Raw genomic sequence first — 54,674 nt, 5'->3', positions numbered from 1 at the left:
TCGGTCATATCGGCGCTGCCGTTCACCTTGTAGCGCAGCAGCACCATCGTTTCTTCGCGAACGCCGGGCGCGGTCATGGGCCTGGGATGCTCAGAAGGTGATGACGATGCGGCCCACGCCCTGGCGCTCCTGCGCGAGCGCGGCCGCCTCGTCGAAGCGCTCGACCGGCAGCACCCGGTGCACCAGGGGCCGTATCCGGCCCTCGGCGAACCAGCCGACGCTTTCGGTCAGCAGGGCCGCCGCCCGGGCCGGTTCGCGCTCGCCGAACTGGCGCACATCCACCCCCACCAGCGCGGCGCCCTTGACGATGGCTAGGTTGGTCTTGAGGGTGCCGATCTCGCCGCCAGCGAAGCCGACCATCAGGTGCCGTCCGCCCCAGCCCAGGGTGCGGAAGGCGGCATCGGTGGCCGGCCCGCCTACGGGGTCGAACACGACATCCACGCCGCGCGGACCGGCAAGGCGCTTGACCTGCTCCTTCCAGTCCTCGCCGCTGCCGTCGATCACCGCATCGGCGCCGGCCTCGTGCGCGGCCATGCGCTTGGCTTCGCTGGAGGCCAGGGCCAGCACGCGCGCACCGAGCGCCCGGCCGATCTGCACGGCGGCATGGCCGACGGCACCGGCCGCGCCGAGCACGAGCAGGGTCTCACCGGCCTTTAGCGCACCGCGCTCGCGCAGGCCGTACAGCGCGGTGTAGGCCGGGGCGCTGCCCACCGCGGCCAGCGCCGGGTCGATGCCGGGGGGCAGCGCCTGGACGCGCCCGACCGGCGCGCAGATGTACTCGGCCCAGGCGCCCTGACGCGTGCCGCAGACCGGGTCGCCGGGGGCCAGGTGCGTGTCCGTGCCCTCGCCGACCTCATCCACGATGCCGCTGTACTCGCTGCCCGGCACGAAGGGCGGTGGTGGACGCACCTGGTAGGCGCCGCGCGCGAGCAGCAGATCGACATAGGAGATGCCGCAGGCCTGCACGCGGATGCGCACCTCGCCCGGCGCGGGCTGCGGCCGAGGCAGGTTCTGGAGGGTGATGCGGTCGTCGGGGCCGTAGCCGGGAAGCTGCAGGGCTCTCATGGGGCGATGTCTCCGCGGCGGCACAGGGCCGCTGATCAGTTCGGGTTGGGGGCCGGCAAATGCTAGCCGAGAAAACGTATGGTTGAACCTATTGACGACAAAGAGCCACTTTGGAACATTGGCCGGCGCGGCGCTTCCGGCCGCTTGCCACCCTCAAGACGGAGACATCCATGTCCATCTCGCGCCGCCAGACGCTGGCCCTGCTCGGCACCGCCCCTTTCGCCGCAGGCGTGCACGCCCAGAGCAAGTTCCCCGACCGCCCCATCAAGCTGATCGTTCCCTACCCGCCGGGCGGCCAGACCGACGCCGTCGCGCGGCTGTTCGCGCAGAAGGTGGAGGGGGTGCTGGGCCAGCCCGTGGTGGTGGACAACCGCCCGGGCGCGAATTCGATGATCGGCAGTGAGGCGGTGGCCCGCGCGCCGGCCGACGGCTACACGCTGCTGTTCAACATGACGGCGCTGGTGACGAACCCGTTGCTGTTGCCCCAGGTCAACTACGACCCCTTCCGCGACTTCGCGCCGGTGGCGCGTTGCTACGAGATCACCGGCATCTGGGCCGTCCCCCCACAGGGCCCCCGCACGCTGGCCGAGTTCATGCAGCGTGCGCGCGAAGCACCCAAGCCGCTGAGCTTCGGCACCGCCGGCCATGCCTCGACGTCGCACTACTTCGGCGAGATCATCTCGCGGGCCGGCGGCTTCAGCCTGAACCACGTGCCCTACAAGGGAGAAGCGCCGATCCTGCCCGACCTGATGAGCGGGCGGCTGGATGCAGGCGTGGTGTCGGGCTACTCGGCCATGCAGTTCGCCGGCGACGGGCGTATCCGCGTTCTGGCCACGACCGGGGCCCAGCGCATTCCCTCGCTGCCGCAGTTGCCGACCTTCCAGGAGCTGGGCATCGGCGGGCTGACGGCCGAATCCTTCGCCGGCGTGTTTGCGCCCGCGAAGACGCCTCCAGCGGTGGTGGACCGCCTCGCCGATGCCTTCACCCGCGCCGGTGCATTGCCTGACGTGCGCGAGCGCATCGCGGCCTTCGGCCTGCAGCCGCCCACGCCCATCACGCCCACGCAGTTCGCCGCCGTGATGCGCAAGGCCTACGACGAGTGGGCGGCGATCAAGAGCACCAGCGCGATCCAGCTGCAATAGCGCCGGGCCGGGTCGGCCCGGCGCAGCGCGGCCTCAGGCCGCGCGCTTTTCCATGTCGCGGGCGATCAGCTCCTTCATGATCTCGTTGGTGCCGGCCAGGATGCGGTGGACGCGCACGTTCTGGTAGAGGCGGGCGATCGGGTAGTCGGTCATGTAGCCGGCACCGCCGTGCAGTTGAAGGCATTCGTCCACCACCTTGCCGCAGGCGTCGGTGACCCACCACTTCGCCATGGCGGCGGTCGCAGGCGACAGCGTGCCGGTCAGCAGCCGTTGGGCGCAGTCGTCGACGAAGGCGCCAGCCAGATGGGCCTGGGTTTCGCATTCCGCCAGCTTGAAGCGGGTGTTCTGCAGCTCCAGCAGCGGCTGGCCGAACACGCGCCGGCCGGCGGTGAAGCGCAGCGTCTCCTCGATCGCGCGCTCCATGCAGGCCAGGGACATCAGGGCGGTGATCAGCCGCTCGCGCGCCAATTCCTTCATCAGCTGGCGAAAGCCCTGGCCCTCCTCGGCGCCCAGCAGGTTCTCGCACGGCACGCGCATGCCGTCGAAGAACAGCTCGCAGGTGTCCTGCGAATGCATGCCGATCTTGTGCAGCGGCTGACCCCGGCGCAGGCCCGTCACCTGGGCCGCTTCGACCACCAGGATGGACACGCCGCGTGCGCCCTGCGAGGGGTCGGTCTTGGCAACCAGGCAGATCAGGTCGGCGCTGCTGCCGTTGGTGATGTAGGTCTTGGCGCCGTCGACCACATAGTGGTCGCCGTCGCGCATCGCCCGTGTGCGGATGGACTGCAGGTCGCTGCCGGTGCCCGGCTCGGTCATGGCCAGCGCACCGACCAGCTCCCCGGTGGCCATCTTGGGCAGCCAGCGGCGCTTCTGTTCCTCGCTGGCGAAGTTCTCGATGTAGTGGGCCACGATGCCGCTGTGCAGCGAATTGCCAAGGCCGCCCGCGATGGCGCGGGACTGCTCGGCAAAGATCACCGCCTCGTGCAGGAAGTTGCCGCCGCCACCGCCATAGGCCTCGGCGATGCCGGGGCACAGCAGGCCGGCGGCGCCGGCCTTGAACCAGACCTCGCGGTCCACATGCTGCTGGGCGCACCAGCGGGGCTCGTGCGGCACGAGTTCGGTGTCGTAGAAGCGCCGTGCGGCATCGCGCAGCAACTCTAGCTCGGCATTCATCCAGGTGGGTTGGTGCATGGCGGGGCTTGCGGATAGAAGGAGGCAGGAAGAGGGGCAGGGTCGCCGATGCGCGCTCGACGCGCGCGCCGCGGGCGTCGGCGGCGTCGCTCGGGGCTTCCACGGCTGCATCGCCGACGCGAGTCATGCTAGCATCGAATTGGTTGAACCATAGACGTTATAGTCCCCTCTCTGCGAGACCCCCCATGACCCATCCCCGCCTCGCCGCCAGCCGCCTTCCGGACAAGGCGGCCGTCATCATGGCTGGCACCGGTGCCGTTCTCAGCTACTGCGCTCTGGTGGCGCGCGCCAACCGGGGCGCGCATCTGCTGCGCGCCCTCGGGCTGCGTCCGGGCGACCACATCGCCGTGCTGATGGAGAACAACATTCGGTTCTTCGAGGTCTATTGGGCCGCCATGAGTGCGGGCCTGTACTTCACGCCGATCAGCACGCACCTGAATGCAGCCGAGGCGGCCTACATCGTCAACGACTGCGGTGCGACAGTCCTGGTGTCATCCGCCGCCGCGCGGCAGGTGGCGCAGCAACTGCCGCCGCTGTGCCCCGCCGTGGCGCATTGGCTGGCCGTGGATGCCCCCTTCGGCGCCTTCGCGCTGTGGGAGGAAGCGGCGGGCATCCATCCCGACACGCCGATTGCGGACGAGGTGGGCGGCCACAACATGCTGTATTCCTCGGGCACCACGGGGCAGCCCAAGGGCATCAAGGTGCCCTTCGCCAACAACCCGATCGAAGCCATGGTGCCCATCATGGCGAGCTTTGCGCGCACGATGGGCTATGGCGAGGACACGATCTATCTTTCGCCGGCGCCGCTCTACCACGCGGCGCCGCTGGGCTTCAGCACGACGGTGCAGCGTCTGGGCGGCACGGTGGTGGTGATGGAGAAATTCGACGCCGAGGGCTTTCTTGCCGCCGTGCAGCGCTTCGGCGTGACGCACACGCAGGTGGTGCCGACCATGTTCGTGCGCATGCTCAAGCTGCCGGCCGAGGTGCGGGCGTCCTATGACGTGTCCTCGCTGCGCTGTGCCCTGCATGCGGCCGCGCCCTGTCCCGTGGACGTCAAGCAGCAGATGATCGACTGGTGGGGGCCGTGCATCATCGAGCAGTACAGCGGCTCGGAAGGCTCGGGCTGTACCCTCATCACCTCGGAGGAATGGCTGTCGCACCGGGGCTCGGTCGGCAAGTCGCTGCTGGGCACGATCCGCATCGTGGACGACGAAGGCCGGGTGCTGCCTCCGGGCGAGCCGGGGACCATCTACTTCGAAGGCAGCCGCCGCTTCGCCTACCACAACGACCCCGACAAGACCGCCGGTGTGTTCAATGCCCAGGGATGGTCCACCCTGGGCGACGTGGGCTACCTGGACGAAGAGGGCTATCTCTACCTGACGGACCGCAAGGCCTACATGATCATCTCGGGCGGGGTGAACATCTATCCGCAGGAAGCCGAGGGAGTGCTGACGATGCATCCCAAGGTGATGGATGTGGCCGTGTTCGGCGTGCCCAATGCCGAGTTCGGCGAAGAGGTGAAGGCCGTGGTGCAGCCGGTGGACATGAACCAGGCGGGCCCCGAACTAGAGGCGGAACTGCTGGCCTTCTGTCGCTCGCGCCTTGCGGCACTCAAATGCCCGCGCAGCATCGACTTCGAAGCCCAGATGCCGCGCCAGGACAACGGCAAGCTCTACAAGCGCCTTCTGCGCGACCGTTACTGGGCCGGCCGCAGCAGCCGCATCGTCTGAGTTCCTCAGCAGCCGGGCGCCGGCCGACCCGCGTGCGGGATGGTGGCGGGCAGCGTCGCGCTCCGTCGCGATGATGATCGTCCGCATGACCAAGACCCTGCGCACCGCTGCCTTTGCCCTTTCCGGCCTGGTTGCCCTGGGGCCCGCTCCTGCAGCCGAGAGCAATCCCCTGGAGGCCGAGCGCTGGAAGACCCGGCCGCTGGTGGTCGTCGCACCGCGCGCCGACGACCCGCTGCTGCGCGAGGTCGAGGCCACCCTGAGCGAGACAGCCGCGCGCGAGGCCTTCATCGAACGCGAGATGGTGCTCTATCGGGTCGTGGCCGGCGTCGGCAGCCGCGACGGCCAGCCTCTGGCGCCCGGCCAGACCCGAGCGCTGCTTGCCGCGCTCGAACTCCGCGCCGATGCGCCCGCGCGGCTGGTGCTGGTGGGCAAGGACGGCGGCACCAAGCTGCGCCAGAGCGGCGGCGCCGACCTGGCCGAGATCTTTCGCACGATTGACCGCATGCCGATGCGCCAGTCGGGCCGCTGAGCCGGCCCGCGCGGCATGGCCGCCTGCGCAGCGCGTAGGCGGCGGACTTCAACGGCATCAGCCGCCGTCCGCAAGGCCCGGATGTGCCACAGCCCGGATCATCTGCAGCACCCGATCACCATCACCCCTGTGCGGGAGCGTGTCATGCACTCCATGGAAAAGTACCTTGCCGAAGAGCCTTTCGCCCTGCGGCGCAGCGAGCGCTCGGACATCAACATCAACGACCGCATCGAGACGCGCCATTACGCCCAGGAGCTGGGCGTCGACGAGCAGCGCCTGATCGGCGCCGTCGAGCGTGCCGGCCTGAGTGGCCGCGCAGTGCAGGCCCACCTGGGCTGCTGCTGACCGCCTGCCCTGACAAGTCTGAAGCCCACCATGCCCGCGCAATCTGCGCACGGGCGCTGCATCTCCTCCCCCTGACTTCAGACGCCTGATGTCCGCCATCGCGCCCCCTACCCCCGCACCCGATCTATCGCCCACGCCCCGCGATCGCAGGAAAAAGCAGCGCCGAAGCCGCGCCCCGACGCTCTCGATGGCGGCGTGGCGCCAGTTCATGGAAGTGGCCCGGCCCTACTGGGTCGGCGACCAGCGGGTCAAGGCCTGGAGCCTGCTGGGCGTACTGCTGGTGGTGATGCTGTGCGAGACGCAGCTGGCCGTGATGCTGATCTCGCGCACCGGCGAGATGACCTCGGCCCTGGCCGCCCGCGATGCCGACCGCTTCTGGAGCGCCGTGCGCTGGAGTCTGGTGGTACTGGCCTTCGCGGCCCCCATGTACGCCGGTTACTACTACATGCGGGATTACCTCGGCAACCATTGGCGCCGCTGGCTCACGCACCGCTTCCTCGACGGCTATCTGCAGCAGCGCCGCTACTACGAACTGGGCAGCCGGCAGGACCTGGACAACCCCGACCAGCGCATCAGCGAAGACATCAACACCTTCACCGGCCGGTCCATCAACTACGCACTGATCTTCCTGGGTTCGCTGATGCAGCTGGTGGCCTTCAGCGCGGTGCTGTGGTCCATCTCGAAGATGCTGGTGCTTTTCCTGGCCATCTATGCCACGGTGGGCACCGTGGTGGCGCTGTATGTCTTCGGTGCCCCGCTGATCCGGCTCAACTTCTGGCAGCTGCGGCGCGAGGCGGACTTCCGCTTCGGCTTGATGCGCTTCCGCGAGAACGCGGAATCCATCGCCTTCTACCGCGGCGAGGCGCAGGAGCGGGTGGAGCTGGACAACCGCTTCCAGGCGGCCTTTGCCAACTATGGCCGGCTCATCAAGAAGCAGCGCTCGCTCAACCTCTTCCAGCGCGCCTTCAGCCAGCTGACGCTGGTGGTGCCCAGCATCATCCTGGCCGGCGAGGTGCTGGCCGGCAACCTGGAAGTGGGCCGCGCCGTTCAGGCGGGCGGCGCCTTCGCCGCGGTGCTGGGTGCCGTGGGCCTCATCGTCGACAACTTCGAGGGGCTGAGCCGCTTCGTCGCCGGCATCGACCGGCTTCATACGCTGGCGGGCGTGGTCATGCCCGGCAGCACGCGGGCGCCCTCGGCAGTGGCTGTGGCAACGCCGGCCGAGACGCAGATCCAGAGCGAATGCGGCGACGACGAACTCTGCGTGGAGAAGGTGACGCTCTACACGCCGCAGTTCAACCGGCTGCTGATCCGCGAACTGTCGCTGCGCCTGGGCCCGGGCGAGGGGCTGATGATCGCGGGCCCCAGCGGCTGCGGAAAGAGTTCATTGCTGCGCGCCCTGGCCGGGCTGTGGCGCAACGGCAGCGGCACGGTACGCACCCTGCCGGCCGAGCAGGTGTTCTTCCTGCCGCAGCGGCCCTACATGCAACTGGGCACGCTGCGCAGCCAGATCCTCTATCCGGCCGATGCGTCGAAGCACAGCGATGCGCAGCTGCTCGACATCCTGGATGCCGTGCATCTGGGCGGCCTGGCCGAGCGCGTGGGCGGGCTGGATGCGGTACACGACTGGGAAAAGCTGCTGTCCATGGGCGAGCAGCAGCGCATGGCCTTCGCGCGCGTGCTGGCCCGCCGGCCGCGCGTGGTCATCCTGGACGAGGCCACCAGTGCCCTGGACGCGGCCACCGAGGCGGCGCTCTACCAGCGCCTGCGCGACACAGGCGCCACCATGGTCAGCATCGCGCACCGACATGCGGTGCTGCGCTATCACACGCATGTGCTGGAGCTGCTGGGCGGTGGCGAATGGCGCATGCAGTCGGCCCAGGACTTCTCGGCAGAGTAGAGGCTGCTTGGCTGCGTGACTCTGGTCCCTCGGTCGGAAGCGATGGCCCTGTCGCGCGCCGTCCCATGGTCCACTCCTGATCCATGCAACCGACCGCTCTGATCGTCACGCTGCGGATGGACGCTGCGTCCGCCGCGGCGCTGACAGCGCTGCGCAGCGCCCACTTTCCGCCGTCGCGCAACTGGCTCGATGCGCACATCACCCTGTTCCATGCCTTGCCCGTCGCAGAACTGCCGAGGGTACGGCAGGACATGGCGGAGATCGTCGAGCGCACCGCGCCCTTCAAGCTGGACGTGGACCGCGTGCAGTTCCTCGGGGCGGGCGTCGCCTATGCCATGAGCGCGCCGGAAGCGCTGCGATTGCGCGCGACACTTGCGACGAACTGGTCGGGCTTGCTCGGTGCGCAGGACCGGCAGTGGCGCGGCCCGCTGCATGTGACGGTGCAGAACAAGGTACGTCCCGATCAGGCCCGGATGCTGCATGCCGAACTTGCTCGCGACTTCGTGCCCTGGAAGGTCGGGGCAACCGGCCTGGACCTCTGGTATTACATGGGCGGGCCGTGGGAGCGCGTGGGGGACTTCGCGTTCTGCGGGGCCGGCCCGGCCTGAGAGGAGGCGCGAGAGCGGCGTCGAACTTTCGGGAAGTCGCTTCCTAGAATCCGGCGCCGTCCCGTCTCCCCAATGCCCTCCGCCCCGCCCATCAACGTCGTCGTCCGCGCCTTGGCATTGCTGCAGGCGCTCAACCGCCAGCCCGTTTCGACGCTCGACGTGCTGCACCGGCAGACCGGCATTCCCAAGCCCAGCATCGTGCGGCTGCTGCAGACCCTGCAGGCCACGGGCTTCGTGCGGCATGCGCCGCAGTACGGCGCCTACTACCTCACGGCCGAGGTGGCCTCGCTTTCCAGCGGCTACCACAGCGAGCCGCGCATCGTCGAGGCGTCCTCGGCCATCGCCGACCGGCTCACGGCCGAGCTCAAGTGGCCGGTCTCGGTGGCGGTGCACGACGGCGATGCGATGGTGGTGCGCTACAGCACCATTCCGCAGTCGCCGCTGTCCTTCTTCCATTCCACGATCAACATGCGGCTGAGCCTGCTCACGCAGGCGCTGGGGCGGGCCTACCTGGCCTTCGCCGATGCGCAGGAGCAACAGGCCCTGATCGAGCTGCTGGCCCGCACGCCGCATCCGGAGGAGCGCGAGGTGGGCGATGCCGATGCCATCCGCGCCGTGCTGGATGAGACCCGCGCGCGCGGCTATGCGCTGCGCGATCCGCGGGTGCGGCCCGAGTCCTCGACGGTGGCGGTGCCGATCTTCGAGGGCCCGCGCGTCGTCGCCACCATCGGGCTGACCTGGTTCTCTTCCGCGCTCACGTCCGCGCAGGCCGTGGAGCGCTTCGTGCCGCCACTGCAGCAGGCCGCGGCCGCCATCGCCCAGGCGCTGGACGCGCTGGCGCCACCGCGCCGCTGACTTTCCGCGCGGCGGAAAGTCCGCAATGCCCGCTTGGTCCGCGGGGCAGGGCTGCGCATGATCGCGGCATTCCAACGGAGACACGCATGATGAAACGACGCCTTGCCATGGCGCTGCTGGTTTGCGCCGCCGCGCTGCCGGCCCTGGCTGCGGACTGGCCTGCCAAGCCGATCACCCTGATCGTTCCCTTCCCGGCCGGCGGCAGCACCGACGCGCTGGCCCGGCTCATCGGCCAGCGCCTGTCGGAGAAGCTGGGCCAGCCGGTGGTGGTCGACAACCGCGCCGGTGCCGGCGGCAACCTGGGCACCGACATGGTGGCCAAGGCCGCGCCCGACGGCTACACGCTGGCGCTTTCCACCTCCGGCCCGCTGGCCAACAACAAGTACCTCTACAAGAACCTGCGCTTCGACCCGCAGAAGGACCTGACGCCGGTGATCGCCATCGGCGAGATCCCGATGGGCATCGCCGTGAGCCCGGCGCTCAAGGTCGATTCGCTGCAGGCGCTGCTGGAGCGTGCCCGCGTCCAGCCCGGCAAGGTGAGCATCGCCAATCCGGGCAACGGCACCATCGGCCATCTCACGGCCGAGCTGCTCAAGAGCCAGGCCAAGGTCGAGGCGCTGGGCGTGCCCTACAAGGGCGACACGCCGGCCATCACCGACACCGTGGGCGGCAACGTCGATGCGGTGTCCATGCCCATCACCTCGCTGGTGCCGCAGATCCAGGCCGGCAAGCTCAAGGGCCTGGCCGTCACCTCGCGCCAGCGCTTCGCGGGGCTGCCGCAGGTGCCCACGGCCATCGAGCAGGGCATTCCCGTGGAGGCCACCGTGTGGATGGCCATCGTCGGGCCCAAGGGCCTGCCCGAGGCCGTGGTGACGCGCCTGAACACCGAGATCAATGCCGTGATCGCCACGCCCGAGGCCCGCGCCCGGCTGGAGCAGTACGGCGCCGCACCCATCGGCGGCAGCCCGCAGCAGCTGGTGCAGCTGATGGCGAGCGACAGCGCCAAGTGGAAGAAGGTCATTGAAACCACCAACATCACCCTGGATTGACCCCATGAGCGACACCCGTCCCCTGCTGTTCGATGCCCATGCCCACCTGGTGGCCGACGACCAGCAACGCTATCCGCGCAACCCCATGCAGCGTGCCGCCGATGCGCCCTACCGCCCGCCGGGCGTGATCGGCCGCCCCGGCGGCCACCACGGCCCGAACCCCATCAACGAGGTGCCCGACGTCTCGCGCATGCGCGTGTGGATGAAGGAGGAGAACGTGGACGGCGCCGTCGCAGTGCAGAAGCGCATGGTCTACCGCTACGACAACAGCTACATCCTGGACTCGTCGGACGCGCATCCCGAGCTCTTCTCCGCCGTGGTGATCCTCGATGCCGAGGACCCGGGCACGCCGGACCTGGTGCGCCGCTATGTGCGCGAGCACGACCTGGTGGGCCTGCGCCTCTTCGGTGGCCGCAAACCGGACGGCAGCATGCCCTGGCTCGATTCGCCCAACGCGCTCAAGAGCTGGGAGGCCGTGGACGAGGCCGGCATCGTCATGGACCTGGAAGTGCTGGCCCAGGGCGGCGGCGGCCCCGCCGTGCCGGCGCTGCTGGCGCTGGCCGAGCGCTACCGCAACGTGCGCATCGTGCTGGACCACCTGCTGGAGCCCGAGCTGCACGACGGCCCGCACTTCGGCATGGACGCACGCTGGGAGCAACTGGCCGCCTGCGAGCCCATCTCCTTCAAGTTCACCTCCATCAACCTCGACCACTGCCGCGAGGAAGGTTTTCCCGCCAACCAGGTGCTGCGGCGCGCCGTCGACCTGTTCGGCGCCGAGCGGGTGATGTGGGGCTCGGACATCGGCACCTCGTCGGGCACCTACAAGGATATGGTCCAGCGGATGATCGATGCGTCGGACCTGCTCTCGCCGGCCGAGCAGCGGGCCGTGTGGCACGACACCGGCCGGCGCGTGTTCGCCAAGGGCGGCAGCAGGGCGCGCGCGTGAACGACCACGAGGAAGTCGCCGCCGGCGGCCTGGACACGGCCACGGCCTACCGCCTGATCTGCGGCATCGTGGTGCCGCGGCCGGTGGCCTGGATCACGACGGTCGACCGCGAGGGCCGCGTCAATGCCGCGCCCTTCAGCTCGTACAACTACGTGGCCCACAGCCCGCCCATGGTGGCGGTCAACATCGGCACGCGCCAGGGCGCGCTCAAGGACACGGCGCGCAACATCCGCGACACCGGCTTCTTTTGCGTCAACGTGGCGACCGAGGACGTGATGGAGACGCTGCACCAGTGTGGCGCCGACTATCCGCCCGAGGTCGGCGAGCCCGAGGCCCTGGGCATCGCGCTGCTGCCGGGCGTGCACACCCCGGTGCCGCGCATCGCCGCCTCGCCCATCCACATGGAATGCCGGCTGGACCAGTTCGTCACGCTGGGCCGCGGCCTCAACACGCTCTACATCGGCGAGGTGCTGAGCTTTCACCTGTCGCGCACCGTCTACGACGGGCGCAATGTCGACAGCCAGCGCCTGCGGCCCATCGCGCGGCTCGGCGGACCGTACTACGCCGCCCTGGGCCAGACCTTCCACCGCCCGGCGCTGCAGCGGCCGCCCGGCGAACCGATCGGAGACACCCCATGACGCACACGCCGCTTCCCACCGGTGACGACTGGCATGTCGGCACCTTCGTCAAGACCACTTCGCCGCAGTGCGTGGAGATCCTGGGCGGCACCGGCCTGGACTTCGCGGTGCTCGATGCCGAGCATGCGCCCTTCGACCGCGCCGCGCTGGACCTCGCGCTCATGGCGGGCCGAAGCTGCGGGCTGCCGCTGTTCGTGCGCGTGCTGGAGCGCACGGCCGCCGGCCTGCTGTCGGTGCTGGACATGGGCGCGGCCGGCGTGCTGGTGCCGCACGTGGACACGGCCGCCGATGCACGCGAGGTGGTCGCGCATTGCCGCTACGTGGGCGGCGACCGCGGCTACTCCAGCTCGCCGCGCGCGGCCGGCTATGGCGCCCTGGGCATGAAGGAGGCCATCCGACAGGGCGACCGCAGCGTGGTGCTGGCGCAGATCGAGAGCGTGGAGGCGGTGCGCAACGCCGCCGACATCGCCGCCGTCGAGGGCGTGGCCGGCCTCTTCATCGGCCGCGCCGACCTGGCGCTGTCGATGGGCCTGGACAGTGCCCAGGCGCCGGAAGTGGCCGAGGCGACCGAGCAGGTGATCCGCGACGGTCTGGCCGCCGGCAAGCTGGTCGGCATGTTCGTCGGCAGCCAGGCCGAGCGCGAGCGCTACCGCGCCCTCGGCGTGCGCTGGTTCATCCATGGCTCCGACCAGGGGCTGCTGCGCCAAGCGGCGCAGGCCATCGCCCGGCCCGCCGCGCCGGCTTCTTCCTTGCCATCGAAGGTGAATGCATGAGCACTTCCACGATCCGCCCGGCCTCGGTCGCCCGCCACCATGACGAGCCGCCCGCGCAGGAGGCCGATGGTGTCCGCACCTGGGTGGGCCGCGGCGCCAACTTCATCGTGACCGTGAGCGAGGTCAAGCCGGGCGCGACGCTGGCCCGCCAGGGCCAGCCCGACGAGTACTTCGTCTTCCTGCCCGATGCCGGCGCCACCATCCACGCGGGCGACGCGAGCATCGAGGCTGGCGCCGAGTCGGTGACCATCGTGCCGCCGGGCGACAGCCGGGTGGTGATGAAGGCGGCGGGGCAGGTGGTCCGTGTCTTCTCGCACCAGGCGGCCGACCTGCTGGCCGTGGCCGGCAACGCGGCCGACTACGCCCAGCCCACGCCCGAGGTGGCGCCGCTCGTGCCCTGGCCCACACCGGCCGACGGCTTCCGGCTGCGGCACTACCCGCTGGTGCAGCACACGCAGGCCGACAGCAACATGCGCATCTTCCGCAGCACCAACCTGATGGTGAACGTGATGACGCCACGCATGGTGGCGCGCGACGTGCGCAAGCTCAGCCCGCATTCGCATGCGGACTTCGAGCAGGGCTCGCTGGCGATCCGTGGCGACTGGGTGCACCACATGCGCTACCCCTGGACGCCGGACATGAACGACTGGCGCGAGGACGAGGCCATCCGCGTCGGCAGCCCCTCGCTCACTGTGATCCCGCCCAAGGTGATCCACACCAGCCGCAACACCAACGACGGCGGCGCCTGGCTGCTGGACATCTTCGCGCCGCCGCGCATGGACTTCGCGGGCAAGCCGGGCAAAGTGGCCAACGAGCACGACTATCCGCTGCCGACGGCGTCATGAGCATGCCGGTGGCGGACGAAACACAGGCGCCGGCGGCCTCGCGCATCTGCGTGGTCGGCGCGGGCGCCATCGGCGGCTGGCTGGCCGCGCGGCTGGCGCTGGCCGGCGAATCGGTCAGCGTGCTGGCGCGTGGCGACACCCTGCAGGCCCTGCACCAGCGCGGCCTGGAGTTGCGCAGCCAAGGCGAGCGCCACGTCGTGCCGGTACGCGCGGCCGAGACACCCGAGGCCCTGGGCCCGCAGGACATCGTGCTGCTGACCGTCAAGGCGCCTGCGCTGCCGGCCCTGGCACCGCGGCTCGCGCCCTTGCTGCATCCGGGCACGTGGGTGCTGAGCGCCGCCAACGGACTGCCCTGGTGGTACTTCCTGGCCGAGGGCCGCAGCTGTGCGGGCCTGCGGCTGCGCAGCGTCGATCCCGAGGGCCGGTTGGAGGCCGCATTGCCGCTGCCCCAGGTGCTGGGCCTGAGCGTCTTCGCGGCCTGCCATTGCCCCGCACCCGGCGTGGTGCAGCACGACAGCGGTGGCCGGCTGCTGCTGGGCGAGCCAGCCGGCGGCGACAGCCCGCGCGTGCAGGCGCTGGCGCAGCGGCTGCAGGGCGCGGGCCTCGACGCCCAGGTCAGCGAGGACATTCGCCGCGACATCTGGCTCAAGCTGCTGGGCAATGCCTGCTTCAACCCGGTGAGCCTGCTCACCGGTGCGCACACCGACGACATGATCGACACGCCCGAGCTGCATGCCCTGTTCGTGCGCATGATGGACGAACTGCTGGGCATCGGTGGCCGCATCGGCCTGGCGCTGGACATCGAGCCGGCGCGGCGCATCGCGCAGGCGCGGGCGCTGGGCCCCATCAAGACCTCGATGCTGCAGGACTTCGAGGCCGGCCGGCCCGTGGAGATCGGCGCGATCCTCGGTGCGGTGCTGCAATGTGCCGCCGCGGTGGCGATGCCGGTGCCGGCCCTGGCCACCATCCATGGGCTCGCAAGGCTGCGCGCGCAGAGCAGCGGTGTCGCCGCCTGACAGGAAGAAGCGAACATGCCCATCACCAGCGAACAGGTGGCCCAGGTGGCGGCCGACCTTTACGAATGGTCCCTCAAGAAGGTGCCCGACGACACCCAGGCGGCCTTGCGCGATGCCGTGCCGCGCGAGGGCAACGACACCGGCCGCAAGACGCTCACCATCATGCTCAAGTCCGCCGAGGCGGCGGAGCGCACGGGCGGCCTCGTGTGCTCGGACGTGGGCATTCCCACCTACAGCATCAAGGTCGGCACCCGCGTGCGCTTCGAGGGGCCGGTGCGGCAGGCCATCGCGCTCGGCTTTGCGCGCATGGCCGCGCGCAGCGATCCGCCCATCCTCAAGATGGTGACCAACCCGCTCACGCACGAGCGCAGCCATGCGGGCAAGGACATGCCCATCGTCACCTTCGACCTACTCGACGAGGCCGACTACGTGGACATCACCTGCGCGCCCAAGGCCATGGGCACCGGCAGGTGGGAGGCGCTGGACACCTTCGTCTACCCCTCGCTGGAGACCATCGAGAACTACGTGCTCGACACGGTGGTGCGCGCCGGCTCGCAGCCCTGCCCGCCCATCGTCGTGGGCGTGGGCATCGGCGGCACCTTCGACCATGCGGCCCGCATCGCCAAGGAGGCGGTGCTGCGGCCCTTCGGCCAGACCAACCCGGAGCCCGCGCTGGCCGCCATGGAAGGCCGCCTGCTCGCCGCCATCAACCGCCTGGGCTTCGGCCCCATGGGCACGGGCGGCGACACCACGGCCATGGCGGTGCACATCAACTACGCGGCCTCGCACGGCTTCGTGCCGGTGGCCGTGAGCCTGAACTGCTGGATCAACCGCCGCACGCGCGCGCGCCTGCATGCGGACGGCCGCGTGGAGCGCATCGAATGAAGGCGCTGCGACTGCCCCTGGAGCGCGCCGAGGTCGATGCCCTGGCGGTGGGCGACCTGGTCACCGTCAGCGGTACGGTCACCATGTCCATCGGCCTGCCCACGCACCAGCGCATGGTGGACCACCTGGCGCGCGGCGAGCCGCTGCCGGTGGACCTGCGCGGCGGCGCCTTCTTTCACCTGAGCTGCTTCAACCGCGAGCGCGCGGACGGGCAGGGCCACGAGGCGCTCTACCTCAACCCCACCACCAGCACCCGCTACAGCCCCTACATGCCGTCGCTCATCGAAGGCGCGGGCCTGCGGCTGGTGGGCGGGAAGGGCGGACTGGACGACGCCAGCGTGCAGGCGCTGCAGCGGCAGGGCTGCGTGTACCTGTCCTTCCTGGGCGGCGGCTGCACGCTGCTGTCGCAGGCCATCCGGCGCGTGGTCGCCGTGCACTGGACCGACTACATCGCCCAGTTCCGCCTGCTGACGCTGGAGGTGGAGGACCTGGGCGCCGCCACCGTGGCCATCGATGCCCACGGCCGCAGCGTGTATGCCGACCTGCGCCAGCAGGCCGAGCAGCGGCTGCAGGCGCTGCGCGCCGCCCGCGCCTGAGGCGCCATCGCTGGCTTCAGGTCGTCAGGCCCGCGCGTGGCTCACGGCCGTGCGCAACGCGAGTCGATAGCTGTCCACCCCGAAGCCCGCAATCTGCCCCTGCACGATGTCCGCGAAGACGGAATGGTGCCGGAAGGCCTCGCGCGCATGGATGTTGGACATGTGCAGCTCCACGATGGGGCAGGTCAGGATGGCCAGCGCATCGCGGATGCCGTAGCTGTAGTGCGTCCAGGCGCCGGCATTGAGCATCACGCCGTCCACACCGTCGAAGTAGGCCTGGTGGATGCGCTCGACCATCGCGCCTTCGTAGTTGGTCTGGAAGGATTCGACTTCCACCCCCAGCTCGGCCGCCAGCGTCTGCAGCTCGCCGTCGATCTCCGCCAGCGTCGTCGTGCCGTACTGCTTCGGATCGCGTTTGCCGAACATGTTGTGGTTGATGCCATGCAGCATGAGGAACTTCATCGCCGTGCCTCCCGCGCGCTCACTTCAGCGGGACGGTGAGCTTGGCGATGACGGCCGCCGTGTCGGGCCGCACGCCGCGCCACCAGTCGAAGGCCTCGGCGGCCTGCTCGACCAGCATGCCCACGCCATCGGCCAGGCGCTTGACGCCCGTCTGTTGCGCCATGCGCAGGAAGGGCGTCAGGCCCTTGCCATAGGCGAGTTCGTAGGCCAGTCCGTCCGCGGTGAACACCGTGGCGGGCACGGGCGGCAGCTCGCCGCGCAGGCTGGCCGAGGTGGCGTTGAAGACGAGGTCGAAGCGCTGGCCGTCCAGGTCCTGGTAGCCGCAGCCGCGCACTGGGCCGTGACTGCGCAGTTCGGCGGCGAGGGCAACGGCCTTTTCCACCGTGCGGTTGGCGATGACCAGCTCCGCCGGCTGCTGCTCCAGGAAGGGCAGCAGCGCGCCGCGCGTGGCACCGCCCGCACCCAGGATCAGCACGCGCTTGCCGCGCATCGCGCAGCCCAGGTTCTCGACCACATCACGGGTCAGGCCCACGCCATCGAAGTTCTCGGCCAGCACGCGCTCGCCCTCGAACTTCAGCGCGTTGACCGCGCCCGCCAGACTGGCGCGCGGCGAACGCTCGGTGGCGAAGGCAAAGGCGTCGAGCTTGAAGGGCGCCGTGACATTCATGCCGCGGCCGCCCGCTGCGCGGAAGGCCTGCGCATCCTCGGCGAACTGGCCCAGGCGGCCCTCGATGGCGGTGTAGACCAGGTCCTGGCCGGTGGCCGCGGCGAACATGCCGTGGATCAGCGGCGACTTGGTGTGGCCGATGGGGTTGCCGATGACGGCGTAGCTATCGCTCATTGCTTCATCTCCTTGGTATAGAGCACGCCGTCGGCCTGCATCTGGGCGATCTCGTCGGTGCTGTAGCCGAGTGCCGCGGCGATCTCGGCGTTGTGCTGGCCCAGGTCGGGCGCGACCTGGCGGATGGTGGTGTCGCAGTCCGAGAACTTGAAAGGCAGATTGGGCAGGCGGATCTTGCCGAGCACCGGATGCTCCTGCTCCACGACCATGCCACGGGCCTGGATCTGCGGATCGGCCAGCACCTCGTCGATGCGCTGCACCTTGGCACAGGGCACGTCGATGCCGTCGAGCAGCGCCAGCACGTCGGCCACCTGGCGCGAGGCTACCCAGGGCTTGACCACGGACAGGATCTCCAGCCGGTTCGCGTTGCGGCCGGTCGAGGTATGGAAGCGGGTGTCCGCACTGAAGCCGGCGGGGCCGCCGTGGGCTTCGACCAGCGCGGCGAAGCGCTTCCACGCATCGTCCACCTGCGCGGCAATCACCAGGTCGCCATCGGCCGCGCGGAACACACCGTAGAGCGTGGAGGTCGGCATGTCGTGCCCGGTCTGCTCCGGCAGCACCTGGCCGCCCGACAGGGTGTAGCACTGCACCGCGTACTCGTGCATGGAGACCAGCGTGTCGTACAGCGCCATGTCGATGTGCTGACCCTTGCCGGTGCGGGTGCGGCCCAGCAGCGCGGCATTGATGGCCGCCACCGCATGGATGCCGGTGTACATGTCGCCCAGCGAGATGCGCAGCAGCGGCGGCGGCTCGCCCGGCGTGCCCACCATCTGCATGATGCCGCTCTTGGCCTCGGCGATCAGGCCGAAGCCGGCGCGGTGCGCGTCGGGCCCGGTGTGGCCATAGGCCGAGATGGAGCAGTACACCAGCCCGGGATTGCGCGCGCTCAGCTCGGCATAGCCAAGGCCCAGCTTGTCGAGCGCGCCGGGGCGGTAGTTCTCGATGAACACGTCGGCGCTGTCCACCAGCTTGTGCATCAGCACCTTGCCGCGCGGGTCCTTGGTATTGACGGACAGGCCCTGCTTGCCCATGTTGAGCTGCAGGAAGTAGCCGGAGTAGGCGTCGTCCTCACCCACGAAGAAGGCATGGTGCCGGCCGGCGTCGCCGCTGCCCGGACGCTCGACCTTGATGACCTCGGCACCCAGGCCCGCCAGGCAGCGACCCACGTAGGGACCGGCCAGGAAGTGCGAATAGTCGATGACGCGGATGCCGGCCAGCGGCAGCGGCTGGGTGTTTTCAGCGGCCGCGCTCATGCGGGCCTCCGCGGAATCATCAGGCGGTGCTCGCCCTTCTGCACCACTTCGCCATGCTGGTTGACCAGCTCCGAGGGCAGGATGACGATGCCCCAGCCGGGGCGGCTCTTCGATGCGCGCAGGCCGGTGACGGTGAAGCGCACGTGCAGCCGGTCGTTGATCTTGATGGGCAGCAAAAAGTCCCAGGTCCAGCCCAGCGACATGCCGGGCAGGAATCGGTACTCGCTGCGGGTCTTCAGGCCGTCGGCGATGGACAGGCCGAACAGGCCATGCGCCACGCGGGTGCCGAAGGGCGTGGTCTTGGCATAGTCCTCGTCGATGTGCACCGGCGTGTAGTCGCCGGTCAGCTCGGCATAGGCATTGATGCGCGCCTCGGTGACTTCGTATTCGGGGCTGGTGCAGGTGTCGCCTTCGCGGGCGTCGTCCCAGTACTTCTCGGGGGTCGAGAAGTGCTGCGGGGGCGGGGTCAGTTTCATGGTGTTCGTCTCCGATTCGAAAGAGGGTCAGCCGCGCGGCTTCACGGCCAGGGCCTGGGCCACGCTGCCGGGCGCCGCCTGGATCAGCTCGACCGCCAGGCCGTCCGGCAGCTGCAGCCAGTTGCGGCCCTGCGGCAGCGCCTTGACGCCCCAGGGCTCGGCGGCGGCCAGGGCGGCCTCCAGGTCGTCGACCATCACGCCCAGGTGGGCCAGCCAGCCGGCGTCGTTGCTGGGCGGGGCCTCGAAATCGGGCGTGGCCATCAGCTGCAGGCCGCCGAGCGTCCAGTACTGGCGGGGGTCGTCGGTGGGGCCGTCGATCTCGCGCACGTCCATGCCCAGCACTTCATAGAAGAAGCGGATGTGCCAGTGGATGTCGCGCACGCGGATGGCCACATGCTCGACATAGGCGGTGGCGGGCGGCGTGAAGGGGGGCATGTCGTGTCTCCGTCGAATGAGGGCGGTCGGGTACTACGGTCAGCGGCAGTGGCGGGCATGCTCGATGCCCTTGATGCAGGCCACCAGCGTGGCATTGACCGGCGTGGGCACACCGCAGCGCTGGCCCCAGCGGACCACGGCGCCGTTGATGAAGTCGATCTCGGTGATGGAGCCCTTCTCCAGGCTCTGCAGCATCGAGGTCCTGAAGTCCGCGGGCAGGCCCGCGGCGGCCTTGGTCCAGGCGGCCCGGGGGTCGGTGTACGACAGCGCCACGCCGCTGGCGCGGGCCACGTCCATGGCCTCCTGCACCGCGGTCAGGGCGGTCGCCTCGATCTCGGGGATGGCGTAGAGCGGGCCGTAGCCCAGGCCGGTGATGCCGCTCACGGCGCCGGTGGCGACGTTGATGAGCAGCTTGTCCCAGATCGTGCCCATGATCGTGGTGCTGACCGTGGTGCGCAGGCCGGCGGCCTCGAAGGTGTCGGCGATGCGGCGCACGCGCGGGCTGTCGCTGCCGTCGAGCTCGCCGATCAGCGTTTCCTTGCCGGCCACGCCGGCCTGCACCTGGCCGGGCGCCAGCATCACGCCGCCCACGTAGGTCTTGCCGGCGATCACGCGCTCGCGGCCCACGGCCTCGGCCAGGATGTCCTCGTGGCCCAGGCCGTTCTGCAGCGACAGCACCAGCGTCTGCGGCCCGATGAGCGGCGTCGCGGCGGCGATGGCGGCCTGCGTGTGGAAGGACTTGACCAGCACGATCACCAGATCGACGGGGCCGAGTGCGCGGCAGTCCGTCTCGGCCTGCACGGCCACGCGGTGTTCGCCCTCGGGCCCGCGCAGCCGCAAGCCGTGGGTGCGAATGGCATCGACATGGGCCGCGTTGCGGTTGATGAGCACCACGTCGTTGCCGGCCGTGGCCAGCGTGCCGCCGATGGCGCAGCCGAGTGCGCCGGCGCCGAGAACTGCGATCTTCAAAAGGAAGTCTCCTGGAACTGGCCGGCATTCTTCGACGCGACCTCCATTCAGTAAATCGCATGGGCCAAATACACTCCATGTTGATTTCACATGGAGGTGCCGATGAGCGAGCTTCAACTGCTGGACGGCCGGCAGCTGCAGCTGATCGACCTGCTCTACGCCACCGGCAGTGTCACCCGGGCGGCCGACCAGCTGGGACAGAGCCAGCCCACGGTGAGCCTGTGGCTGGCGCGCCTGCGCGAGCAACTGGGCGATCCACTCTTCGTGCGCACGGCCCAGGGCATGCTGCCCACGCCGCGCACCGAGGCGCTGATCGGCACCGTGCGCAGCGTGCTGGCCGGCCTGCGCACCATCGCCGAGGTGCCCGCGGCCTTCGACCCGGCCACCATGCAGCGGCGCTTTCGCATCTTCATGACCGACGCCAGCCACATCACGCTGCTGCCCCGGCTGTTCTCGCATGTGCGGGCGCTGGCGCCGGGCATCGCGCTGGAGGCCGCGGCCATCCACGGGGGCATGGCGGCCGAGCTGGAGTCGGGCGCCGCGGACCTGGCGCTGGGCTTCATCCCGGCGCTGGACGCGGGCTTCTACCAGCAGACGCTCTACGACCAGGACTGGGTCTGCCTGGTCCATCCCGACCACCCCCGGATCCGCCCGGCCGCCTTCGGGCTAGAGGACTACCGCCGCGAGGCGCACGCCGGCATCGTGCAGGGCACCGGCGCCGCGCTGCTCGACGCCACGGTGCGACGACTGCAGATCGAGCGGCGCGTGGTGCTGAGCATCCCGGGCTTCCTGGGGCTGCCGGCCATCCTCTCGACCACCGACCTGATCGCCACCCTGCCGCGGCACATCGGCGAGACACTGGCGGCGCTGGGTGGTCTGCGGGTGCTGCCCTGCCCGGTGCCCATCCCTGCCTTCCCGGTGCGGCAGCACTGGCATGCGCGCTTCCACCAGGACGCGGGCAACCGCTGGCTGCGGGGCGTGTGCGCGGAGCTGTTCCTGAAGGCGGGGTAGGGCGCGTCTGCGTCTGCGCTGCATCACGCGCGGGCCGGCATCGGCGCCGGACAATCGCGCCGCCTCGATCCGGGGCGACACCGGCAAGGAGCCGCCCATGAGTGTTTCGACAGCCTTCGCCCTGTTCATGAAGGAAGCGCCGGCCCATGCCGCGGCCTGGTCGCAGGCCGCCCAGGCGCTGGGCGCCGCCAGCAGCCTCGACGCCAAGACGCAGGCACTGAGCTACCTCGCGGTGCTGGCCGCGACCGGCAACACGGCGGGCGTGCCCTTCCATGCGCAGGCCGCGCGCGACCTGGGTGCCACGCGGCAGGAAGTGGCCAGCGCCGTGCTGATCGGGCTGCCGGCCGCAGGCGCCACCGTCATTGCGTCGCTCCCGGCGGCTCTGGCGGCGTACGACGCGCCGTCCGCCTGATCCCTGCGGCGGAGCATGTCCTTCCCGTCGTTCCAAATAAAAACAATTATCATTTGACTGATGTAGAACGACGAGGGTGCGAGGGACACGATGTCCACGGCTTCCATGGCGGCGGTGCCCGCCCAACCGGCGCAGGACATCGGCCTGCTCTACCGCGACCATCACCTCTGGCTGCGCAGCTGGCTGCTGCGCCGGCTGGGCTGTTCGGAGCACGCGGCCGACGTGGCGCACGACACCTTCATGCGCCTGCTGGGCGCGCGAGTCGCGCTGCCGCTGCTGCGTGAACCCCGCGCCTACCTGCGCACGACGGCCCAGCGGCTGCTGGTGGACCGGGCGCGGCACGACGCCATCGAACGTGCCTGGCTGGCCGAGATGCAGGCACTCGCCGAGCAGGACCAGGCCTATCCCTCGCCGGAGGAGGCGCTCGACGCCCTGCGCATCCTGCAGACGCTGGCGCGGGTGCTCGACGCCGTGGCGCCGCGGGCACGGGCGGCCTTTCTGCTGCACCACCTGGACGGCCTGACGCACGAGGCGGTGGCCGCGCAGCTGGGCGTGTCCGACCGCATGGTGCGCAAGTACCTGGCGCAGGTGCTCGTGCAGGTGGCCGTCGAAGCCGCATGAGGGCCCCGTCCGCCGACGGCAGCGCGCAGGAGCAGGCCGCCGACTGGCTGGTGGCGCTGACGGCCACCGACCCGCACGAGCGCGAGCGCGCCCGCATCGCCTTCGAGGCCTGGAAGGCCGCCGATCCCCGGCACGCCGCGGCGGCCGCGCCCATGGAGCGCCTGCTGGGCGGCATGCAGTCGCTGCGCCACGGCCATGCGGCCGGCGCGCGGGCGGCGCTGCGTGCCGGCGAGGCGGCCGCCGGCCGCGGAACACGCCGGCGCCGCGCATTGGCCACCGGCATCATGGGCGTGCTCCTGGCCGCGCTGGTGGCAGCGCCGCTGTGGCGCAGCGAGTGGCCCCAGAGCCTTGCGGCCGACCTGCGCACGGCGCCCGGCGAATGGCGCACGCAGCGCCTGCCCGACGGCAGCCTGCTCACCCTGGCCGGCGGCAGTGCCGTCGACCTGCACTTCGACCGCGGCCGTCGCCAGGTGCGGCTGCTGCGGGGCGACGTGCTGGTCGACGTGGCCCCCGACGCCGCGCGGCCCTTCGAGGTCCGCACCCGTGACGGCGAGATCCGGGCCCTGGGCACCCGGTTCGTGGTGCGCCGCGAGGCGGAGGCGACCCGGCTGGCCATGATCGAGTCGGTCACCGCCGTGCGGCCCGGTCAGGCGCTGGCCCGGCCGCTGGAAGAGGCCGTTCGTGTCCATGCGGGCGAACAGGTGCGCATCCGGCCCGACGCCGTCCAGCGGCTGCCCGGCATCGAGCCGGCCGCGCTGGCGCGCGCGTGGTCGCGGCGCGAATGGGCCGTGGTGGATATGCCGCTGACGCAGGTCCTGGAGGAGCTCGGCCGCCACCGGGCCGGACGCCTGGGCTACGACGCATCGGCGCTCGCGGCGCTGCGCGTCAGTGCGGTGCTGCCGCTGGAAGACACCGACCGCGCGCTCGCCTTGCTGCAGGCGAGCTTCCCGCAACTGAAGGTGCACCGCGTGACGGCGTGGTGGGTGCAGGTGGGCACGGCCGACTGAGGTCCCGGCCCCGGCCCCGCCCGGGTACCGGGGCATTTTTTTGGCGAAGGCGGTTCCGGATGTGCGGGCCGGGCCGTCAAGGGAAGTGAACACCGCTTCTTTACGCCCAGACCTCCCGCTCATCATGACCGTCGCTCATCCCGCCGCCCTTCGCCCCAGCGCCGTGGCCGCCGCCCTGGCCCTGGCCTGCCTCGTGGGGCTGCCCGCCGCTGCCTGGGCGCAGCCCGCACCGTCCACCGCGGTGGCGCCGTTCGACATCCCGGCCGGCCCGCTCGACCAGGCACTGGTGCGATTCGCGCAGCAGGCCGGCGTCGGCCTGTCGGTGGATGCGTCCCGCGTGGCGGGCCTGCGCAGCGATGGGCTGCGCGGCCGCCACGGCGTGGAGGAAGGCTTTGCCCTGCTGCTGCGTGGCAGCGGCCTGCGAGCCCTGCCCGCCGCGGGCGGCTATGTGCTGGCGCCTGCCGCACCGCCTGCCGGCCGGGCCGGCCCAGCCGCGACCGGCGCGGGGCCCACGCTGGCCACCATCACGGTCAGCGCCGAGGCGGACAGCAGCGCCACCACAGAGGGCACGGGCGCGTACACCGCCCGCAGCACCAGCCTGGCCACCCGCCTGCCGCTGGCACCGCGGGAGACGCCGCAGTCCATCAGCGTCATCACCCGGCAGCGTCTGGACGACCAGGGCCTGACGCAGCTCACCGACGTGGTCCAGCAGACGCCGGGCCTCACGCTCGCGCAGGCCGGCAACGCCGGCAGCGACAGCTCGCCCATCTACGCACGCGGCTTCCAGGTCGACAACTACCTGGTCGACGGGGTGCGGCTGGTGGACTCCAACTACACCGACATCTTCCAGACCTTCGACACCGCCCTGGTCGACCGCGTGGAGGTGCTGCGCGGCGCCAGCGGATTGCTCAACGGTATCGGCTCGCCGGGCGCGGCCATCAACCTGGTGCGCAAGCGGCCCACCGCCACTTTCCAGGCCAGCGTGCGCGGCGAGCTGGGTTCGTGGTCCTGGCGCCGCGGCGAGTTCGACGTGTCCGGCCCGCTCAACGCGGCCGGCACGCTGCGTGGGCGCCTGGTGGCCGCCAAGCAGGACAACGCGTCGTACATCGACCGCCTGCACGAGAAGAAGGACGTGTTCTATGGCGTGCTCGAGGCCGATGTCGGGCCCGACACCGTTCTCCACGCCGGTCTGTCGTGGCAGCGCTTCGATGCGACCGGGCACGCCCGCGGCGGCCTGCCGGCCTACTTCAGCGACGGCAGCCGCGCCGTGTGGGACGTGTCGGCCTCGGCCGCCCCCGAATGGGCGTCGTCGCACCGCGAATACAGCAGCCTCTTCGGCGGGGTGGAGCACCACTTCTCGGCGGACTGGTCGCTCAAGGCCACCGTGTCGCGCAGCTTCAACGCCTACGACGAGGTGATCGGCTACGCGTCCAACGGCTATCCGGACCGGCTGACCGGCGCGGGCGTGGGCCTGTGGGCCGGGCGCTGGGCCGCCACGCCGCGGCAGGACGCCGCCGACGTGCAGGTCAACGGTCGCTTCAACCTGCTGGGGCGCCAGCACGATCTGGTGTTCGGCGCGACGGCCGTGCGGACCGCCTACTTCGCGCCGGCCTACACCAACTGGCGGCATGCCGGCTGGGACCCGTCGATCCCCAACATCTACCTGTGGAACGGTCTCTCGCCACTGGAACCCTACAACCCGCAGGTGGGCACCGACGACTCGGACGAGCGTCTCAACAGCGCCTACGGCACGGTGCGTTTCAAGGCACTGGATGGCGTGGCCGTGTTGCTCGGCGCCCGCGTGACCGACTGGCGGCGCCAGCAACGCAGCCAGAGCTGGACCAGCGCCAGCCTCACCACCGCCGACCGTCGCGAGCGCGGCGTGGTCACGCCCTATGCCGCCATCACCTGGGACTTCGCCCGTGACTGGACGGCCTACGCCAGCTACACCGACATCTTCAAGCCGCAGGATTACAAGACGCCGACGGGCGACCAGATCGATCCGCAGACCGGCGTCAGCCGTGAGTTCGGCATCAAGGGCAGCGTGCTCGACGACCGCCTGAACCTGAGCGCGGCCGTCTACGAGAGCAAGCAGGACAACCTGGCCGTCTCCATCCCGGACACCTTCGCGCCCGACGGCTCGCAGGCCTACCGGGCCGTGTCGGGCACGCGCACGCGCGGCTTCGAGCTGGAAGCCAGCGGCGAGCTGCGCCCGGGCTGGCAGCTGTCGGCCGGCTTCTCGCGCAACATGACGCGCGACCGCGATGGCCAGCGCCTGCTGACCAACGTGGCGCAGAACAACTTCAAGCTCGCCACCAGCTGGCGCATGGCCGGCGTGGGCAACGGTCTGACCGTGGGCGGCGCGGTGCGCTGGCAGAGCGGGATCTACGCCGACAACCTCGGGCCCGCGCGCAACCAGCGCTTCGAACAGCCCGCCTATGCGGTGGTGGACCTGATGCTGAAGTACCCCTTCACGCCGCAGCTCAGCGCCACGCTCAACGTGTTCAACGCATTCGACAAGCGCTACTACAACACCACGGGCAACAGCTACTGGGGCGCGCCGCGGCAGCTGCGGCTGGGCGTCGAAGCCCGCTTCTGATCGGCCGCGGTCCGCCGCGCGCCCGTGTCTTCCAACGTATCTCGTGCTGCCGTCAACGACGCGCAGCGTCCTCCCTTCCTTTCCATTTCCACGGAGAACCATCGATGGCCCACCGCGCCTTCTTCGCCCTTGCCCTGGCTGCCACCGCGATCGGCAGCGCCCAGGCCCACCAGCTCTGGATCGAGCGCGCCGCGCCCGGCACGGCCCGTGTCTACGTCGGCGATGTCGATGGCGAGCGCGACCGCGGCGACGAGGTCGCCAAGCTGGGCGCCAGCACTCGACTCTTCGCGGCCGATGCCGCCGCACCGTTGCCGCTCGCGGTCCGCGAGGACCATTTGCTGGCGGCCTCCGTGCCCGCGGATGCGGACCTGCGCCTGATCAACGACCAGGTCTGGAAGCCCTGGCGCGGCAAGGACGGCGTGCTCAAGGCGGCTGTCTTCAATGCCCGTGAGGGCCGGCGCGACACGCGCGCCGTGCTCGACTACGAGTTCGTCCCCGAACAGGCCGGGGCCAGCCGTTTCCGCCTGGTCTTCAAGGGCCAGCCGGCGGGCAGCCGCGCGGTGACCGTGGTCGATCCCGCGGGCTGGAGCCGGCGCTTGCAGACCGACGCCGATGGCTGGCTCACCGTGCCGGACCGCGGCGTCGGCCGCTATGTGCTGATCGCCGCCCACACCGACCGCCATCCCCAGGACGTGGCCGGCACCCGCGTGGAAGCCGTCGACTACACCGCCACCCTGAGCTATGTGGCGCGCTGAGGCCGGAATGCCAGTCCGGCCGGGGTTCGTGCAGTGAGCGCCGTCTCGCCGTTGATGCACGCGGCGCTGCTGGCTGCAGGCGCCGGGTTGCTCTCGGTGGCGGCCACCCCGGCGTTGGCCGAGTCGCTCTGGCTGCAGCCCACCGCCCAGGGCGCGCGCCTTCGCGCCGGTCCGCCCGACCAGCCCGCCCTTGCCCTGCCACCGCTGCAGGCGCTGGCCGCGCCCGGTGCGGATGCCACGCACGTGCTCGGGCCCGATGGCCTCATCGCACGCGGCAACGCGGCGGCCGGCGACCTGCGCCTGACCGCGGTCGAGACCGAAGGGCAGCGCGTGCTGGTCCACCATCAGGCCCGCCTGGGCCGGAAGGAGACGTTGCCCGTCAATGACCTGGAACTGGTGCCGACCGAGCCCGAGGGCCGGCGCTTCCGCCTGATGTGGAAGGGCCGCCCCGTGGCGGCCACCCAGGTCGAGGTGCAGACGGATGCCGGCTGGCAGCGCTTGCTGCTCCCCGAAGCGGACGGCTTGGTGACGCTGAGCACGCCCTTTCCCGGGCTCTATGTGCTGTCCGTGACAGCGAGCGTGGATGGCGGCAAGGTCCGCTTCGAGGGGCGCGACTATTCCGAGGTGCGCCACAGCGCCACGCTGAGTTTCGAGGTGACGTCTCCATGAAGCGGCGCTGGATCATGGCCGCCGTGGTGCTGGCCGCAGGCGCGGGCCTGGCGGCATGGATGGCGCAGCCCGCCGTGCAGCACCAGACCGAGACCGTGCGCCGCCATGACGTGGAGGCCAGCGTGACCGCCATCGGCACCCTCCAGCCGCGCCGCTTCGTGGACGTGGGGGCGCAGGTCTCGGGGCAGATCCGCCGCCTGCACGTGGCGGCCGGCGACACCGTGCGCCAGGGCCAGTTGCTGGTGGAGATCGACCCCAGCGTGCAGCAGGCCGTGGTCGATGCCGGCCGTGCCCAATTGCAGGCCCTGCGTGCGCAGCTGGCCGAGGAAGAAGCGCAATGGCAGCGGGCCCGCGACCAGGCCGCGCGGCAGCTGCGCCTGGATGCCGACGGCGCCACGCGCGGCGAGGACGTGCAGGCGGCCCGGGCCGAGCTGGCCGTGCGCAGCGCCCGCCTGGACCAGTGGCGCGCCCAGATCGCCCAGACCCGCGCCACCCAGCGCGCCGACGAAGCCCGCCTGGGCTACACCCGCATCTATGCGCCCATGGACGGCACGGTGATCGGCGTCGAGGCGCGCGAGGGGCAGACCCTCAACGCCACCTACCAGACGCCGCGTGTGCTGCGCCTCGCCGACCTGGCCACGATGACGGTGTGGACCGAGGTCTCCGAGGCCGACATCGGCCGCGTGCGTGCCGGCATGCCCGCCAGCTTCACCACACTGGGCGGCGAGGGCCAGGCGCAGCCGCGCCGCTGGCACAGCCGGGTGCGGCAGGTGCTGCCCGCTCCGCCGCTGGCGGAGAAGGGCGCCGATGCCGCCGCGGCGCCCGCCGCCACCAAGGCCGTGACCTATACCGTGCTCTTCGATGTGGACAACGCCGACGGCGCGCTGCTGCCGCAGATGACCGCCCAGGTGGGCCTGCGCGTGGCCCATGCGCCGCGGGCCCTGGCGGTGCCGCTGTCGGCACTGCAGCCCGTGCCCGGCGATCCCGAGCGTGCGCAGGTGCGCGTGCTGGACCCGCGCGCAGGCGCCCAGGCCCGCGAGGTGCAGCTGGGCGTGCGCAGCCGTCACCTGGCCGAGGTGACGAAGGGCCTGGCCGAAGGCGAGCAGTTGATCGTCGGCGAGACGCGGCAGGCCCGGTGGCCGGCGTGGCTGCAATGGTGAGCGGCGCGTCCGCAGCGGCGCCGCCGCTGATCGCGCTGACGGGCGTGCGCAAGCGCTACGGCGGCGGCAGCAGCGGCCAGCCCGAGACCGAGGTGCTGCACGGCATCGACCTGGAGATCCGTGCCGGCGAATTCGTGGCGATCGTGGGCCAGTCCGGCTCGGGCAAGTCCACGCTGATGAACCTGCTGGGCGGCCTGGACCGGCCCAGCGCCGGCCACTACCGCTTCGAGGGGCGCGACGTCGCCTCGCTGGACCCGGACGCGCTGGCCCGGCTGCGCCGCGAGGCCTTCGGCTTCGTCTTCCAGGGCTATCACCTGATCGCCAGCGAGACGGCGCGCGAGAACGTGGAGCTGCCGGCCCTGTACGCCGGCCTGCCGCCGCCAGCGCGCGCCGACCGGGCGCGGGCCCTGCTCGCGCGCCTGGGCCTGGCGGACAAGACCGAGCACCGGCCGCACCAGCTCTCGGGCGGCCAGCAGCAGCGCGTGGCCATCGCCCGGGCGCTGATGAACGGCGGTCGCGTGCTGCTGGCCGACGAGCCCACGGGTGCGCTCGACAGCGCCAGCGGCGCCGAGGTGATGGCACTCCTGCACCAGCTCGCGGACGAGGGCCACACCATCGTGCTGATCACCCACGACCGCGGCGTGGCCGAGCAGGCGCACCGCGTGGTGGAGATCCGGGACGGCCGCATCGTGGCCGATGGCCCGGGGCCGGGCGCGGCATCGTCGACGTCGGCCGCATCGGCCGCGGCAGGTGGCACGCAGGCCGCTACCGCACCGATGCCGCCCGGCTCGCCCGGGCCGGCCCGGGCCTGGCATGCCGACCTGGGCGAGGCCGCGCGCGCCGCCTGGCGCGGCATGGGCCGCAACCGCCTGCGCACCGGCCTCACCCTGCTCGGCATCGTGATCGGCGTGGCCTCGGTCATCGTCATGCTGGCCGTGGGGGAGGGGGCACGCCAGCGCGTGGTGCAGCAGATGGGCACCCTGGGCACCACCATCATGTACCTGGGCGGCAGCGCGCCGGCCGAAGGGGGGCCGCCGGGCCGCATCACCGACGAGGACCTCTCGGCCATCGCCGGCCTGCCGGACGTGGCCCATGTCATGCCCGTCATCGGCGACCCGATCCCGGTGCGCCGCGGCCGGCTGGAGCGGCAGGTCTACGTGTTCGCGGCCGAATGGTTCATGCCCCGGGTGCACCAGTGGCCGCTGGCGCAGGGCCGCTTCTATACCGAGGCCGAAGACCGTGCGCTCACGCCCCTGGTGGTGCTGGGCCATCGGGCGAAGGCGCATTTCTTCCCCGGCGATCCGGACCCGCGGGGCCGGCAACTGCTGATCGGCGATTCGCCCTTCGAGGTCATCGGCACGCTGGCCGAGCGGGGCGCGGAGTCCGGCGCGCAAAGCTACGACGACATGGTCTTCATTCCCTACCGCGCGGGCCGGGCGCGCGTCTACCGCGTGCAGACGCAGCCCGACTACACGGTCGTCGCCGCCGCCTCGCCGCGGCAGGTGGCGCCGGCCGAAGCGGCCATCCGCCGCCTGCTGCTGGCGCGCCACGGCCGCGCCGATTTCGAGATCAGCAACGCCGCGGCGCGCCTGCAGGCCGAGGCCCAGACGCGCCGCAGCATGACGATGATGCTGGGCCTCATCGCCGCCGTCTCGCTGGTGGTGGGCGGCATCGGCGTGATGAACGTGATGCTGATGACGGTGCGCGAGCGGCTGCGCGAGATCGGCATCCGCATGGCCGTGGGCGCCCGCCAGCGCGATGTGCAGCGCCAGTTCCTGACCGAGGCGGTGTTGCTGACCCTGGCGGGTGGCGTGGCCGGCGTGCTGGCCGGCGGCATCACGGGTGCCGTGCTGGTCGCCAGCGGCGTGCCGGTGGTGTTCTCGGTACGGGCGATGGCCGGTGCATTTGCCTGCGCGCTGGCGACCGGGCTGGTCTTCGGCTGGGCGCCGGCGCGTTCGGCGTCGCGCCTGGACCCGGTCGTGGCCCTGGCGGGAGATTGAGCATGCGGCACGACATCCCGATGACCCGCGGCGCCGCCGTGCGCGGATTCGCGATGGTGGGGCTGCTGGCCGGCTGCGCCGTGCCGCGGCTGCCGGCCGCGCCGGCCTCGGCACCGCCCCTGCCGGCGCAGTGGTCCGTTCCCCTGCCGCCATCCGCGGTGGCCGATGCCGCCGAGCCGGCCGGGGACGGCTGGTGGCGGCGCTTCGGCAGCGCTGAACTCGATGCGCTGGTGCTGCGCGTGCAGTCCGGCTCCCTCGACCTGGCCGCCGCGGCTGCGCGGCTGCGTCAGGCGCAGGCCCGGGCAGGGCAGGCCGAGGCGGGGCGCTGGCCGGTCCTGGAGGCCCAGGCCCAGGTCCGTCGCCAGGGCGCGTTCGGGGGCGAGGCCGCCGCCGATCCGCGCCATGCGCTGAGCCTGGGCGCAGCCTGGGAATGGGACCTGTGGGGCCGCCTTGGCGCCGAGCGGGATGGGGCGCAGGCCGCCGTCCAGGCCAGCGTGCTCGATGCGCAGGCGCTGCGCCTGACGCTGACGGCCGCCGCGGCCGAGGCATGGCTCGAAGCGGTCGGCCTGGCCGAGCGCATCCGCATCGGCGAAGCGAGTCTGGCCGCGGCCGAGCGCATCGCGGCGCTGACCGAGGTGCGCAGGCGGGCGGGCACCGCCACGGCCTTGGAGGCCAGCCGCCAGCGCGGCCTGGTGCAGGCGCAGCGCGCGCAGGTGCAGGCGCTGCGCCAGCGGGTGGCGGAGGTGCGCGCCACGCTGACGATCCTCACGGCACACCCCGACCCGGCCTGGACGCCCCGAAGCCGCCTGGCGCAGCTGGCGCCGCCTGCCGTGGCAACCGGCCTGCCGGCAGGGCTGCTGGCGCGCCGGCCCGACATCGCACGCGCGGCCGCCCTGCTGGCCGCCGCCGACGCGCAGCGTCTGGCCGCGGAGGCCGCCCGCTGGCCCCGGCTGACGCTGACCGCCAGCCTGGGCGCCGAAAGCGCGTCGTCGCGCACGCTGCTGCGCGATCCCGCCTATGCGCTGGCGGCTGGGCTGGTGGCGCCCCTGCTCGACGGCGGCCGCCTGGCGGCCGAACGGGACGAGGCGGTGGCCGTGCGGGAGGAGCGGTTGGTCGCCTACCGGCAGTCGGTCGTGCAGGCCTTTGCCGAGGTCGAAGCGGCCCTGCAGTCGCAGGCCGCGCTGCACGCGCGGCGCGAGGCCCAGGCCGCTGCGCTGGCCGAGGCCCGCCAGGCACAGCGCCTGGCCGAGGCGCGATGGCGCGCGGGGGCTGACGACGCGCTGGCCTTGCTGGACGCGCAGCGCACCCTCTTCTCGGCCGAGGACGAGGCCGCGGTCCTGCACCAGGCCATGCTGCAGATGCAGGTGCGGCTCTACCGCGTCCTGGGCGGCGGTTGGAGCGGCGATGCCCTGTGGTGAGCTTGCGTCCTTCAGCGCGCCGTCTGGTAGCCGGTGCGCAGCGTCGGCGTGAGTGCGCCGAAGCGCGGCCAGGCCAACATCACGCCCTGGCGCTGAAGCAGGCGCTGAAAGTCCGCCAGCAACGCCGGCGTGCTGCGCACGGCGCGCGGTGCAGTGCGGCGCTGCAGCGCGAAGGCCGCCAGCGATCCCGACGCCTCGCCGATGCTCCACTCGGTCTGGTGCTCGCGGTAGGCGCCGTTGGTCACGCGGGTCGTGCCGATGTTCTTGCAAGCCGGCAGCAGGTTGTCCACCCGCACCGGCAGCAGTGCGCCCAGCGGGATCTGGAAGGGGTAGGCGTCGATGTCCACCGTGTTGCGCCCGCGCGTGCTGGGGTGCAGGTCGATGCGGTAGCCGCCCAGGCCCACGCTGTCGGCGAAGATTTCGGCGCCGTCGCGACCGGGCCGGGCCTGCACGCCGATGTGCTGCTCCCGCACGGTGAACTCCGCCATGATGCGGCGGCCTTCCCGGTAGTAGGCCTGCTTGGCCAGCCCGTCGGTGGTGCCCAGCACGTCGCCGCGCAGACGCAGCTCCGGATAGCCCTCGCCGCCGTCGTGGCGCGGCGCCTCGGTCTGCATCCAGTAGAAGAAGGCCAGGCTCAGTTCGCGCGCGGCCTGCAGGGCCTGCTGTTGCGCCGCGCGGTCCACGCCCACCACCGGCTGCTCCCAGTAGTCCATCTGCGGCCAGTTGGCCAGCGTGATGTCGCTCGCATAGGCGCCCGGCGCAAAGTGCCCGCGCCAGGCGATGCGCCGCGCATGCCACAGGTCGTACAGGCCCTCTTCGTCGGTCGGGCCGACGAAGAGGGGACGCACGCGCGGCTGGTGGGTCACGAAGTCGCTGAGGGTCCAGCTCAGTTGCGGGCCGGGCCAGCAGGGCAGCTGCAGGGTGCGCAGGCGGTCGTAGTCGCGGGGGCGCTCGATGGTGTGGTCCTCGCCGGGCCGCAGCTCGGTCGCGAGGCACCAGGTGATGGCCTGCTGGTCGTAGGGATCGGCCTCGTCCAGCGCATGGGGTTCGCCCGTCTGCGCGCGGGCCTCGGCGCCGAACACATGCTCGACGCCGGCCAGCGGCAGCAGGTCGCCGATCTCGGTGGCGTCGATGAACATGCCGGCCTGCAGCACGCGGCGGCGGCCTTCTCGCAGGTCGAAGACCTCCAGGGCCTGCACGGTGTCGCCTTGCACCTGGGCGGCGTCGATGCGGTGCTCGCGCAGCACGACGAGGCGGCCGGCCGCTTCGTGCGGCGCCAGCAGTGCGTCGATCACCCGCACGGCCACCCAGGGCTCGTGGCAGAGCGTGCTGACGTTGCCCTGGCCGGGGTTGAGGCGCGGATGCAGCCGTGCCTCGGGCGTGAGCGGCAGGTGGTCGCGGTAGTAGGCCCGGATGCCCTGGCGCAGTTGGGCGTAGCTGAGCGATGCGCTGACATGCTCGATCCACGGATGCTCGTCGAAGGGCACGCCCTGCGCCGTGAGCTGGCCGCCGAGCCAGTCGAGCTCCTCGACCAGCACCACGCGCAGCCCCTGGCGCAGTGCGGCCAGGGTGGCGGCGATGCCGCCCAGCCCGCCGCCCGCGACCACCAGGTCGGCCTGCAGCTCATGGCCGAGGCCGGCCCCTGCCTGCGCCGCGGCCGTCATTCGGCGCGCAGTCCCAGGCGGCGGATGGCCTCGCCATAGCGCACCGTCTCGGCGGCGATCAACTGGCCGAAGGCCGCGCTCGTGCCGCCGCCGGGCTCCACGCCCAGCGCCTTCAGCCGCTGCTGCACGGCCGGCTGGGCCAGGGCGGCGTTCACCTCGCGGTTCAGGCGGTCCACGATGGCTGGCGGCGTGGCAGCCGGGGCCAGGATGCCGAACCAGCCGGTCACCTCGAAGCCGGGCACGGCCAGCTCGGCCACCGTGGGCACCTCGGGCAGCACGGCCGAACGCTTCGCTGTCGTCACGGCCAGCGCGCGCAGCTTGCCGGTCTGGATGTGGGGCAGGGCGCTGGAGGGGATGTCGAAGCCCAGGTCCACCTCGCCCGCCAGCAGCGCCGTGAGGGCCGGGCCGGAGCCCTTGTACGGAATCATCTGCATGTCGACCTTCGCGTCGCTCTTGAGGAATTCCGCCGCCAGGCTGGTGGTGGTGGCCCCGCCGCCGCCCGCGGCGTAGTTGAGCTTGCCGGGCGATTTGCGCGCCGCGTCGAGCACCGCGCGGAAGTCCTTGAAGGGCGATGCGGCCGGCACCACCACCACGATCGGCGAGGCGCCCACCTTGGCCACCGGCGCGAAGGTCTTGACGGTGTCGTAGTTGAGCTTGGGATAGAGCGAGGTGCTGCCCGGGAAGCCGCTGGTCACGAACAGCAGCGTGTAGCCATCGGCCGGCGCCGTGGCCACGTAGCTGGTGGCGATGGTGGCGCCCGCGCCGGGGCGGTTGTCGACGACGACGGTCTGGCCGAGCGCCTTGCCCAGCGCGTCGCCCATGAGCCGGGCCAGGATGTCGCCCGACCCGCCGGGCGCGAAGCCGACCACGAGCGTGATCGGCTTGGCGGGATAGGTCTGGGCCCAGGCCATGGGTGCCAGGGCGGTGGTGCCGAGCGCAGTGGCCGTGGCCACCGCCAGCCAGCGGCGGCGAAGCATTCGTTGCATGGTTGTCTCCTGTGAACGTGGGCCCGATCCTAGGAATCGGCGGCTTCGCCGCCCAATACCAAGGCTTCGGCGGGGCATGCCTGGCTGTTATGGTTGGGCGCACCCGTCACTCCTTTCTGTTCTGGTCTGCATGGCCGGAGCCCCTGTCATGAACCTGCGCCAGATCGAAGTCTTCCGGGCCGTGATGAGCGCCGGCTCGATCACCGGTGCGGCCCGTCTGCTGCATGTGTCGCAGCCGGGCGTGAGCCGCCTGGTGCGCCATCTGGAGCTGCAGCTGGGCGTGGCGCTGTTCGAGCGGCGCAATGGCCGGCTCTTCGCCACGCCGGAGGCGCGGGCGCTGCAGGTGGAGGTCGACAAGGTCTACCGGGGCGTGCGTCATGTGCAGGACGTGGCGCAGCACCTGCGCTTCGGCGCCCATGCCACCTTGCGCGTGCTGTCCAGCGCCAATACCGCGCTGGAACTGGTGCCGCGCGCCACGGCGCGGCTGTTGGCGCGCTTTCCGGATGCCCAGGTCGGCTTCGAGGCGCTGCCCACGCGCGAGATCGTCAAGCTGCTGGTGGCGGAGGACGCGGACCTCGCGGTCTCTTCCGCGCCCCTGGAGCATCCCGTGCTCGACCTGCGCGAGATCGGCCAGTGGCGTCTGATGTGCGCCCTCGCGCCGGGGCACCGCTTGCTGGCGGCACCGGTCTTCGATTTCGATGCGGCGCTGCGCGAGCGGCTCGTGCTCTACAGCCCCGAGGCACCCCAGAGCCAGGTCATCGACCGCTGGCTGGCCGAACGCGACATCGTGCCGCGGCGTGCGGTGGAGGTGCGCTCGGGCCATGCCGCCTGCGCCATGGCGGCCAGTGGCGCCGGCGTGGCTTTCGTCGACGACCTGTCGGCGCGCAGCTTCGCGCCAGGCCGCCTGGTGCTGGTGCCCGTGCCCCAGGCGCCCGCCTTTCCGTTGCTGGCCGCCAGCAACACGCACCGGCCGCTCTCCACGCTCGGCCAGGCCTTCATGCAACTGCTGGACGAGGAGTTCGCCGCACTGGCCGCGCCGGGATGACCCCGGCACGCGGCGGCTCGGGGGGCTGCTGCACAATCGCGCGGCCGCGCCCGCCGGCGGCCGGCCCCACCCCCCCCGAGGAGACGCATGCGCATCATCACGATGCAGGGCCGGCTGATGCTGATCGCATCGATGGCCATTCTTCCGCTGGCCATCGTCTGCGGCCTGGCGCTGTACGCGCTGGCTGAAAGCCAGCAGGACCAGCACAGGGCCAGCACCCTGGGCGTGGCCCGCGCCGTCGCCACCGCGGTGGACAGCGAATTGCGCCTGACCATCGCCGCCCTCGACGCGCTGGCCCTGACCGAGCCGCTGGGCACCCAGGCCGGCGACGGCCTGAGCCAGGCGACGCGGCTGGCCACCGCCGTGCGGCGCTCGCATCCCGAATGGCTGGCGCTGGTGCTTGCGGCGCCGGACGGGCGCCTGCTCTTCAACACCGACGGCGGCGTCTCGGGCCCGCTGCGGCGCGTGGTCGACGACGACAGCCTGCAGCGGGTGCTGCGCACCGGCCAGCCTGCCGTCGGCGCCCTGGTGCCGGGGCCGGCAGGCCGACTCGCCTTCGCGGTGCGCGTGCCCGTGATCCGCGACGGCCAGACCCTCCAGGTGCTGACCGCGGTCGTGCGGCCGGAGGCCATCACCGCCGTGCTGGGCCGCCAGCGCGTGCCCGAGGGCTGGTCGGTGTCGGTCTTCGACTCGCGCGAGCGCCGCGTGGCGCGCAACATCGACGACGCCCGGTTGCGCGGCAGCGGCCCGAGCGACACGCTGCGCCGCCTGCTGGCGCAGATGGGCGATGCGCCCGACGGCGTCGGCCGCTCGACCAACGTGGACGGCGTGCGCTCGCAGACCGCCGTGGCCCGGCTGGAGTCGGCGCCGTGGTTCGTCGTGCTGGGCGCGTCTGCCGACCTGGCCGAGTCGCCGCTGCGCCGCACCTATGTCGCCTACCTCGGCGGCCTGCTCTTCTCCCTGGCCTACGGGGCGCTGGCCGCGTGGTGGATCTCGCGTGGCGTCACCGGCCCCATGGCCCGGCTGCGGCAGCAGGCCGACGCGCTGGGCCGGGGCGAGCCGGTCGCGGTGGCGCCTTCCCGCGTGCCCGAGGTGGATGCCGTGGCAGACGCGCTGGCGGCGGCCTCGCTGCAGCGCCGGCGCAGCGAGGCCGAGCGCCAGCAGCTGCTGGAGGCCGAGCGCGCGGCCAGCACGGCCGCGCAGGCGGCGCAGCAGCGGCTGGCCCGGCTGGTCAGCGCGGGCGCGGTGCTGTCGCAGTCGCTGGAGGAAGACGCCACGCTGCGAGCCATCGCCGCGCTGATCGTGCCCGCCGTGGGCGACCTCTGCCGCATCGACCTGCTCGACGAGCACGGCGTGCTGCAACGCAAGCTGACGCATCACTTCGATCCTGCGCGCACGGCCGCCATCGCGGCCCTGGTGGAGACGCGCGCTGCGCCCGCGGACGCCCCCGGCACCTTCCCCTGGGCGGTGGCCACCGGCCGCACCTTCCTGCACAACATCGACGACCAGGGCATGCCCGAGGCGCTCGACCCGCAGCTGCGGGAATTCGTGCAGGTCTTCGGCATCACGGCCGGGTGCATCGTGCCGCTGATCGCGCGCGGCCGCACCATCGGCGCGATGGCCGTGCTGCAGGCCGAGTCGGGCCGCCGCATCACGACCGAGGACGGCGCGCTGATCAACGACCTGGCCCAGCGCGCTGCGCTGGCGCTGGACAACGTGCGCCTGTTCGCCCAGGCCCGTGCGGCGCAGAAGCAGGCCGAGGATGCCAACCAGGCCAAGGACGAGTTCCTGGCCATGCTGGGCCATGAGCTGCGCAACCCGCTGGCGCCGATCGCGCTGGCGCTGCAGCTGGTGCAGCGCCGCGACCCGCAGGCCTTCCCGCGCGAGCGGCAGATCATCGAGCGGCAGGTGCGGCACCTGTCGCGCATGGTGGACGACCTGCTGGACGTCTCGCGCATCGTCTCGGGCAAGATCGTCCTGCGCCCCGAGACGCTGGACCTGCGCGACGTGGTGGCGCGGGCCCTGGAGCTCACGCTGCCCGTGCTGCAGCAGCGCCCAGAGATGCCCGTGGTGAGGCTGCCCGCCGAGCCCGTGGCCGTCCACGGCGATCCGCTGCGCTTGGCGCAGGTGGTCGGCAACCTGCTGAACAACGCCGCCAAGTTCACCGAGGCGGGCAAGGCCATCCGCGTGGTGCTGGCGGTGGACACGGCGGCTGCGCATCCGCAGGCGGTACTGCAGGTCATCGACGAGGGCATCGGCATCGCGCCCGAGCTGCTGCCGCGCGTCTTCGAGCGCTTCGTGCAGGGCGAGCAGCCGCTGCAGCGGGCCGCGGGTGGCCTGGGGCTGGGCCTGGCGATTGCGCAGAGCCTGGCCGGACTGCACGGCGGTGCCATCACCGTGCACAGCGCGGGCGTGGGTCGGGGCAGCACCTTCGAACTGCGCCTGCCCCTTCACGCATTGCCCACAGCCACGGCAGAGGCGGCCGCGCCCCCTGCGCTGCCGCGCCAGGCCCTGTCGCTGATCGTCGTGGATGACAACCAGGACGCGGCCGATTCGCTGGCCAGCTGGCTGGAGCTGGAAGGGCACCGCGTGCGCGTGGTGTATTCGGCGGAGGCGGCCATGGACGCCCTGGCCGAGCAGCCGGCGGAGGGGGCCATCGTGGACATCGGGCTACCGGGACTGAGTGGGCATGAACTGGCCACGCGTCTGCGCGCCCGGCCTGCCACCGCCCGCATGGCGCTGATCGCGCTCACCGGCTATGGGCGTGAGGCCGACCGGCAAAAAGCACTGGCCGCCGGCTTCGATGACCACTTCGCCAAGCCGGCCCAGGTGGAGATCCTGCTCGCGCGCCTGCTGGCCCTGGACGCCGGGCGGCGCGCCGCCCACGGCGCCTGATGCCCCTGGCGCGGGCGTGCTCAGGCGGCCCGCATCATCTGGGCGACGTGACGCGTGGCTTCCAGCCCCGCCGGCCCCCAGTGCATGGCCGGCCCCAGCAGCCGGCGCAGCGCCGCGCCGCGACCGACCACATCGTCGCCCTCCAGCATCTGCCGCAACTCGGCGAGGTCCGGGTCGAGCGTGCTTCCGTCCTCCGCCAGCGTGGCCAGCGACAGTGGCGTCTGACCCTGCGCAGCCCGACGCACATGCCGGAAGGCGCGCGGGGGCGCTGGCGCCCGGGCCGCCGGGCCGGCGCGGACGAACGCCGCCCCGTCGGCCGCTGCGTCGCCGCGGATCCAGTCGTAGATGACCTGCAGCTCGTAGTCGCCGAAGACGCCGAACATGCTCGCGTGCTCGCCCTGCAGCAGCGCCCAGAAGCGGCTCTGCGCAGGGTCGCTGCCCCGCACCAGCCACCCCTTGCGTTCGAGGGCGGCCACGAAACCGCCGACGGCGGCCGGATCGGCCAGCCACTGGTTGACCGTGCGGCCTTCGATGCGGCAGTAGTCGGAATGAGCCAGGCTGCCTTCACCGGCCCGGCCCCCCAGCACCTGCAGCAGGGCCTGGTGGGGGTCGAAGGCGGCGATGGCGTCGGTGGTGCCCTGGCCGGCGTTGCTCAGCATGTAGCCGTCGGCCACCCGCGCCCAGAAGGCCTCGCGGTCGGCCAGTGCGGGCAGGTTCTCCGCGGCGGCCCGCAGGGCGCGCTGCGCATGGCCGCCCGCGGCGTTGTCCACCGTGACATGCAGCGTGAAGTAGGTCGGGTCGATGCCCAGCTCGTCCAGCTCGTAGGCCGTGATCAGCAGGTGCAGCGGCAGCTGCTCGTAGCCCAGGTTGAAGCCGATCACCTCGGGCAACAGCTCGGTGGTGCAGGCGGCCAGCGACAGCTGCAACGCGCCCTGCACATAGGCCTCGTCGGGCTGTTCGGCCCAGTCCACGATGCCCATCGCATCGAGCAGGCGGCGGTAGAGCAGCACGTGGTTCTTGTCGGGGTCGCCGTCGCCCAGTTCCTCCACGTAGGTGAGGATCAGGTCGTTGAGGTGCGGATTGGCGGCATCGGGCAGCAGGCCATACAGCCAGGCGCCATCCACCAGCTTGGTGGGCGCGACCGCGCGCAGGAAGTTGAGCGCATGCGAGCGGCTGCCGAAGTAGCGCCGTGGCCCGCCCGCCTTGCGCACGGCCAGATAGGCCTGGTAGGCCGCGCCGGTCGAGGCCAGGTTGGCCTGCTGCCAGGTGGCCAGGCCGTCGGGCGAAGCGGGCAGGTCGCAGGGCTGCGTGCGCATCTCCGCGCGCCAGCGCTCGATGAAGGCGCGGGCCTCGGCGCGCAAAGCGGCGTCGGGCCGGTCGTTGGCCTGCAGCAGCGCGTCGTAGAGCGCGCGGGCGCCGTGGGCCGGTTCCCGTCCGTCCTCGTTCGCGGCAGGGGCGGCAGCCCGCGGCTGCCGCGGCGCCGGGGGCGCGGCGGGGGTGAGGTGGCGCATCTGGGCTTCTTCGGCGGCCCTTCGGGCAAGGCGTGTGTTCTGCATGGGTCCACCATCGGGGTGTTGGCCGGTCGCGTCGGCAAGGGCGCAGCGCGGGTGGCTGTCGGCCGCGACCGACCCCCCGCCCCCGGACTACACCGGCCGCCGCGCGATGTGCGGCGCCCTGGCGGTGCCGTCCTACGAGCCACCCGGTGCGGGCTGTGCGGCCTTCATGGGTTTCGGCCTGCGCGACAGCCCGCATGGGCCCGCTGTGGCAGCATCCGCGCTCCCACGGCGGACCTGCCGCCGTTCCAGCGGCGCCCATCGTCGGCCACGACCTTCGCGCACCTGCGGGTGCTGCCTTTCTCTTGCATGCCTGCCTTCCCCACCGCTTCCACATCCTCCCGCCCACGATCCGGCCCTGTTGCGCAGAACCTGGGGCTGCTCGCCCTGTCGATCGTGCTCATCGCCTTCAACCTGCGGCCGGTGTTCTCCAGCCTGTCGGTGGTGCTGCCCGATATCGTGGCGGCCACCGGCATGTCGGCGGCAGCGGCCAGTGCGCTGACCACGCTGCCCGTGATCTGCCTCGGTGCCTTCGCGATGGTGGCGCCCTGGCTCGGCCGGCGCCTGGGCATCGAGCGCACGCTGCTGGCCTGCATGGTGCTCATCACCGCCGGCACGCTGCTGCGTGGCTCGGCGCAACTGCCACTGCTGTTCGCGGCCTCGGCCCTGGCGGGCGTGGGCATCGCGGTGGCCAACGTGCTGCTGTCGGCCCTGGTCAAGCGCGACTTCGACAGCCGCACGGCGCTGATGATGGGCCTCTACACCATGGCGGTGTGCGCCGGCGCCGCCAGCGGGGCGGGCTTCACCGTGCCCTTGCAGCAGGCGCTGGGCCTGGGATGGCAGGGCGCGCTGGCGATGTGGACCGTGCCGGCCGCGGTCGCGCTGGCGCTGTGGGCGCCGCGTGCCTGGCCGGCGCGGCGGGATGCCGGCGATTCCGCCTTCCGGGTGCGCGGCCTGTGGGGCGACGGGCTGGCCTGGCAGGTCACGCTGTTCATGGGCCTGCAGTCGGCGCTCGCCTATTCGGTGATGGGCTGGCTGGCGCCCGTGCTGCGCGAGCGGGGCCTGGCCGCGGCCACGGCGGGCTTCGTGGTCTCACTGTCGGTGCTGGTGCAGGTGCCCACCTGCCTGGTGCTGCCCACGCTGGCGCAGCGCCAGCGCAACCAGGTGGCGCTGGCCGTGGGGCTGGCCGTGCTCACGGTGGCGACGCTGTGGGCCTGCATGTTCGCGCCGCTGGGCGGCATCTGGGGCTGGGCGGTGCTGCTGGGCATCGCGCAGGGCGGCACCTTCTCGCTGGCGCTCACGATGATCGTGATGCGCTCGCCCGACGCGCGCGTCGCCGCCCAGCTCTCGGGCATGGCGCAGGGCGTGGGCTACCTGGTGGCCGCGACGGGGCCGATGCTGGTGGGGCTGCTGCGGGCCTGGACGGGCAGCTTCCGCGCCTCGGCCCTGCTCTTCGGCGCCATCGGCGTGGCGCTGGCCCTGGCCGGCGCGGGTGCCGGCCGCGCACGCGTCGTCCGCGCCGCGGCGATGCCCCGCTGAAGTGAAGAGGCACCCCCCATGCCGCTTCGCGGCTCCCCCCTCTCTGGCGCCTTCGGCTTGGAGGGGGCGCACCCAGAGGCCTGGCGAAGCCAGCTCCTCGGGTGCCCGCGCATGGCCTGCTCCGCGGCCATTCGATTGATGTGGGCGTGGCCGGCTCATGCGGCGTCGATGTTGTGCATGGCTTTGGAACCCTGAGATGACCCGCGTCTCCGTCAAGTCGCTCTGCGCCTTCGCGGCCAAGGCGGGCGACCTGGACATCCGCTTCGTGCCGGCGCCCACCGCGCACGAAGGACAGGCCGGCCATTCGCTGGTGCAGTCGCGGCGCGGACCGGGCTACGAACGCGAGGTGGCGCTGGAGACGGTCGTCGACGGCTTGCAGGTGCGTGGCCGCGCCGACGGCTACGACGCCGGCCAGCGGCGGGTGGAGGAGATCAAGACCTTCCGCGGCGACTTCGCGCGCGTCAAGGGCAACCACCGCGCGCTGCACTGGGCGCAGGCCCGGACCTATGCGGCCATGCTGTGCGAGCGCGATGCGCTCACGTCGATCACCGTCGCCCTGGTCTACCTCGACCTGGCGAGTGGCGAGGAGACGGTGCTGCAGGAGCATTGCGAGGCGACTGCCCTGCAGGCCGTGCTGCAGGCCATGTGCGAGGCCTATGCCCGCTGGGCGCAGCAGGAGGAGGCCCACCGCGCGCAGCGCGATGCGCAGATGGCGCAGCTGGCCTTTCCGCACGGCGACTTCCGCGCCGGCCAGCACAAGCTCTCGCGCGACGTGTACCTCGCCGCCGCGCGCCGGCGCTGCCTGATCGCCCAGGCCCCCACGGGCATCGGCAAGACGCTGGCCACCACCTATCCGCTGCTGCGCGGCCTGGCAGCGCACGGCACGGACAAGGTGTTCTTCCTCACCGCCAAGACGCCCGGGCGGCAGGTGGCGCTCGACGCCCTGCGCCAGCTGGGCGAGGACCGGGCGCTGCGGGTGCTGGAGCTGAGCGCGCGCGAGTCCGCCTGCGAGCGCCCCGGTGCCGCCTGCCATGGCGACAGCTGCCCGCTGGCCAAGGGCTTCTACGACCGCCTGCCGGCGGCCCGCGCCGAAGCCGCCGAGGCCCGCTGGCTGGACCGCGAGGCCCTGCGCCGCATTGCTGCCGGCCATGGCGTGTGTCCCTACTTCCTGGGCCAGGAGATGGTGCGCTGGAGCGACGTGGTGGTGGGCGACTACAACTACTACTTCGACGGCAGCGCCATGCTGCATGCGCTCGCCCGCGACGAGGAATGGCAGGTGGCCGTGCTGGTCGACGAGGCCCACAACCTGGTGGACCGGGCACGCGCCATGTACTCGACCACGCTGGCCTTCACGCTGCTCGACGGCGGCGAGACGGTGGCGCCGGCCTTCGTGCAGGCAGCCTTGCGACGGGTGCGGCGCGAATGGCGGCAGGTGTCGCGCGCCCAGGCCGTGCCCTATGCCGCGGCCACCGACCTGCCCGAGCCGCTGGTGCGCAGCCTGGCCGATGCGGTCGCGGCCCTGTCGGAGCATGCGGCGCAGTCGTCGCCGGAGCTGACCGGGCCGCTGCAGGAGCTGTTCTTCGGCCTGCTGGCGCTGGTGCGGCTGGCCGACGTCTTCGGGCCGCATTCGGTCTTCGAGGTGACGAACACGCCCGAGGGCGAGCCGCTGACCCTGGCCATCCGCAACCTGGTGCCCGCCGGCTTCCTGCGACCGCGCTTCGCGGGGGCGTCCACGGCCGTGCTCTTCTCGGGCACCATCGCGCCCTTCGGCTACTACCGCGACCTGCTGGGCCTGCCCGAGGACACGGTGGAGCTGGAAGTGGACTCGCCCTTCCGCGCCGAGCAACTGCGCGTGGAGGTGGCGCGCGACGTCTCCACGCGCCTGCGCGACCGCCCGCGCTCGCTGCCGCGGATCACGGCCGTGATGGCCCGGCAGTTCGCGCAGCGGCCCGGCAACTACATCGCCTTCTTCAGCAGCTTCGCGTACCTGGACATGGCCTTCGAGGCCTTCGCGCGCCAGCATCCCGGGGTGCCGGTCTGGCGGCAGTCGTCTGGGATGCCTGAACGCGAGCGCACGGCCTTCGTCGCCCGCTTCGCGCCGGGCGGACAGGGCATCGCCTTCGCGGTGCTGGGTGGCGCCTTCGCCGAGGGGGTGGACCTGCCCGGCGACCGGCTGGTGGGCGCCTTCGTCGCCAGCCTGGGCCTGCCGCAGCACGACGAGGCCAACGAGGTGCTGCGCGAGCGCATGGAGGCCATGTTCGGCCAGGGCTATGCCTACACCTACCTCTACCCCGGCCTGCGCAAGGTGGTGCAGGCGGCGGGCCGGGTGGTGCGCACCGAGCAGGACACGGGCGTGGTGCACCTGCTGGACGACCGCTTTGCCCAGCCCGAGGTGCTGGCGCTGCTGCCGCGCTGGTGGACGGTGTCGATGGCGTCGGGACGCTAGCGTCGCCGCGGGCGCGCCTTCCTTTCGGGCGACGGTCGCCTCGCGCGACGGTCGCGCCCGTCCGGGCCCCTCGATTTCAGACGTCCCAATGATCTCCGAATGGTTCTATGAGATCACAAAACTCATTTGGCAACTTCTTCCATCAGCTGGGCCACCAGCGGGCCGAACCCAGGCGTGCCGGCCTGCAGTCGGCTTTGGATGACGGCGCGGTCCGTGGCTTTGTTCTGGCTCAGTTTCTCCATGCAATGCGCCACCTCGACGGTGAGCTCGAAGCCGACGACGCCCTCGATCAGCCGGTCCACATGGTCAGCGGGCGCTTTGCCCATGTGCCATCCGTTTTCACCGTCGGGCTCGAAGGCGCGAACGGACCGCTGCATCAGATCGAGCAGGTCTTGCCTGTCGGCGATCACCCTCAGGACGCCTTCCCACTGCAGGCCGACGTAGTTCCAGGTGGGCACATTGGCCGCGCTTTCGTACCAGTGGGGCGAGATGTAGGCGCTGGGACCGTTGACCACCACCAGTCCGCGCATGCCGCTCGCCAGCGAGGCGGCATGGGGATTGCGGCGGGCAAGATGGGAGACCAATCGGAGGGTTCCGGTCGCATCGGACTGGGCGAAGAACGGTAGCGAAGTGGCGACCGGTTCCCCCTCGGGCCCCCGGGTGATCAGCGTGCCGAAGGGATACCGCCTCAGCCAGGCGAGGGCGGCCGCGGGGTCGGCGTTGCGGTAATGGTCAGGCACATACATGGTGGGTCCAATCAGCCGGTCTGAAATGCATTGTATGATAATAAAATACATTTGATTCATCGACATTTGGAGAATGGCCGAATGAAAGACGACGCCCTCGACCCGGAACTCAAGGCGATGCTGCAAGCTGCCGCGGCAGCCACCGGCGGTCCCAGCATCCGCGAACTGCCCATTCCCATGGCGCGGGCCGCCTACCGGGAGCGCTACCTCGCCCGCGGCCTGCGGCCGCCGGAACGTGAGGTGGCCATGACAGAGCAGGTGCTGGCGCTGCCCGACCGCGAACTGCCGGCACGGCTCTACCGACCGGCGTCGATGCCCGAGGGCAAGGCTGCGCCCCTGGTGATCTATTTCCATGGGGGAGGCTTCGTCGTGGGAGACCCGGCGGCCTATGACCATCAGTCCCGCTGGATCGCCGACCGGCTGGGCGTGGCCGTGCTGGTGCCGGACTATCGGCTGGCGCCGGAGCATCCGTTTCCTGCGGCCGTGGATGACGCCTGGGACGTCTTCCAGGCCGTGGCCGACGCGCCGGACAGGTGGGGCGCCGATCCCACGCGGATCGCGCTGGCGGGTGACAGTGCGGGTGGCTGCCTGACGCTCGTGACCGCACTGCGCGCGGCCGGGGAGCGCGCGGGCCCGCAGCCAGCCGCCTGCCTGTCGCTCTACCCCGTCACTGACTACACCGATCGCTGCGGCGAGGTCTGGCCATCGATCACCGCCTTCGGCAAGGGCTACTTCCTGGACCAGGTCATGCTGGACTGGTTCGCCGACCTCTACTTCCTGCGCAATGAGGATGCCTTGGCTCCGCAGGCCTCGCCCCTGCGCTGGCCGAGCGTGGCGGGTCTGCCTCCGGTGGTCGTCGTGACGGCGGGCTACGACCCGCTGCGCGACCAGGGCGATGCCATGGCGCAGCGGCTGGCCGGCGCCGGCGGCGTGGTAGAGCATGTGCAGCTGTCGGACATGATCCACAACTTCCCGGGGTACGCCGGCCTTTCGGCGGGTGCGGCGACCGCTTTCGCGCAGGTGGTGGATCGCTTGGGCGTCCATCTGCAACGCCGCTGAATCCCGGCGGGCTGCGCGAGCAGCCGGCCGTGCCTGTCTCGCGTGCCTGTCTCAGAACGCGGTGTTGTGCGACGTCAGCTTGGTGACCAGCCAGGCTTCCATCGCTTCGGTGCCGCCTTCCGATCCGTGTCCCGAGTCCTTGATGCCACCGAAGGGCACCTCTGGCAGGCCCAGCGGCGCCTGGTTGATCGAGACCATGCCGGACTCGATATCGGCGGAGACGGCCGCCGCCGTGCCGGCCGAGGACGTATAGGCATAGGCGGCCAGGCCCCAGGGGAGGCGATTGGCCTCGGCGATCAGCGCGTCATAGTCGCGGAAGGTGCTGATCGGCGCCACGGGGCCGAAGGGCTCTTCGTTCATCAGGCGGGCGGACAGCGGCACGTCCGTCAGCACGGTCGGTGCAAAGAAGAAGCCCGACGTGCCGATGCGGCTGCCGCCTGTCCGCACGCGTGCGCCCTGATCGACGGCGTCCGCCACCAGCGCCTGCATCGCCTCCACGCGGCGCGCGTGGGCCAACGGGCCCATCTGGACCCCGGCTTCCAGGCCATTGCCGACGCGGATGGCGGCCGCAGCGGCGACGAAGTGCTCGACGAAGGCGTCGGCGAGATCCTCATGCACCAGGAGGCGTGTGGGGGAGATGCAGACCTGGCCCGCATTGCGGAACTTTTGCGCCGCCAGCGCACGGGCAGCCCGCGCAGGATCGGCGTCGCTGAAGACAATGGCGGGGGCGTGGCCGCCCAGTTCCATCGTGGCGCGCTTCATGTGCAGCCCAGCCAGCGCCGCCAGCTGCTTGCCGACGGCAGTCGAACCCGTGAACGAGATCTTGCGGATCAGCGGATGCGGCACCAGGTGCGCCGAGATGTCGGCAGGCCTCCCGTACACGAGCTGGATCACACCGGGCGGGATGCCTGCATCGGCAAAGGCCTTCACCAGGGCAGCGCAGCTCGCCGGCGTTTCCTCGGGACCCTTGACGATGATGGTGCAGCCTGCCGCCAGCGCCGGTGCGATCTTGCGCACCACCTGGTTGATCGGGAAATTCCACGGGCCGAACGCCGCGACCGGCCCGACAGGTTCGCGCGTCACCAGCTGCATGTGGCCAGGCGCCCGCGCAGGCACGATCCGGCCATAGGTGCGGCGCGCCTCCTCGGCGAACCAGTCGATGACGTCGGCCGAACCCAGGGCTTCTGCGCGCGCCTCCGCCAGCGGCTTGCCCTGCTCCTGGGTCAGCAGGCGGGCGGTGGCGTCGGCGCGCTCGCGCATGAGCTGGGCGGCCTGCCGCATGAGCCTGGAGCGCTCGAAGGCCGAGACGCGGCGCCAGTGCTGGAAGGCGCGGTGGCTGACCTCCACGGCGAGGTCGAGATCCGCCGTCGTCGCGTGCGCAACCCGCCCGATCTCCGCCCCGGTGGCGGGGTTCAGGACCGGCGCGTCAAGACCGGCCGCGCCGGCGCTCCAGGCGCCATCGATGTGGAGGAGGGTGTCGGGATAGTCCGTCGTGGGGGAAGAGGTCATGGCAGGTTCGTCGGTGCGCGAGGCGGCAAGAACGGGAGCGGGTCAGTCCGCAGGGCGGCACGCGCCGCCGGATGCGGCCGGCGCGGGCGTGTCATCGGCGTGCCGCCAGCGCAGGCGCACGCCTCCGTCGGGCGTGGGCTCCAGGGCCGGGATGGCCTGCAGCAGACGGCGGGTGTAGGGGTGGGCGGGCCGGTCGAAGACCTGATCGCGCGGTCCTTCTTCCACGATCCGGCCCTGGTTCATCACCACCACCCGGTTGGCCAGTTGCTCGACCACGGCCAGGTCGTGGCTGATGAACAGGCAGGCGAAGCCGTGGCGGTGCTGCAGCTCGGCGAACAGGTCCAGGATCTGCGCACGCACCGTCGTGTCGAGGGCCGAGACCGGTTCGTCGGCGACCACCAGCCGCGGCCGCCGCACGACCGCGCGGGCGATGGCGACGCGCTGCCGCTGTCCGCCCGACAGTTCATGGGGATAGCGCGATGCGTGCCCGGCGTCCAGCCCCACTTCCTCGATCGCCTCGCGCACGCGTGCGGCAGCCGTCTCGCGGTTCAGGCCGGTGCCGCGCAGCGCTTCGCCGATGCTCTGCGCGACGGTCATCCGCGGGTCCAGCGAGGCATAGGGATCCTGGAACACCATCTGGCAGTCGCGGCGGTAGGCGGCCCAGGTGGCGCCAGAGCTGCCGCGCACGGCTTGGCCATCGAAAAGCAACTCGCCGCTGCTGGGCTTCTGCAGATGGGCGATGACGCGTCCGAGCGTGGTCTTGCCGGAGCCCGAGCCGCCCACCACCGCCACCACCTCGCGCGGGCGCAGAGCCAGGTCGATGCCGTGGAGCGCCCGCTGCGGCTGGCCCCTTCGCAGCAGTCCACCCCGCGCCGGGAAATCGACCACCAGCTGGCGGACTTCGACCAGCGGCGCATCCTGGGGGGCGACGGCGGGCACGTCGCGGCGCCGCGGCATCGCGCCGAGCAGCTGACGTGTGTACGGATGCGCCGGCGCCCGCAGGATCTGCTCGGTCGGCCCCTGTTCGACGATCTCGCCCCGGCACATCACGATGACACGGTGCGAGTAGCGCGCGACCATCGCCAGGTCATGGCTGATCATGAGCACGGCCGTGCCGCTCTCTGCGGTCAGCGAGACCATCAGCTCCAGGACATCCCGCTGCACCACCGCATCGAGCGCCGTGGTGGGCTCGTCCGCCACCAGCAGTGCAGGGCGCGGCAGCATCACGGAGGCCAGCATGATGCGTTGGCGCATGCCGCCGGAGAACTCGTGCGGCCAGGCGCGCAGTACCCGGTCCGGGTCGGCCAGGCCCACCCGCTGCAGCATCGCGATGATGGCGGCCCGGCGCTCCTGGGCGTCGAGCGGCGTGTGCAGTGCCAGCGCCTCCTCCAGTTGGCGGCCGACGCTGAGCGCCGGGTTCAGCGACGTCATGGGCTCCTGGAACACCATGCCGATGCGGCGGCCTCGAAGGGCCCGCAGCTCTGCCGGCTTGAGCGCGGTCAGATCGCGGCCCTCGATGTGGATGGCGCCGCCGCGCACGCGGATGGCGGGCGGCGTGAGTCCGAGAACGGCGCGCGCCGCGAGCGTCTTGCCGCTGCCGCTCTCGCCGACCACGGCCACGATCTCGCCGGCGCGGACCTGGAAGCTCGCGCGATCGACCACCAGCCGGCCGGCGTCGCCGACGCCCAGGCAGAGTCCGCGCACGTCGAGCAGAGGAGGGGGAACGGTCGTCATGCCATGTTCCTCATGCGCGGATCGAGCCGATCGCGCAAGGCGTCGCCCAGGAGGTTGATGCCCAGCAAGGTGAGCGAGATGCACAGTCCGGGCAGGATGCCGAGCCAGGGGGCCTGTGCCATGAACGCGCGGCCGCCGGCCAGCATGTTGCCCCAGCTGGGCGCCGGGGGCGGCGGGCCCAGCCCCAGGAAGGAGAGGGCGCTTTCGGACAGCAGCACCCAGCCGAACATCGAGGTCCCAAGCACGGTCAGTGGTGCGACGCAGTTGGGCAGCACGTGGCGTCCCATGATGTAGAGCTCGCTGTGGCCCATGACGCGCGAGGCTTCGATGAACGCGTTCTCACGCAGCGACAGGGTGGCGCCGCGCACCACGCGCACCACCGACGGCACATAGGCCAGGCCCAGCGCCAGCACGATGCCGCTGCGGCCGCTGCCCAGTACCACCAGCAGTCCCAGTGCCAGGAGGATGCCCGGGAACGCCAGCAGCGCATCGTTGAAGGTCATCACGACGCGGTCGACCCAGCCGCGGAAGTAACCGGACAGGATGCCGACCACGCCGCCGATGAGCACGGCGAACATGACCGTCATGAGTGCGATGCCCATGCTGGAGGCTGCCCCCGCCATCAGGCGGCTGAGCACGTCGCGCCCGAATTCGTCGGTGCCGAGCGGGAAGGCGGGGCTTCCTGGGGCGGTGAATCGGTGCAGCAGGTCGAGCGCGAGCGGGCTGCGCGGTGTCCATACCTGTGCCACGCAGGCGATCAGCGCCATGGCGCCGGTGAGCAGCAGGCCGATCAGCCCGCGCATTGAACGGAAGGTCATCGGCGAGTTCCTCAGTCCAGCGTGACGCGCGGGTCGAACGCCGGGTAGCACAGGTCGATGACCATGTTGACCAGCACATAGACCGCCGCGATGAACAGCATGCAGCCCTGCACCACCGGATAGTCGCGGGCAAAGATGGCATCCACCAGCAGGCGGCCCAGGCCGGGAATGGTGAACACGGTCTCGACGACGGCGATGCCGCCGAGCAGATTGCCCAGGATCAGGCCGATCAATGTCCAGGTGGGCGCGAATGCGTTCTTGAACGCATGGCGCCAGAGCACCGCACGCTCCGACAGGCCTTTGGCGCGCGCGTGGACGATGTAGTCGAGGCGCTGAACCTCCAGCATGCTCGCGCGCGCCATCCGGATGATGACCCCGATCTCGTGCAGGACCAGGGTCATGACGGGCAGCGCCAGGTAGAGCAGGCCCGCGCGCAGGTTTTCGGACAGGCCCACATAGCCGACCACCGGCAGCCATCCCAGGTGCAGGCCGAACAGCATCAGCAGCAGCAGGCCCAGCCAGAAGGTGGGAACCGACAGCAGCAAGGTGGCAATGGCGACCAGCCCCAGATCCAGCGCGCTGTTCTGGTGCCAGGCCGCCACCATGCCGGCCGGAACGGCGATCAGCGTCGCAAGGGCCACCGCCACCGCGACGATGGTGCCGCTGACGGCAAAGCGCTCGAGCACCAGCGGTGCCACGGCCTGGCCGGTCGAGATCGAGCGGCCCAGATCGCCGCTGAGGACCTGGCCCAGCCACCGCACGAACTGCACGGGCAGGGGGCGATCCAGCCCCAGGTCGCGGTGCACCGCCGCCACCATGTCGGGGGTGGCCATGTCGCCGAGCATCAGGGTGGCGGGGTCGCCCGGAATGAGCCGGATCAGGAAGAACACCGTGGCTGCGACGATCAGCAGCGTGGGCACTCCCATGGTGATGCGTGTGAGGATGAAGCGTCCCATCGGGGTCCCGTGCTGCCTGTGGTCGGTGGCTGGAAATGATCGGTCGTGACGTACGGACAGGGCGGCGCGCGCAGCCTCAGGCGGGTTCCGCCACCGGCTGTGGCTGCTCGGTCAGCGAATAGCGGGTGAAGCCTCGCTGCAGGGCCGGCAGGGGCAGCACGTCCATGAAGCCGCCGGCCGGTTCCATCGCGATCATGGCGACCGTGGCCGAGAGGTTGCCCGCGAGGGACGACGGCCGGGGCGGCCGGCATACGGCGAAGGGCGTGGCGAAGTCGTCGAAGAAGGCCTGCTTGAGGTCGTCCAGGTCGAGAGAAGGGCCGGCCTCGACCAGCAGACGCTTGACGCGCCAGTCCCGGTAGTAGCTGTCGGGCATGTTGGCGACGCCCGTGTCCCTGAGCTTGCTGCGTGCCGCCGTGCTGACCCAGTGGTTGGCGTGCACCAGCAGGTCGTCCTCGGGGAGCACGCTGAAGACCTCGTCGGGTGCGCATTCGAAGTCGATGGCAAAGCCTTCCGCGGTGCTCATCATCAGATTGTTGGCGCAGGACTTCGGCGTGTTCACCACCGCGCCCATCGCCTCGGCGAAGTGCTGCTGTTCCAGGATCTTGCGGCGCAGCAGCGAGAGCGGCACGCCGGTCGTGCGGAAGTCCCGTTCGCACTCCAGGTAGTTGGCCGTCAAGGCGATGCCTGCGCTGTTGAGCCCGGAGCGCGCCAGCCCGCCGGCCTCCACGAAGGTCAGGATGTCGGGCCCGTCTTCCCGCTGGACGCGCAGCACGATGCCGGTCTCGATGCATTCCGAGCGCCAGTCCCAGTTCTGGCCGTGAAGCAGGCGCCCGTTGCTGCTGCGCCCGGCCAGGACCACGGCGCCCGTGCAGCCCTCCTCGGGTTCGGGCGGCGTGGCGGTCGCGCCACCGGCCCCCGCCTGTCGCCGGGCCTGGGCCACCACTTCGGTGCGGGCGTTGATCATCACCACGTCCCCGAGCGAGACGCCCGCGCCGTCGGCGATGCCGCGCATCTCCTCGAGATAGTGGCTGCCGTAGGCTTCGATGCGCGCGGCGAACTCGGTGGTCAGCTGCCGGCGGAAGGCCTCGCCGGCGCCGAGTCCGTCCAGCGCCCGGCCATAGATCTGGGCACTGCGCGCCACCCGATCGGGCACGGCAGCGCCATAGGCGCGTCCGCGCTCATAAGCCGTGCCGCTGACCGACACGAAGGGAAAGGGGGCAAGGTTGTCCATGGATGAATGTCGCCGACAGGCGTTGAATGCAGGAGCAGGCCGCGCGCCACCCGGGGCGGGCGGCGCGCGGTGGGGGCACACGGGGTGTCAGGCGACCGTTCGCAGCGCAGCGTCGATGGTCTCGACGACCTGGGTCATCTGGTCGGGCGAGATGGTCAGCGGCGGAGACAGCACCAGGTTGTCGCCCGCCACCCGGACCAGCACGCCGGCAGCGAAGCAGTGCTCCACGGCCTCTGCCGCGCGGGCGCCCGGTGCCCCCTCCCGCGGTGTGAGCTCGATGGCGGCCAGCACGCCGATATTGCGGATGTCGCGCACGTGCGGCGCGCCCTTGAGCTGGTGCACGGCGGCTTCCCAGGTCGCGCTGATCTGCGGTCCACGGGCGAACAGGCCTTCCTGTTCGTAGGTGTCGATCGCCGCCAGGCCCGCAGCGCAGGCCAGGGGATGGCCGGAATAGGTGTAGCCGTGCATCAGCTCGACGGCCGCCTCCGGGGCTGCCATGAAAGCGTCGTACACCGCGCTGGAGGCGATCACGCCGCCCATGGGGACGGCGCCGTTGGTCATGCCCTTGGCGCAGGTGATCAGGTCGGGCGTGACACCCAGCGCCGTCGAACCGAAAGGTGCCCCCAGGCGGCCGAAGCCCGAGATGACCTCGTCGAAGATCAGCAGGATGCCGTAGCGGGTGCACAGCTCGCGCAGCCGCTCCAGATAGCCCACCGGCGGCGGCAGGACGCCGCCCGAGCCCGTGACGGGCTCGACGATGACTGCGGCGATGGTCGACGCGTCGTGGATCTGCACGATGGCCTCCAGCTCGTCGGCCAGATGGGCGCCCCACGCGGGCTGCCCACGCGAAAAGGCGTTGTGCGTGAGGTCGTGCGTATGAGGCAGGTGGTCCACGTCCCCCAGCAGAGGGCCGAAATCGCGACGGTGGCGCGGGATGCCGGCCACGGACAGTCCGCCGAAGCCCATCCCGTGATACGCCTTGGCGCGGCCGATCAGCTTGATGCGGTTCGCATCGCCTCGAACCTTGTGGTACGCCCGGGCAATCTTGAGCGCGGTGTCCACGGCCTCGGAGCCCGAGTTGGTGAAGAAGACCCGATCGAGCCCCGCAGGCGCCAGTTCGGCGATGCGCTCGGCCAGCTGGAAGGCCAGCGGGTGGCCCATCTGGAACGAGGACACGAAATCCAGTCGCGCCGCCTGTTCCTGGATCGCGCGCACGATCCGCGGCGGGTTGTGGCCGGCATTCACGCACCACAGGCCCGCCATGGCATCCAGGATGCGGCGCCCGTCGTCGGTGACGTAATGCATGCCTTCGGCGGCCACGAACATGCGTGGCTTCGACTTGAACAGCCGGTTGGCGGTGAACGGCATCCAGTAGGGCTGGAGGCTGTCGTTCGCAGAACCGGCGAGGCCAGCGTTGTCGGGGTTCAGGGGGTCAGGGCGCATCCGTTTGCTCCATAGTGCTCAAATGAATTTTGATGCAATATAAAACAATGCGCAAGACCTGATTCACGGGTCCTGCTGAGCGCGCGTCAGGACCGACGCCTGCTCCAGATGTCGACGGATGAGTGCGGCCGCCACTTCGCGCTGATCGAGTTCCAGTCGATCGAGGATTTCCAGGTGCTCGAGGCAGGAAACGCGCACGCGGTCCTGGCCATAGGCCCAGTCGTAGTTCGAGAAACGGCGCATGCGGCTCTGCTGCCGGATGGCATTCAGGATGAAGCGGTTGCCGGAGGCCTGGGCCAGGCCTTCATGGAAGGCGGCATTCATCTCGAACAGGGCGATGCTGGACGTCTCGCTCCAGGGCGCCTCCAGGAAGTTCTTGTGCTGCCGACGCATTTCCTCGACCCAGCCCGCGTCGAGCCGGAAGCCGGCGGCGATGACGCAGGCCGGTTCGATCAGCAGGCGGAACTCGTAGCTTTCCCGGCGGGCCTCTCCGTCCAGGATGGGAAGAAAGGCCCAGCCGTGGCCCGGTTTGCGCTCGGCCATGCCGATTTCCGACAGCTGGCCGAGCACGCGCAGCAGCAGCGGTCTGCTCACGCCGTACCGGCGCATCAGGTCGGCTTCTGAAACCTCGGCCGGCAGGCGTCCACCATGGCGGTCACCGGCGATGCGCAGACAAAGCTGGTCGATCTCGTTCGGCGGGGTGGCGGAGGGTGCGTCGAGTTCGGGCAGCGTGCGCACACTGAAGCCGCGCCGGGGCTCGTTGTCGAGCACGCCCCTGCGCGCAAGCTCCTCGAGCACGGCGCGCACCGGGGTGCGCGAAACCTGCAGGTGGCTGGCCAGCGCCATTTCGGT

At 71.4% G+C, this 54,674-nt stretch carries 49 protein-coding genes (1 of these 49 cut by a window edge); 30 read left to right on the top strand and 19 right to left on the bottom strand.

Going from position 1 to position 54,674, the window contains the following annotated elements; genetic code table 11:
- Positions 1–90: 90 nt before the first annotated feature.
- Positions 91–1,065 carry an NADPH:quinone oxidoreductase family protein gene (locus tag DFR41_RS25825; RefSeq protein ID WP_017757056.1) on the bottom strand — a complete coding sequence of 325 codons (975 nt, stop codon included), beginning with the start codon at positions 1,063–1,065 and terminating at the stop codon, positions 91–93.
- 170 nt (positions 1,066–1,235) lie between these two features.
- Here DFR41_RS25825 and DFR41_RS25820 point away from each other — a divergent pair, with 170 nt between their 5' ends.
- A complete protein-coding gene (locus tag DFR41_RS25820; protein WP_017757055.1) occupies positions 1,236–2,207 on the top strand; it encodes a Bug family tripartite tricarboxylate transporter substrate binding protein in 972 nt (323 codons plus the stop codon).
- A gap of 33 nt (positions 2,208–2,240) precedes the next feature.
- Here DFR41_RS25820 and DFR41_RS25815 read toward each other — a convergent pair whose 3' ends face one another.
- Positions 2,241–3,398 (bottom strand): acyl-CoA dehydrogenase family protein, encoded by a 1,158-nt coding sequence (locus DFR41_RS25815; RefSeq protein ID WP_114804858.1) that lies wholly within the window; start codon positions 3,396–3,398, stop codon positions 2,241–2,243.
- Between the two features lie 185 nt (positions 3,399–3,583).
- Between DFR41_RS25815 and DFR41_RS25810 the strand changes: the two genes are divergently transcribed.
- The 14 genes from DFR41_RS25810 (at position 3,584) to DFR41_RS25745 (ending at position 16,110) form a co-directional block, all read left to right on the top strand.
- Complete coding sequence (locus DFR41_RS25810; RefSeq protein WP_114804857.1) at positions 3,584–5,128, top strand: acyl-CoA synthetase; 1,545 nt, start codon at positions 3,584–3,586, stop codon at positions 5,126–5,128.
- An 85-nt stretch (positions 5,129–5,213) separates the two neighbouring features.
- Complete coding sequence (locus tag DFR41_RS25805; protein ID WP_244917881.1) at positions 5,214–5,657, top strand: DUF4174 domain-containing protein; 444 nt, start codon at positions 5,214–5,216, stop codon at positions 5,655–5,657.
- 144 nt (positions 5,658–5,801) lie between these two features.
- Positions 5,802–6,002, top strand: coding sequence for a DUF3606 domain-containing protein (locus tag DFR41_RS27810; protein WP_170159474.1), 201 nt, complete (start codon positions 5,802–5,804; stop codon positions 6,000–6,002).
- 187 nt (positions 6,003–6,189) lie between these two features.
- On the top strand, positions 6,190–7,899 hold the full coding sequence (locus DFR41_RS25795) for an ABC transporter ATP-binding protein/permease (protein WP_114804854.1): 1,710 nt from the start codon (positions 6,190–6,192) through the stop codon (positions 7,897–7,899).
- Between the two features lie 83 nt (positions 7,900–7,982).
- The gene (locus DFR41_RS25790) at positions 7,983–8,507 is read left to right on the top strand and encodes a 2'-5' RNA ligase family protein (protein ID WP_114804853.1); all 525 of its coding nucleotides are present in this window, start codon (positions 7,983–7,985) and stop codon (positions 8,505–8,507) included.
- A 72-nt stretch (positions 8,508–8,579) separates the two neighbouring features.
- The gene (locus DFR41_RS25785; RefSeq protein WP_114804852.1) at positions 8,580–9,362 is read left to right on the top strand and encodes a DNA-binding transcriptional regulator; all 783 of its coding nucleotides are present in this window, start codon (positions 8,580–8,582) and stop codon (positions 9,360–9,362) included.
- An 86-nt stretch (positions 9,363–9,448) separates the two neighbouring features.
- Positions 9,449–10,411, top strand: a complete 963-nt coding sequence (locus DFR41_RS25780) for a Bug family tripartite tricarboxylate transporter substrate binding protein (protein ID WP_114804851.1) — start codon at positions 9,449–9,451, stop codon at positions 10,409–10,411.
- A 4-nt stretch (positions 10,412–10,415) separates the two neighbouring features.
- Positions 10,416–11,357 (top strand): amidohydrolase family protein, encoded by a 942-nt coding sequence (locus tag DFR41_RS25775; RefSeq protein ID WP_114804850.1) that lies wholly within the window; start codon positions 10,416–10,418, stop codon positions 11,355–11,357.
- Positions 11,354–11,995, top strand: coding sequence for a flavin reductase family protein (locus tag DFR41_RS25770; protein ID WP_170159473.1), 642 nt, complete (start codon positions 11,354–11,356; stop codon positions 11,993–11,995). Before DFR41_RS25775 ends, DFR41_RS25770 begins: the two co-directional genes overlap by 4 nt.
- Positions 11,992–12,768 carry an HpcH/HpaI aldolase family protein gene (locus tag DFR41_RS25765; RefSeq protein ID WP_114804848.1) on the top strand — a complete coding sequence of 259 codons (777 nt, stop codon included), beginning with the start codon at positions 11,992–11,994 and terminating at the stop codon, positions 12,766–12,768. The genes DFR41_RS25770 and DFR41_RS25765 overlap by 4 nt, the downstream gene beginning before the upstream one ends.
- Positions 12,765–13,613 (top strand): cupin domain-containing protein, encoded by an 849-nt coding sequence (locus tag DFR41_RS25760; protein ID WP_114804847.1) that lies wholly within the window; start codon positions 12,765–12,767, stop codon positions 13,611–13,613. The genes DFR41_RS25765 and DFR41_RS25760 overlap by 4 nt, the downstream gene beginning before the upstream one ends.
- The gene (locus DFR41_RS25755; protein ID WP_244917880.1) at positions 13,610–14,629 is read left to right on the top strand and encodes a ketopantoate reductase family protein; all 1,020 of its coding nucleotides are present in this window, start codon (positions 13,610–13,612) and stop codon (positions 14,627–14,629) included. The genes DFR41_RS25760 and DFR41_RS25755 overlap by 4 nt, the downstream gene beginning before the upstream one ends.
- A 15-nt stretch (positions 14,630–14,644) precedes the next feature.
- Positions 14,645–15,514: a fumarate hydratase gene (locus DFR41_RS25750; protein WP_017757677.1), complete on the top strand. Its 870-nt coding sequence runs from the start codon at positions 14,645–14,647 to the stop codon at positions 15,512–15,514.
- A complete protein-coding gene (locus tag DFR41_RS25745) occupies positions 15,448–16,110 on the top strand; it encodes a fumarate hydratase C-terminal domain-containing protein (protein ID WP_342354312.1) in 663 nt (220 codons plus the stop codon). The genes DFR41_RS25750 and DFR41_RS25745 overlap by 67 nt, the downstream gene beginning before the upstream one ends.
- A 24-nt stretch (positions 16,111–16,134) precedes the next feature.
- On the opposite strand, the gene aroQ is transcribed toward DFR41_RS25745, so the two are convergent.
- The 6 genes from aroQ to DFR41_RS25715 are packed head-to-tail and all read right to left on the bottom strand — an operon-like array spanning position 16,135 to position 20,546.
- Positions 16,135–16,572, bottom strand: a complete 438-nt coding sequence (gene aroQ, locus DFR41_RS25740) for a type II 3-dehydroquinate dehydratase (protein WP_114804844.1) — start codon at positions 16,570–16,572, stop codon at positions 16,135–16,137.
- Between the two features lie 19 nt (positions 16,573–16,591).
- Positions 16,592–17,413, bottom strand: coding sequence for a shikimate dehydrogenase (gene aroE / locus DFR41_RS25735; RefSeq protein ID WP_114804843.1), 822 nt, complete (start codon positions 17,411–17,413; stop codon positions 16,592–16,594).
- The gene (locus tag DFR41_RS25730) at positions 17,410–18,666 is read right to left on the bottom strand and encodes a CaiB/BaiF CoA transferase family protein (RefSeq protein ID WP_114804842.1); all 1,257 of its coding nucleotides are present in this window, start codon (positions 18,664–18,666) and stop codon (positions 17,410–17,412) included. The genes aroE and DFR41_RS25730 overlap by 4 nt, the downstream gene beginning before the upstream one ends.
- Positions 18,663–19,142, bottom strand: coding sequence for a MaoC family dehydratase (locus DFR41_RS25725; RefSeq protein WP_017757672.1), 480 nt, complete (start codon positions 19,140–19,142; stop codon positions 18,663–18,665). Before DFR41_RS25725 ends, DFR41_RS25730 begins: the two co-directional genes overlap by 4 nt.
- A 27-nt stretch (positions 19,143–19,169) precedes the next feature.
- Complete coding sequence (locus DFR41_RS25720; protein ID WP_114804841.1) at positions 19,170–19,577, bottom strand: VOC family protein; 408 nt, start codon at positions 19,575–19,577, stop codon at positions 19,170–19,172.
- A gap of 39 nt (positions 19,578–19,616) precedes the next feature.
- The gene (locus DFR41_RS25715; RefSeq protein WP_114804840.1) at positions 19,617–20,546 is read right to left on the bottom strand and encodes a ketopantoate reductase family protein; all 930 of its coding nucleotides are present in this window, start codon (positions 20,544–20,546) and stop codon (positions 19,617–19,619) included.
- Positions 20,547–20,648: 102 nt separating this feature from the next.
- Between DFR41_RS25715 and DFR41_RS25710 the strand changes: the two genes are divergently transcribed.
- The 10 genes from DFR41_RS25710 (at position 20,649) to DFR41_RS25665 (ending at position 32,198) form a co-directional block, all read left to right on the top strand.
- Positions 20,649–21,557: a LysR family transcriptional regulator gene (locus DFR41_RS25710; RefSeq protein WP_114804839.1), complete on the top strand. Its 909-nt coding sequence runs from the start codon at positions 20,649–20,651 to the stop codon at positions 21,555–21,557.
- Between the two features lie 97 nt (positions 21,558–21,654).
- The gene (locus DFR41_RS25705) at positions 21,655–21,969 is read left to right on the top strand and encodes a carboxymuconolactone decarboxylase family protein (RefSeq protein ID WP_017759781.1); all 315 of its coding nucleotides are present in this window, start codon (positions 21,655–21,657) and stop codon (positions 21,967–21,969) included.
- 90 nt (positions 21,970–22,059) lie between these two features.
- Complete coding sequence (locus tag DFR41_RS25700) at positions 22,060–22,590, top strand: sigma-70 family RNA polymerase sigma factor (RefSeq protein ID WP_244917879.1); 531 nt, start codon at positions 22,060–22,062, stop codon at positions 22,588–22,590.
- Positions 22,587–23,597 (top strand): FecR family protein, encoded by a 1,011-nt coding sequence (locus DFR41_RS25695; protein WP_114804838.1) that lies wholly within the window; start codon positions 22,587–22,589, stop codon positions 23,595–23,597. The genes DFR41_RS25700 and DFR41_RS25695 overlap by 4 nt, the downstream gene beginning before the upstream one ends.
- A 124-nt stretch (positions 23,598–23,721) precedes the next feature.
- Positions 23,722–26,196, top strand: a complete 2,475-nt coding sequence (locus DFR41_RS25690; RefSeq protein WP_114804837.1) for a TonB-dependent siderophore receptor — start codon at positions 23,722–23,724, stop codon at positions 26,194–26,196.
- Positions 26,197–26,300: 104 nt separating this feature from the next.
- A complete protein-coding gene (locus DFR41_RS25685) occupies positions 26,301–26,951 on the top strand; it encodes a nickel uptake transporter family protein (protein WP_114804836.1) in 651 nt (216 codons plus the stop codon).
- A gap of 33 nt (positions 26,952–26,984) precedes the next feature.
- Entirely contained in the window at positions 26,985–27,620 is a 636-nt protein-coding gene (locus DFR41_RS25680) for a DUF4198 domain-containing protein (RefSeq protein ID WP_244917878.1), read from the top strand.
- On the top strand, positions 27,617–28,780 hold the full coding sequence (locus DFR41_RS25675; protein ID WP_114804834.1) for an efflux RND transporter periplasmic adaptor subunit: 1,164 nt from the start codon (positions 27,617–27,619) through the stop codon (positions 28,778–28,780). The genes DFR41_RS25680 and DFR41_RS25675 overlap by 4 nt, the downstream gene beginning before the upstream one ends.
- Complete coding sequence (locus DFR41_RS25670) at positions 28,774–30,780, top strand: ABC transporter permease (RefSeq protein ID WP_114804863.1); 2,007 nt, start codon at positions 28,774–28,776, stop codon at positions 30,778–30,780. Before DFR41_RS25675 ends, DFR41_RS25670 begins: the two co-directional genes overlap by 7 nt.
- A gap of 2 nt (positions 30,781–30,782) precedes the next feature.
- Positions 30,783–32,198, top strand: a complete 1,416-nt coding sequence (locus tag DFR41_RS25665) for an efflux transporter outer membrane subunit (protein ID WP_114804833.1) — start codon at positions 30,783–30,785, stop codon at positions 32,196–32,198.
- A gap of 11 nt (positions 32,199–32,209) precedes the next feature.
- On the opposite strand, the gene DFR41_RS25660 is transcribed toward DFR41_RS25665, so the two are convergent.
- Positions 32,210–33,862: an FAD-dependent oxidoreductase gene (locus DFR41_RS25660; RefSeq protein ID WP_114804832.1), complete on the bottom strand. Its 1,653-nt coding sequence runs from the start codon at positions 33,860–33,862 to the stop codon at positions 32,210–32,212.
- On the bottom strand, positions 33,859–34,848 hold the full coding sequence (locus tag DFR41_RS25655; RefSeq protein ID WP_170159472.1) for a tripartite tricarboxylate transporter substrate binding protein: 990 nt from the start codon (positions 34,846–34,848) through the stop codon (positions 33,859–33,861). Before DFR41_RS25655 ends, DFR41_RS25660 begins: the two co-directional genes overlap by 4 nt.
- A gap of 148 nt (positions 34,849–34,996) precedes the next feature.
- Here DFR41_RS25655 and DFR41_RS25650 point away from each other — a divergent pair, with 148 nt between their 5' ends.
- Both DFR41_RS25650 and DFR41_RS25645 read left to right on the top strand, forming a co-directional pair.
- Positions 34,997–35,893: a LysR family transcriptional regulator gene (locus DFR41_RS25650; protein WP_170159471.1), complete on the top strand. Its 897-nt coding sequence runs from the start codon at positions 34,997–34,999 to the stop codon at positions 35,891–35,893.
- Between the two features lie 87 nt (positions 35,894–35,980).
- Positions 35,981–38,788, top strand: a complete 2,808-nt coding sequence (locus DFR41_RS25645; protein ID WP_114804830.1) for a hybrid sensor histidine kinase/response regulator — start codon at positions 35,981–35,983, stop codon at positions 38,786–38,788.
- 20 nt (positions 38,789–38,808) lie between these two features.
- Here DFR41_RS25645 and DFR41_RS25640 read toward each other — a convergent pair whose 3' ends face one another.
- Positions 38,809–40,299, bottom strand: coding sequence for an iron-containing redox enzyme family protein (locus tag DFR41_RS25640; protein WP_114804829.1), 1,491 nt, complete (start codon positions 40,297–40,299; stop codon positions 38,809–38,811).
- Positions 40,300–40,650: 351 nt separating this feature from the next.
- Between DFR41_RS25640 and DFR41_RS25635 the strand changes: the two genes are divergently transcribed.
- Together DFR41_RS25635 and DFR41_RS25630 are read left to right on the top strand one after the other, a co-directional pair.
- Entirely contained in the window at positions 40,651–41,880 is a 1,230-nt protein-coding gene (locus tag DFR41_RS25635; RefSeq protein ID WP_114804828.1) for a CynX/NimT family MFS transporter, read from the top strand.
- A 196-nt stretch (positions 41,881–42,076) separates the two neighbouring features.
- Positions 42,077–44,326, top strand: coding sequence for an ATP-dependent DNA helicase (locus DFR41_RS25630; RefSeq protein ID WP_114804827.1), 2,250 nt, complete (start codon positions 42,077–42,079; stop codon positions 44,324–44,326).
- 122 nt (positions 44,327–44,448) lie between these two features.
- Here the strand turns inward: DFR41_RS25630 and DFR41_RS25625 are convergent, their stop codons facing one another.
- Positions 44,449–45,072 (bottom strand): FMN-binding negative transcriptional regulator, encoded by a 624-nt coding sequence (locus DFR41_RS25625; RefSeq protein WP_114804826.1) that lies wholly within the window; start codon positions 45,070–45,072, stop codon positions 44,449–44,451.
- A gap of 81 nt (positions 45,073–45,153) precedes the next feature.
- Between DFR41_RS25625 and DFR41_RS25620 the strand changes: the two genes are divergently transcribed.
- A complete protein-coding gene (locus DFR41_RS25620) occupies positions 45,154–46,131 on the top strand; it encodes an alpha/beta hydrolase (RefSeq protein ID WP_114804825.1) in 978 nt (325 codons plus the stop codon).
- A 51-nt stretch (positions 46,132–46,182) separates the two neighbouring features.
- On the opposite strand, the gene DFR41_RS25615 is transcribed toward DFR41_RS25620, so the two are convergent.
- The 7 genes from DFR41_RS25615 to DFR41_RS25585 form a co-directional block, all read right to left on the bottom strand.
- Entirely contained in the window at positions 46,183–47,640 is a 1,458-nt protein-coding gene (locus tag DFR41_RS25615) for an NAD-dependent succinate-semialdehyde dehydrogenase (RefSeq protein WP_114804824.1), read from the bottom strand.
- 42 nt (positions 47,641–47,682) lie between these two features.
- Positions 47,683–49,374 (bottom strand): ABC transporter ATP-binding protein, encoded by a 1,692-nt coding sequence (locus DFR41_RS25610; RefSeq protein WP_114804823.1) that lies wholly within the window; start codon positions 49,372–49,374, stop codon positions 47,683–47,685.
- Positions 49,371–50,141 carry an ABC transporter permease gene (locus DFR41_RS25605; protein ID WP_244917882.1) on the bottom strand — a complete coding sequence of 257 codons (771 nt, stop codon included), beginning with the start codon at positions 50,139–50,141 and terminating at the stop codon, positions 49,371–49,373. The genes DFR41_RS25610 and DFR41_RS25605 overlap by 4 nt, the downstream gene beginning before the upstream one ends.
- 62 nt (positions 50,142–50,203) lie before the next feature.
- Positions 50,204–51,148, bottom strand: a complete 945-nt coding sequence (locus DFR41_RS25600; RefSeq protein WP_017761713.1) for an ABC transporter permease — start codon at positions 51,146–51,148, stop codon at positions 50,204–50,206.
- Between the two features lie 76 nt (positions 51,149–51,224).
- A complete protein-coding gene (locus tag DFR41_RS25595; RefSeq protein ID WP_017761712.1) occupies positions 51,225–52,379 on the bottom strand; it encodes a C45 family autoproteolytic acyltransferase/hydrolase in 1,155 nt (384 codons plus the stop codon).
- 87 nt (positions 52,380–52,466) lie between these two features.
- A complete protein-coding gene (gene aptA, locus DFR41_RS25590) occupies positions 52,467–53,822 on the bottom strand; it encodes an omega-aminotransferase AptA (RefSeq protein ID WP_017761711.1) in 1,356 nt (451 codons plus the stop codon).
- Between the two features lie 63 nt (positions 53,823–53,885).
- A protein-coding gene (locus DFR41_RS25585; RefSeq protein ID WP_017761710.1) for a GntR family transcriptional regulator crosses the window boundary here: on the bottom strand, positions 53,886–54,674 show its 3' portion. It continues 111 nt past the right edge of the window; only the last 789 of its 900 coding nucleotides appear in the window; the start codon falls outside the window, past its right edge — the gene reads right to left on this strand; it ends in the stop codon at positions 53,886–53,888.

The sequence above is a fragment of the Pseudacidovorax intermedius genome (assembly GCF_003350475.1).
GTDB lineage: Bacteria > Pseudomonadota > Gammaproteobacteria > Burkholderiales > Burkholderiaceae_C > Xenophilus > Xenophilus intermedius.
Note: the sequence above shows the minus strand (reverse complement) of the source record. Positions and strands in the feature narration are given on the sequence as shown.

Excerpts from the sequence above, each read along its gene's own strand:
- DFR41_RS25825 (WP_017757056.1), bottom strand. The coding sequence starts at position 1,065 with ATGAGAGCCCTGCAGCTTCCCGGCTACGGCCCCGACGACCGCATCACC.
- DFR41_RS25820 (WP_017757055.1), top strand. The coding sequence starts at position 1,236 with ATGTCCATCTCGCGCCGCCAGACGCTGGCCCTGCTCGGCACCGCCCCT.
- DFR41_RS25815 (WP_114804858.1), bottom strand. The coding sequence starts at position 3,398 with ATGCACCAACCCACCTGGATGAATGCCGAGCTAGAGTTGCTGCGCGAT.
- DFR41_RS25810 (WP_114804857.1), top strand. The coding sequence starts at position 3,584 with ATGACCCATCCCCGCCTCGCCGCCAGCCGCCTTCCGGACAAGGCGGCC.
- DFR41_RS25805 (WP_244917881.1), top strand. The coding sequence starts at position 5,214 with ATGACCAAGACCCTGCGCACCGCTGCCTTTGCCCTTTCCGGCCTGGTT.
- DFR41_RS27810 (WP_170159474.1), top strand. The coding sequence starts at position 5,802 with ATGCACTCCATGGAAAAGTACCTTGCCGAAGAGCCTTTCGCCCTGCGG.
- DFR41_RS25795 (WP_114804854.1), top strand. The coding sequence starts at position 6,190 with ATGGCGGCGTGGCGCCAGTTCATGGAAGTGGCCCGGCCCTACTGGGTC.
- DFR41_RS25790 (WP_114804853.1), top strand. The coding sequence starts at position 7,983 with ATGCAACCGACCGCTCTGATCGTCACGCTGCGGATGGACGCTGCGTCC.
- DFR41_RS25785 (WP_114804852.1), top strand. The coding sequence starts at position 8,580 with ATGCCCTCCGCCCCGCCCATCAACGTCGTCGTCCGCGCCTTGGCATTG.
- DFR41_RS25780 (WP_114804851.1), top strand. The coding sequence starts at position 9,449 with ATGATGAAACGACGCCTTGCCATGGCGCTGCTGGTTTGCGCCGCCGCG.
- DFR41_RS25775 (WP_114804850.1), top strand. The coding sequence starts at position 10,416 with ATGAGCGACACCCGTCCCCTGCTGTTCGATGCCCATGCCCACCTGGTG.
- DFR41_RS25765 (WP_114804848.1), top strand. The coding sequence starts at position 11,992 with ATGACGCACACGCCGCTTCCCACCGGTGACGACTGGCATGTCGGCACC.
- DFR41_RS25760 (WP_114804847.1), top strand. The coding sequence starts at position 12,765 with ATGAGCACTTCCACGATCCGCCCGGCCTCGGTCGCCCGCCACCATGAC.
- DFR41_RS25755 (WP_244917880.1), top strand. The coding sequence starts at position 13,610 with ATGAGCATGCCGGTGGCGGACGAAACACAGGCGCCGGCGGCCTCGCGC.
- DFR41_RS25750 (WP_017757677.1), top strand. The coding sequence starts at position 14,645 with ATGCCCATCACCAGCGAACAGGTGGCCCAGGTGGCGGCCGACCTTTAC.
- aroQ (WP_114804844.1), bottom strand. The coding sequence starts at position 16,572 with ATGAAGTTCCTCATGCTGCATGGCATCAACCACAACATGTTCGGCAAA.
- aroE (WP_114804843.1), bottom strand. The coding sequence starts at position 17,413 with ATGAGCGATAGCTACGCCGTCATCGGCAACCCCATCGGCCACACCAAG.
- DFR41_RS25730 (WP_114804842.1), bottom strand. The coding sequence starts at position 18,666 with ATGAGCGCGGCCGCTGAAAACACCCAGCCGCTGCCGCTGGCCGGCATC.
- DFR41_RS25725 (WP_017757672.1), bottom strand. The coding sequence starts at position 19,142 with ATGAAACTGACCCCGCCCCCGCAGCACTTCTCGACCCCCGAGAAGTAC.
- DFR41_RS25720 (WP_114804841.1), bottom strand. The coding sequence starts at position 19,577 with ATGCCCCCCTTCACGCCGCCCGCCACCGCCTATGTCGAGCATGTGGCC.
- DFR41_RS25710 (WP_114804839.1), top strand. The coding sequence starts at position 20,649 with ATGAGCGAGCTTCAACTGCTGGACGGCCGGCAGCTGCAGCTGATCGAC.
- DFR41_RS25705 (WP_017759781.1), top strand. The coding sequence starts at position 21,655 with ATGAGTGTTTCGACAGCCTTCGCCCTGTTCATGAAGGAAGCGCCGGCC.
- DFR41_RS25700 (WP_244917879.1), top strand. The coding sequence starts at position 22,060 with ATGTCCACGGCTTCCATGGCGGCGGTGCCCGCCCAACCGGCGCAGGAC.
- DFR41_RS25695 (WP_114804838.1), top strand. The coding sequence starts at position 22,587 with ATGAGGGCCCCGTCCGCCGACGGCAGCGCGCAGGAGCAGGCCGCCGAC.
- DFR41_RS25690 (WP_114804837.1), top strand. The coding sequence starts at position 23,722 with ATGACCGTCGCTCATCCCGCCGCCCTTCGCCCCAGCGCCGTGGCCGCC.
- DFR41_RS25685 (WP_114804836.1), top strand. The coding sequence starts at position 26,301 with ATGGCCCACCGCGCCTTCTTCGCCCTTGCCCTGGCTGCCACCGCGATC.
- DFR41_RS25675 (WP_114804834.1), top strand. The coding sequence starts at position 27,617 with ATGAAGCGGCGCTGGATCATGGCCGCCGTGGTGCTGGCCGCAGGCGCG.
- DFR41_RS25670 (WP_114804863.1), top strand. The coding sequence starts at position 28,774 with ATGGTGAGCGGCGCGTCCGCAGCGGCGCCGCCGCTGATCGCGCTGACG.
- DFR41_RS25665 (WP_114804833.1), top strand. The coding sequence starts at position 30,783 with ATGCGGCACGACATCCCGATGACCCGCGGCGCCGCCGTGCGCGGATTC.
- DFR41_RS25660 (WP_114804832.1), bottom strand. The coding sequence starts at position 33,862 with ATGACGGCCGCGGCGCAGGCAGGGGCCGGCCTCGGCCATGAGCTGCAG.
- DFR41_RS25655 (WP_170159472.1), bottom strand. The coding sequence starts at position 34,848 with ATGCAACGAATGCTTCGCCGCCGCTGGCTGGCGGTGGCCACGGCCACT.
- DFR41_RS25650 (WP_170159471.1), top strand. The coding sequence starts at position 34,997 with ATGAACCTGCGCCAGATCGAAGTCTTCCGGGCCGTGATGAGCGCCGGC.
- DFR41_RS25645 (WP_114804830.1), top strand. The coding sequence starts at position 35,981 with ATGCGCATCATCACGATGCAGGGCCGGCTGATGCTGATCGCATCGATG.
- DFR41_RS25640 (WP_114804829.1), bottom strand. The coding sequence starts at position 40,299 with ATGCGCCACCTCACCCCCGCCGCGCCCCCGGCGCCGCGGCAGCCGCGG.
- DFR41_RS25635 (WP_114804828.1), top strand. The coding sequence starts at position 40,651 with ATGCCTGCCTTCCCCACCGCTTCCACATCCTCCCGCCCACGATCCGGC.
- DFR41_RS25630 (WP_114804827.1), top strand. The coding sequence starts at position 42,077 with ATGACCCGCGTCTCCGTCAAGTCGCTCTGCGCCTTCGCGGCCAAGGCG.
- DFR41_RS25625 (WP_114804826.1), bottom strand. The coding sequence starts at position 45,072 with ATGTATGTGCCTGACCATTACCGCAACGCCGACCCCGCGGCCGCCCTC.
- DFR41_RS25620 (WP_114804825.1), top strand. The coding sequence starts at position 45,154 with ATGAAAGACGACGCCCTCGACCCGGAACTCAAGGCGATGCTGCAAGCT.
- DFR41_RS25615 (WP_114804824.1), bottom strand. The coding sequence starts at position 47,640 with ATGACCTCTTCCCCCACGACGGACTATCCCGACACCCTCCTCCACATC.
- DFR41_RS25610 (WP_114804823.1), bottom strand. The coding sequence starts at position 49,374 with ATGACGACCGTTCCCCCTCCTCTGCTCGACGTGCGCGGACTCTGCCTG.
- DFR41_RS25605 (WP_244917882.1), bottom strand. The coding sequence starts at position 50,141 with ATGGCGCTGATCGCCTGCGTGGCACAGGTATGGACACCGCGCAGCCCG.
- DFR41_RS25600 (WP_017761713.1), bottom strand. The coding sequence starts at position 51,148 with ATGGGACGCTTCATCCTCACACGCATCACCATGGGAGTGCCCACGCTG.
- DFR41_RS25595 (WP_017761712.1), bottom strand. The coding sequence starts at position 52,379 with ATGGACAACCTTGCCCCCTTTCCCTTCGTGTCGGTCAGCGGCACGGCT.
- aptA (WP_017761711.1), bottom strand. The coding sequence starts at position 53,822 with ATGCGCCCTGACCCCCTGAACCCCGACAACGCTGGCCTCGCCGGTTCT.